We start from the raw sequence: 57,131 nt of genomic DNA, 5'->3' as shown, positions 1-57,131 counted from the left end.
CTTAAAAAACCAAATAAAGAACCTAGTGCAGCTTTACCCGCATCTTGGGCCGAACGCTCCTGTAAAAGTTCAATGATTAACACCAGCACAAAAGGAACAACAATAATTCCAAATGGAGGAATGACAAACGAACCGACTATCACTCCGACAGCTGCTGCTCGTTCTCCCCATTTACTGCCTCCGTATTTTTTTACGTAATAACTGTTGGCAATAATGTCTGCAACTATAAGCAGAACAGTCAAAAGAATCATCGCTATCCAAAACAAAATACTGAGGTTCACACTATTGATAAAGAACTGGTAAGCTAAAAATCCGAGCCAAAGTACTAATGGACCAGGGATTATAGGAAAGATCAAACTAGCAAAACTTGCAATAAACAGCAATATAATAATGAGCCACACAATTATGTCCATAACCACGCCTCCTCTATCTTACACTACGACAGCATGAATAATTTTATTTTACCAGAAGGCGGTTGATAATACTGCTCTTGATATTTAAATAAGAATTCAATGTAGATTTTATAAAGTACTAGAGAGGATTCAAAGCAGTTAATTTCACAAATAAAACCCGGACTTCCTGAGCCCGGGTTGAGTTGATTATACGTCCTGTCTTGTTGGCGGGGCCATAAATTCAGGACCGACAGGGTTTTTAACATGCTTATCCAAGATGTTGTCAATTTCCTTTAAGGCGTCTTGACCAATAGTGAAGTCAGTGATCTCATCTACGGGATCAAGCTGGTCCGGGCGTCTTCCACCCATGAGAGCCACACCTGAACCTGGCTGTTCTAATACCCATTTAACGGCTAAATGGAGCACTCGTTTATTGAAATTTTCCTGAGCGAATTGGTCTAATTCATTCACCGCATTTAAATATTGTTCAAAGCGGGGCTCCTGGAATTTCGGATCATTGTTTCGCAGGTCATCCCCTTTAAAGGAACGATCTTTTGACATTTTCCCGGATAATAACCCCCGGCACAGAGAACCATAGGTAACGGTGGTTATTCCATGCTTCTCTGTGTAAGGAAGAATATTCTCTTCAATTTCACGTTCGAATAAATTATAAGGAGGCTGCAATGTATGAATAGGAGCCGCCTCTCTGAAAGTGTCCATTTGTTCAGGAGAAAAGTTACTCACTCCAATGGCTCTGATCTTCCCTTGTTTATACAAATAATGCAGGGCTTCTGCCGTTTCATGTAAAGGGGTCAGCGGATCGGGCCAGTGAATTTGATAAACATCAATATAATCTGTCTTTAGTCGTTTAAGAGAATCCTCAACCTCCTTGTGAATTCTTTCCTTAGTTCCATTTCTAAAAGGCTGTTCATTTGTCCAATCTATAGCTGCTTTAGTAGCTAGAATAAGATCTTCTCGTCTGCCGGACTGTTCTACTGCTTTACCGACGATTTCTTCGGAACGGCCGAAACCGTATACGGGAGCTGTATCAATAAAGTTAATACCTTTATCCAGCGCGGTATGAATGGTTTCAATGGATTGCTTTTCATCAGTGCCGCCCCACATCCATCCACCGATAGCCCAGGTTCCTAGACCTATACGGCTGGCATTCAGGTCATTTTGACTTATCTTTATATGTTCCACTCCAATACCTCCAAGCTAAATAGATTCTTAGGGAGTCTACCCTGTAGAGCAGCAGCTTAACCTTTTTTAAGAATATTAAGAGGTCCAGCCTGCCGTTACAGAAAGTATCGACCCTTCTGTTAAGAGGAGGAGATCTTATTTACTTCAGTCTGTAACTTAGGGATCCATTCCGTTAAGTCACCTAAAAGGACCTCGTCAAAGACGTAATCTTTTATTGTGGATTCTTTATTCATTAGGACAGATGGGGTCTTTCTCTGTCTTGAATAGTCGGGTAAAAAGCTGAAAGGGGTTACCTGAAGAGAGGTTCCCAGCACAAGCAGACAATCAGCTTGATCCAGCAATGCTTCTGATTCATCATGTGCTGTGATTAAATCCCCGAACAATACGACGTTAGGCTTTAAAATGGCTTTACACGTCTGGCACTTCGGAGGATCATAATCGAGCACATAGTCCATTGAATAGGACTGCCGGCAGCTCGGACAGTTAGCTTTGTCCAATGTTCCATGGTATTCAATTACTTTAGAGCTTCCGGCCTTTTCATGCAGTCCATCCACATTCTGAGTAATAACTGTTACTTGTCTTTCTTCTGTCTCTAATTCTTTAATAAATTGATGAACGACATTTGGTTCATACTGCTTTAATAGCTTTACTTGAAAAATCTGTTTGTACTTCAGCCAAAAATCTACCGGATCATAGAAGAAGTAATGATTCGACATGTAATCTTCCCGTTTAAAATCCTTCGACCATAACCCTTCGCTGGAACGAAAGTCGGGGATGCCGCTCGCAGTTGAAACACCTGCTCCGGTTAAAACCACTAGATTTTGAGCGTCAGCAATCTTCTCGGCGATTTCCCTTAATTTTTCAGTCATACTCACACTTGACTCTCCTTATCGTTTGTTAAATCCTTTCTTTTGGACAAGGTCGGTTACATCCATTCGAATTGTTTTTGAAAAGCGACGGTGCATTTGCTGCGTCCACGTATCGCTTCGATTATTCGACGACCTTTGTTGGTAATAAGAAGCGATCCGTTTATCAAATTCTTGAACAGCCTCATCGTGGAACTGATATTGATTTTCAAAATAAACCGCTTGTTTCGGCAGACGTGGTTTTCGATCAGGCAGATGATCCGGCTCTCCAATCGCCATACCGAACAATGGTATAACATGAGGGGGAAGGGCTAATAATTCATCGACTCTAGCTATATCATTACGGAGACTCCCTAAATAACAGATACCAAGTCCCATTGATTCCGCTGCTATGGCGGCATTCTGAGCAGCTAAGGCAGCATCAATAGCAGAAACGAGAAAATGTTCACTGTTCTCTAGATTTTCTTTCATTTTTAAGGAAACTTCCGGCGGGGCCGAGTGAGTTTGACGGTTCAAATCCGCACAGAATACGAGTAAATGTCCGTTTTCTTTAACATAAGGCTGCCCGCTTACTTCAGCAAGGGAAGCTTTAAGGCTGTCATCTGTCACACCAATAATGGTATAGGCCATCATATAACTTGAGGTAGAAGCTTGCTGCGCAGCTTCTACGATGCAGTCAATTTGTGTGGAGGTAAGCTTTGTATTTTTAAACTTTCGAATACTGCGATGGTTCAGCAGGGTTTCGATAACTTCATTCATGGTCAGCACTCCTTTTTAAATTCGATGTTAGAATAACATAACGTCACGTAAAAAATCTTCCAGTAAACATTAGATAACTTTTACCAGTTTAAAGGATTTCTGTCGATAGAGGTAGAATTAATACAGTAACGAGAAAGGGGAAGGAAATAGGAGGGGGATATATGATGGCCGAGGTTTATGATTTTGAACAATTTAAATCTAAAAAAGAAATGAAGAGGGTTACTCAGGAAAATATCGTTTATGAGATATACTTATCGACAGTTAAATATGTAAGACAGTACAGCTCTGCCGATCCAGTCGGACATATAACGACAGATTTATCTCTATACCGATTATTTGAAGGGGACAGGCAGCTGTTTCATAAAGCGTTTAAAGATCTAACAGACTATTGGAAAATTGAGGTCGATTCAAATATCGACTATACTGCCGGAAAAGAGTTCGAAGCTTTTCCAACCGTTGGTCACTTGTGCACATTTATTGAAGGAAGAATAAAAGGTAATGATGCCTGAAATTCTTTCTTTTTATTTTGCAGGATTTTAAGTTCAATAACTTTTTCTTAATGAAGAGTTTGATATAATAAGGGACAACGTTAAAAAGGGAAAATAAGGAGGAAATCATGAAATACTTAAAAAGCTTGATCCTTATTTCTTCTTTTATAGTACTAGTGGGATGCTCGGATCAGCCAGATCCTGAAGCTACAGTAGAGAACTATATGGAAGCATGGGAAAATGAAGAATTTGGAGAAATGTATGACTTATTGAGCGAAGAATCTCAGGATGCAATTAGTCAGGAGGATTTCGAAGAGAGGTATACGAATATTTACGATGGTATTGAAATGGATAATCTCTCAGTTACATATGAATCTCCTGAAGAGAAGCAAGATTATGATGAAGAAGATAAACCTGCCTACGATTATGATGTACAAATGGAAACTTTGGCAGGCGAACTGGATTTTTCTCATCAGGCTGAATTGGTTTATGAAGAAGGAGATGAGGAAGATCAGTGGGCAGTTGAGTGGAATCCGTCGATGATCTTTGCTGGAATGGAAGAAGGAGATGAAATCAGCGCTCAATCACTTTCTTCTGAAAGAGGAGAGATTTTTGATGTGAATGGAGACCCTTTAGCTGAAAATGGGTCCGTCCAGGAAGTTGGAGTGGTACCTGAGCAGTTAGAAGACGAGGAAGAAGAAGTGAAAGAAGAACTGGCAGATATATTGAATACTTCAGTAGAATATATTGATACTCAGCTTGATCAGTCCTGGGTTCAATCATCTTCTTTTGTACCGGTAGGGTCAGTTGCCTTAGAGGATGAAGAAACAATTGATGAAATTAATGAATTGAGCGGGACTCAACTGCAGGAAGCAGACGCACGAGTCTATCCAGCAGGAGAAGCAGCTGCCCATATCATCGGTTATGTGGATGATATAAACGCAGAACAACTGGAAGAGAGAAGTGAAGAAGGTTATACGGCTTCTGACCAAGTCGGCCAGGCAGGGTTAGAACAAGTATTAGAGGATGAACTGCGTGGTGAGGCAGGCGGAAAAGTGGCAATTAACGACGATGAGGGTAACGAAAAAGATGTCCTCGCCGAAAAGGAAGCTACGAACGGAGAAGATGTTGAGCTTACACTGGATTTGGAGGTACAGGAGACAATCTATGATGAAATGGACGGAAAACCAGGCTCTTCCGCAGCTCTTGATCCACAGACAGGGGAAGTAAGAGCGATGGTAAGTTCTCCCGCCTACGATCCAAATGAGTTTATTCTTGGTGTGAGCGGTGATCGGAGAACAGAGCTTCAGGAGCAAGAAGGTTCACCGTTAAGTAACAAGTTCAGCGGTACGTATTCACCTGGTTCTACCTTTAAGCCAATTACGGCTGCGATCGGGCTTGAAACCGGGGAGATAGATCCAGATGAAGAAATGTCTATTGACGGGAAGTCCTATACGAAAGATGGCTGGGGAGATTATTCTGTATCGAGAGTAGATGGAGCGAATGTTGATAATAATGTAAACCTTAGAGATGCACTTGTCCGCTCGGATAACATTTACTTTGCACGGTCGATTATTGATATTGGCGGCGAAGCGTTTTTAGAGGAATCTGAGAACTTTGGGTTTGATGAAGATTTTCCGTTTTCTTATCCGATCTCAAGTTCACAAATTTTAAATGAGGAAGAATTTGAAAGTGAGGCTCTGCTTGCAGATACAGGTTATGGTCAAGGGCAGGTATTGATGAGTCCGCTGCATCTTGCTGCAGCGTATACTCCGTTTATAACCGGGGGCGATCTTATCCAGCCTGTGATGCAGTCGGATGAAGAAACAGAGCAGTATTGGAAAGAAGATGTCATCAGTGAAGATACCGCTTCTACTATTTCTGAAAACCTGCAAGCTGTTGTGGAGGATTCAGAGGGTTCTGCATACGACCCACAGGTAGAAGGATTAAGTCTTGCAGGAAAGACGGGTACAGCTGAGTTAAAAGAATCTCTTGATGATGAGGACGCGCAGGAGAACGGATGGTTTGTTGCCTGGGATACATCTTCAGAAGATTTAATTGTCTCTATGATGGTTGAAGACGTAGAGGACGGAAGCGGCGATGTTGTCCCGCTGGTAAAAAACGTATTTAGTGAATTGGAATAAAGTAAAGCATCAAGTGAACTTTGACTGTTCACTTGATGCTTTTTTAGTAGTATTTGTATATACTATTAATAGATCACGTAAAGGAGCTGATGTGTTATGAAATCATTAATTCTTGGAATATACGTTCATAAGTTATTAGAACATGGAGGACATATCAGCTAAGCGGAGGTCCTCCTAAAAAACAGGAGGAATAGAGTGAAAAAGTTGTTGGTACCAGTACACGTTAGAGAACAGCTTCAGAGTGAAGAACAAGCGGGAAGAATTGCACGTTCAACGTCAAGTATTTTTACAATATGGACGGAGAAAGGTTTAATACAGGCTGAGGTTTCTGGAAAGCTTCGCCATCAAGGAGACGCTTGGCCTGTAGTGGGAGACTGGGTTGTTTATAAATCTTCCAGCAGCGATAAGGCTGTAATTCAGCGAGTGTTAGCGAGAACGACTGTTTTTTCGAGAAAAGAACCCGGCGGCCAGCATAACGAGCAGGTTATGGCAGCGAATATGGATACTGTATTAATCGTGACATCTATTACTACAGAGTTTAATTTACAAAGACTGGAACGTTATGTCTATCAAGTGTATGAAAGCGGGGCAGCTCCGGCGATCGTATGTACAAAGAGTGATTTAAGCGAGGACGCTGCTGAATTTAAGCTCAGCATTGAAAGACGGATACCCGCTGTTCCTGTTTATACGATAAGCAGTGTAGCCCTTGAAGGAATAGAAGAGTTCCATAAAGAACTTAAAAGTGGGCATACGTATTTATTAACCGGTTCTTCAGGAGTTGGGAAATCCACCTTAATTAATCGGCTTCTCGGTGAAGAGGTACTGTCAACAAATCAGGTGAGAGCTAAAGATGACAAAGGTCGTCATACGACTACGCATCGTGAAATGTTTACACTAGACAATGGGGCAGTGATCATAGATACTCCAGGGCTGAGAGAATTGCAATTATGGGGTGGCTCTGATAGTGTGGAGGCGGTTTTTTCAGATATTGAAGCATTAAGCCATTCTTGTAAGTTTCGAAACTGTCAACATAAAAAAGAACCTGGGTGTGCCATTCTTCAAGCGGTTCATAACGGAGAGTTAAGTGAAGAGAGAGTGAAGAATTATCATAAGCTGGAGCGCGAACTTCATCGTCTGGAATTAAAAGATAAATATGGAACTCATCGAGCTAATCGAATTCTGCACGGTCCACGCTCTTCTAAATAAAGAAACAGGCCTAAGATCATCAATCTTAGGCCTGCAGCTTGTTGAGAAACTATCGTTTACTCTAAAGTGTAAACATATCTTGCTTATGCAAAAGGTAAGGGTTTTAGGAAACGACTCGCTTTCCGTGGGCGTACAGTAAGCCTCCTCAGGCTTTGCCTTCCGGGGTCTCACCATGTCCGCACCTCCCACAGGAGTCTCGCCGTTTCCTAAAACCCTTTTTCGATAAATGATCACTAGACCCATAGGCGTTTATGCAATGGTTCCGAGGGCCTCTTGTGATTAAAAGAAACGGAAAAAGGAAGGACTCCTGCGGGACAAGCAGACTGGAAAAGCCCCACAGTTCGCAGACCGAGGAGACTTTCCGCCTGCCCCGCTTAAAAGCGGCGCTTTTTCCTGTTCCTTTTTCTTCTGGTTCTATTGAGGGAACTATGAGACACGATGTACACATACACCCAAACTTTTTCAACAGTCTGCAGGCCTAAGATCATCAATCTTAGGCCTGTTTCTTTATTTTCCAAAACTCATTCTTTCATAGCGGCCTCTGGTTATTTCATAGATGCCGTAGAGGATTAAACCAACAGCAACCAAACCAAGCAGCCATTGTCCGAAAGGCTGCTGTGACACTTCAGCCAGCGCCCCGTCTAACCCTTTAGAATCGTCGGGGTTAGAGGACAGTGCTGTTTGTATAAAGAAAAAACCAATAAGAGCAAGCACAACGCCCCTGGATATTAACCCCATTTTACCTGACTTCTCAGCCACTCTTCGTTCATGTTCATTCATCTGATGATGATTAAATTTTTTTAAAAACCTTTTTGTAATCCCGCTATAAAACTCTGACGCTCCATACCCAATTACAATAATTCCAAGAACACCGACCAGCCAAGGGCCAAAGGGCTGGCCTAAAAGCATAGCTGAGATCGTTTGTTCAGAATTCCCTCCGCTTCCACCGGCGTGCATCGCAATCTGAAAGGCATTAACAGCCAGAGATCCATAAATCACAGCTCCAATAAGATAGCCGGTCCGGGTGACAATTCCACTCAAGTCTTTACCTTTGTTAGAAGTATCGTATACAGATTTAATAATGACCCATACAATATATCCGATAAGACCAATCCCAATAATCCAAAGCAGCAATTCCCCAAACGGCATAGCGGCAAGAGATTGAAACAACCCTTGTGTACCGGAGGCCTCTTCTCCTGCGCCAACAGCTGCCATGAAAGCAAGCACACCTAATAATGCATATACTATACCTTTTGCCATATGTCCGAAACGTCCGAATCTTCTTATCCAGGGCTTCAGCTCCTCAGAGGTATCCTGATTTTCTAGTTTTCTTTTTCCTCTCGATAAGGTTGTGCTCATTTTCATTACTCCTTCACTCATAGTTACAGCATGTTTTATAAATTCCCTCTTTATTGGTTTACAAACCCAAGAAATCGGCAGCATATGCTGCCGATTTCTGGGAACGTTATGGTTTTAGTATCACTTTAATGTTACCGTCTGTTTTTTTATCAAAAATGTCGTAACCCTTTGCCGCATCTGTGAGATTCATAGTATGAGTAATGATATCAGTAGGGTCGAAATCATTATTCTCAATCATGTCGTAAAGTTTCGGCATTAAATGAATAACCGGCGCCTGTCCCATCGATAAGCTGATGTTAGGGCTGAAAAAATTACCAAGGGGGAATCCGTTCGCTTCGGTACCGTATACACCGGTTAATTGAACGGTTCCGAATTTGCGGATTGCCTGAGATGCTGTAATAATGGGACTTATTGTGCCAAACTGATTGTCATAATCAGACCCAAATTCCTCACCAGGTGAAACGGTTCCATCCATTCCGACACAGTCAATGATCACATCCGCCCCGCCTTTTGTTTCCTCGTATAACACTGAACCAATCTGATCGGTGTTTATAAAGTTAAAGGTTTCAACCTTGTTTGTACGTCTGGCATGGTCAAGACGGTGATCAACTTGATCAACGGCAATCACACGGCTGGCTCCTTTAAGATTAGCAAACTTTTGGCACATCAGCCCTATTGGCCCACTCCCCAGTACGATAACGGTATCTCCTTCTTTTACACCGCTCTTTTCTACACTCCAATAGGCCGTAGGGATGACATCAGATAAGAACAGTACTTGTTCGTCATCCAGCTCACTAACTTCAGGAACCTTAAATGAAGTGAAATCTGCATAGGGTACTCTTAAATACTCTGCCTGCCCTCCAGGGTAACCGCCAAAAGTTTCTGTAAAGCCAAACAGACCTCCCGCGTCGCCGTGTGGATTGGAGTCATCGCATTGACTTTCCATTTGATTTTTACAGAAAAAGCATTCTCCGCAGCCGATATTAAAAGGAATTACGACGCGGTCTCCATTTTTTAACGTTTTAACATTTTTACCAGTCTCTTCAACGACCCCCATAGGTTCGTGACCTACAATATAATCCTCTTTAGGTTCTATACCGTCTTTATATAAGTGAAAATCAGAGCCGCAGATCCCGCTTGCTGTAATTCGGACAATCATATCATCATCTGATTGAATAGATGGAGCAGGCATATCCTTAACCATCATTTTTTTCTTTGCCTTGGTATGTTACAGCTTTCATTGATGTCACATCCTTTTTCAATCTAGTTAAAGGACTATTACCAATAATTAGATGAGTTAAACAACCAAATTTAGAGGGTGATCATAGACGCAGAAGGCATTTTCCCTTATAATCGGAACTGAGTTGAATTTACATACAGATAGGCAAAGGAGAGAGTATAATGTCAAAAAAGCTAGTCTTCGGACATAAAAATCCTGATACGGATACGATTTGCTCAGCCATTGTATATGCGGAATTGAAAAATAAATTGGGTGAAGATGTAGAGGCTGTGCGTCTTGGGGAAGTAAACAGTGAAACTCAATTTGCACTCGACCAATTTAACGTTGACGCACCAAGGTTAGTAAATCAAGTAAGCAATGAAGTAGACCAGGTCATCTTAGTCGATCATAACGAACGTCAGCAGAGCGTTGACGATATTGAAGACGTGCAGGTCACAGAAGTCATCGACCACCATAGAATTGCCAACTTTGAAACAAACGGACCTCTATATTATCGTGCAGAGCCTGTAGGGTGTACGGCTACCATTCTGACAAAAATGTTTAAAGAAAAAGGTCAGGAAATTTCTAAAAATACGGCCGGACTGCTTTTATCTTCGATTATTTCAGATTCGCTGTTATTTAAATCTCCAACATGTACAGATGAGGATATTGAAGTGGCCAAAGAACTTGAATCCATTGCTGGAGTGGATACGGAAGTCTACGGACTGGATATGCTTAAAGCTGGAGCAGATATAAGCGAGTCTTCTGCTGAAGAACTCTTATCTATGGATGCAAAAGAATTCTCAATGGGTGAGTCAAGAGTGGAGATTGCCCAGGTAAATACAGTAGACACCGGAGAAGTACTGCAGCGTAAAGCAGAACTTACGAAAGCCATTAATGAAATTACAGCTTCTAAATCTCTGGATTTATTTGTTTTCGTCATTACGGATATTCTTACAAATGATTCAACGGTAATTGCGATCGGAGAGAAAGCCTCTGCCGTTAATGAAGCGTTTGGAGTAGAGCTTAAAGATAACCAGACGGTTCTAAAAGGTGTTGTTTCCCGTAAGAAGCAAATTGTACCTCCGCTAAATGAACAATTGAATTAATTGAAAAACAGGAAGGACTCTACGATAAGGAGTCCTTCCTGTTTATTTTATCTGTTCCCATTCTTCTCTTAGAATTCCCATTCGAATCGAATCATAGTGCTTTCCTTCATATATTCTGCATTTACGCAGACGACCTTCAAGCTTCATTCCAAGCTTCTCTCCGACTCTCATCATCCGTTGATTTTTGGACCACGTGGTTAATCCGACACGGGCGATAGGAAAACTTGCAAACATATGATCGATCCACAGACGCAGAGCTTCTGTTCCATAGCCTCCGCTCCAGTAGGAAGGGTTATAAATCCCGATTCCGACTTCAAGCCATAAAGAAGCTTTATGCTCCCAATAGTAGGAGACCGTACCAATGATTGAATGATCTACCTCAATCACCAGTCTTGAATCGGGCTCTCCATTTTTCAGTCGTTCTATCCGGGCGTATTCATGACTGCGGTATGTATCAATTGTATGAGGTTCGAGTGGATAATAAGGTGCATCCCATTTCTTCCATTCCGGATCAGAATCTCCATAAATTAATTCGTACAGTTGTGGAATATCATGATCTGTAATACTCCGAAGCAGCAATTGCTCATTTTGTAAATGTATTTTCACAGCGCTCATTTTCAGCCTCTCCCTTGTAAGGGTATGTTAATTCTATCCTATCATAATAAGTAGAGTTAAGGAGGTTTTAGTTAAGCTCATTCGGGTAATTTAAGTTTGTAAGGAGAAAAGGTGATAACATTGTTGAGAATTTACGGATTTTCACGAAAACAAGGATTACAGCATTTCACGAGCATAAGTGAATTGAACAATGCGGAAATGGACTGGTACTGGGTTGATTTTGAAAAACCTTCTAAAGATGAAATCAATTATTTAACCTCTTATTTTAAGTTTCACCCGCTTGCAGTTGAAGACTGTCTTCATGATTTACAGCGTCCAAAGCTTGATTACTATGAGGATCATACCTTTTTTGTGTTTCATGCTCTACATAAGAAGAGTCTGGATCGAAGCGAAATTAACTTGTTCCTTGGAGAGGGATTTGTCGTTACATTTCACAAACAGCCTTCAGCAGAAATTGAAGCCATTGAACGGCTCCTAAAACGAGACGAGGGAGATATGAATCTTGATGAATATTATATCCTTTACCAGCTGCTGGATAAAGTGGTGGACCAGTATTTTCCACTTGTTTATGATATTGAAGACCATATTAATGAAATTGAGGATAATACGAAGAATTTGTCCATGGAACAGCTACTTGAAGAACTCTTTGACCGAAGGAGTGAACTGCTCAAGATTCGACAAACCGTCCACCCGATGAGAGATTTACTCTACCGCATGCTGAACACTCATCATTTGGAAGGGGTTAGGGAGCGTAAAGAGTATTTCGCAGACATTTATGACCATTTGATTAAAGTTGCAGAGATTGTGGGGTCAAACCGTGAGATGACCCAGGATATAAGGGACAGCTACTTGTCTTTAAACTCTCATCAGACGAACCGTACAATGCAGATATTGACTGTGATTTCAGTAATTTTTATGCCTTTAACTTTTATTGTAGGGGTTTATGGCATGAATTTTGTGAACATGCCGGAATTAAGCACACAATCGGGATATTTGGTTGTATGGATTGTCATGATTTCTATAGCAGTGACTATGGTTTTCTGGTTCAAGAAAAAAGGATGGTTTGATTAATATATAAACAACAGAGGTTTTCAGCTAGCAGCGAGTTCTTGTTTTCACTGCAAGCGGAAAACCTCTTTGTTAGGAAATCTGGATATACGGTTGAAACAGGGAAAGGAAAGATACCCGCTTTTCCTAGTCGAAGCAGGCAGGGTTCCCATCTGGATGGGGTTCTGCCGTTTCCAAAAACATTAATGCAGAGAGTATAATTTTCTCTGAGAGTGAGGGTGTATTTCTAACGTCTTTCCTCCATAAAACCTTAGAAACACCTTAGTCGCAGGTGTTTTTAAAAGTTTACAGTACGTCATGGTCCACGTATCGTTCCCCATTTAATTCACTGATAACGTTTACGGCCACTTTTGCACCATCACCAGCCGTAATTATTGTATGCACGCTCATCCCTGCGGCTGTACCTGCTGCCCATACATTTTTACGGCTGGTTCTGCCTTCGGGATCTGTTTCAATTATTTTAGCGACACGGGGCTCAGTTCCTTCTTTTATCGTCAATCCAGCGGTGTCAGCCAGTTTCGTTGACATGCCTGTCGCAAATACAACATGTAAGGCCTCATAGTCCTGTTGATCTGATTGTAAAGTGAAAAAGCCTTCATTCTCTTTTAAGGTGTTAATGTTTTCTTTTACCAGCTTTGTCCCAAACTTGGTCGCTTGACTCTGCCCCTCCTTAAGCAGTGCAGGCCCTTCAATCTCCTTAACCCCGTAATGGTTTTCGATCCATGCTTTTGCAGTAATACTTTTCCCGCTGTCAAAAAGAATGACTTGCTTTCCTGCTTTTGCAGCAAATAAAGCAGCACTTGCCCCAGCAGGACCTCCGCCGATAATAGCAATATCGTACATCATCTTATCTCCTTTCTTCATGAACTACAATAATTATACTGAATCTTCAATCAAATTTAGAATTCAAAAAAAATCCCTGCAGAGCAAAGGGCGGTTGCAGGGGGAGTTCTTAAAAATAAGGAAGAAATACAAACGTGGTAATAAACCATAAGATTGAAAAAAATACAATTAAGTACACGATATATTTTATTTTTGATTGTAGTGGAGACATGGGTTTAGAGTTATCCTTTGCTTTGGATTTTACTGACTCCATCCTGAACGATCTTTTAAACAGATATTGAGGTTTCACTGTTCATCATTGATTCATTATACTGAGAACGGATGCTTATATCTGATATACATCCCCTGCATTCAGCTTGAAAGGTTTCGTACACTTCATCAATGTTTTCTCCATCAATGATCATTATAGCCGGCTGGTCGATATCAACAAATAAAAAGAAAGATAATAGCTTGGATAAATGAGCAGCATCAGCAATTAAATGGTTTTGATGTAAATATATAGTACGATTCGTCTTCGTAGATTGATTATAAATATTGACGATTTGATTAGTCGATAACGGCTGGTTGAATTTAATGTGATAAGAGGATAGTCGGCTCACACTTTTCACCTCCTGTGAGAAAGTATCTTACAATAACACTACCCCGTGCTGTTTTTTACTAAACATGTTTAAATGGATGCTGTGGTTCGATTAACTTGTGGAGCAGCCGCTGCAATGGTATATTTTTTTGAAAAGAGAGGTGATGGTATGCCCAGAGTTACATTGGTAGACGTATTTAAACATCGAATAACTCAAAAATATCTGCGGCGTTCAGGCATACATCATGCCGTTACTGTCGCAGGTCATGCATTTAAATTAGCTGTGAAGAAAGGTGTGTCTCCCGACTTGGCTGCTAAAGCCGCACTGCTTCATGACATGGGACATTACGAATGGTATAAAGATGGAAAATGGGATTATGAAGAATACCGAAAGCATGATATCCACGCCATCAAAGGGGCTGAACGTGCTCATAAATTGCTCATTCGTCTTGGTGAAGACCGACTTGTAGCTAAAGAAGTTTCGCTGGCTGTTCTGCTTCATACGGACAGTTATCTTCCATTTTCACTGTCTGAACAGCGGACGCTCCTTCAAGAGGTAGTAGAAGAAGCTGACCGCATGGATGAACAGCCGCACGGGCTGCACCATTATAATGTGATGACACCGAGTGATGCTGTGAAACGGCTGAATCGTCTCGACCAGAAGATAACTGATTATTACGAAAATAGATTCGAGGGTTAAAAGCACACATATAAGTTATAAGGCGCGCATATTTTAATTTTGTGGTTTTTTTAAATCACAATGATTGCTTAGCTTCTGGAGGAAAGGAAGATGCCTTATGACGATTCATTTTTTTATTTATACGATTAGTGTGTCCATTACAAAAAGTACTGTTAAACCATTTAACAAAACTCATAAAGATATTGAAGAAAAATTATTGAACCGAAAAGCCGAATATCGAAATCTGTATTAATATAATCTTTAATAAAACAGGTCCTCTCTTGATGGTTTCGAGGGAGGACTTACTTAATGTTTTGTAATTTACAGTAATTTTAGTTAAGGTCATAGAAAGACCTATATTATTGAAAGTAGGAATGAAAATGAACTTACATAGAAAACCGATCCCAGTTTCAGAAGCTGTGGAACGTGTGATGAATTGTTCAACATCATTAAAGTCTGAGAAAATTAATTTAAATAAATGTGACCAGCGCATATTAGCTGAAGATATAGTTGCCACTCATGCAATACCGCCTTTTGACAAGTCGCCATACGATGGCTTTGCTATTAAAGCAGAGGATACTATTAATGCTGGCAAAGATCGTCCTAAAACGTTTAAAGTTGTTGATGAAATAGGCGCCGGCCATCGAGCAAGCCGGGTCCTGCAAACAGGAGAAGCGGTAAGAATTATGACCGGAGCAGAAATTCCCGAAGGAGCGAATTGTGTTGCCATGTTTGAAATCTGTCAAACCTTCGAAAAAGACGGAGCACCATACATAACAATTAAAAGAAGAATGGAGTCCGGCCAAAACATTATTATAGAGGCTTCAGAAACCAGACAGGGTACCCTGCTTGTAGAGAAGGGAACCTTAATCAATCCTGGAGTAAAGGCTCTGCTTGCAACATTTGGATATGATAAAATAGAGGTCAATAAGAAGCCGGTAGTCGGTGTTTTTGCTACAGGGACGGAGCTGCTGGATGTAGACCAGCCTCTTGAACCTGGGAAAATTCGCAATTCTAATGCGTATATGGTACTATCACAAATTAATAGAAGCGGAGCAGAAGCACGTTATTATGGAAAGCTTGCGGATGAATTTGATCCCTGCTTTAATGCTATAACAGCTGCTCTGGAGGAAGTGGATGTGCTAATTACCACCGGCGGCGTTTCTGTCGGGGATTACGATTTGATGCCTGCCATATATGAGAAACTTGGTGCTGAAGTATTATTTAACAAAATTGCCATGAGGCCTGGCAGTGTAACAACTGTAGCTAAAGCCGGGGACCGGCTGTTATTTGGATTATCCGGGAACCCATCTGCCTGTTATGTAGGATTTGAATTATATACTTATCCATACCTTCAGAAATTGATGCAGAACCAAACGCCTTACCACCCCGTAGTAACAGCGGCTTTAGGTGAAGATTTCGGCAAACCTAATCCTTTTACCAGGTTTATACGGGGGTATGTGTCTTATGAAAAAGGCAAAGTTGTCGTTTATCCTGCCGGGATGGATAAATCAGCGGTAGTTACCTCTCTTGCTCATACAAACGTATTTATTGTTTTAAAAGGTGGTACGAGAGGTTACAAAAAAGGAGAAGAAGTTCAAGCGGTTCTGATTGAAGATCAGAAAGGAAACGAAGCTTTTCAATTAAATGGCTAAGAGAAAGGGGAACGTGATCTATGGTTGATTATGTCTTAGACCAACATGACCGCCCGATGAAAGACTTGCGCATATCGGTCATCGATCAATGCAACTTCCGCTGCACCTATTGTATGCCGGCCGAAATATTTGGGGATGATTATCGATTTATGCCGGAGTCAGAGCTGCTGAGCTTCGATGAAATCATCCGCCTCGTTAAAATATTCGCTCAATTCGGCACAGAAAAAGTCCGAATAACAGGGGGAGAGCCCCTGATGAGAAAAAACATCGATCAGCTTGTAGCAAGAATTAAACAAGTGGAAGGGATCAAAGATGTAGCTATTACAACTAACGCCGTCTTCCTTGTACGTCAGGCCGAAAAGTTAAAGCAGGCCGGCCTTGATCGGGTTAACATAAGCTTAGATGCCATAGAAGATGAAATATTTAAACAAACTAATGGTCGTGGAATAAAAACTAAGCCCGTTCTTAAAGGAATTGAAGCTGCCAGAGAAGCAGGACTGCCCATTAAAATAAATATGGTAGTTAAAAAAGGTATGAATGAAAGCCAAATTCTCCCTATGGCCCGGTATTTTAAAGAAACCGGTGATACCCTGCGTTTTATTGAATTTATGGATGTGGGCAATCATAATGGATGGAATATGGAGACGGTTGTACCGAAGAAAGAAATCATCGAACTCATTAATGCTGAAATGCCATTAAAACCAGTTGATCCCGAGTACTATGGAGAAGTCGCTAACCGTTATCAGTATGAAGACGGCTCTGCTGAGATTGGTGTCATATCTTCAGTTACAGATGCTTTCTGCAGTACATGTACCAGAGTCCGCCTCTCAGCAGACGGGCATTTATTCACTTGTTTATTTGCTTCCGAGGGCTATGATATTCGCACGATGCTTCGTGATGACGAACCTGATGAAGCAATCATCTCAAGGCTGATTCAAATTTGGACAAAACGGGATGATCAGTATTCTATTGATCGGAAAAATGGAAAACCGGTTAAGAAAAAAATTGAAATGTCCTATATCGGGGGATAAATGAACGGGCTCTTTAAACAAGAGTCCGTTTTTGTCTTGTCAAAACTATTAAAAACTTATAAAATCCATATAATGATTGTGTAATCTAACCGATGCTTTCTAAGGAGTTCCATTATGGTACCAACATATAAAAAAAGCTTCACAAAATTTTTTAACCGCCTCACTCCATTTCAAGTAATCGTATTATTTTACTTTACTGCTGTATTGGTTTCTACGTTGTTAATCAGTCTCCCTTTTTTACATAGAGGGGGAGTTGAGTTAGGGTTTATCGACATATTGTTTACTGCCGTAAGTGCGGTAAGCGTAACTGGATTAAGCGTCTTTTCCACTGCTGATACATTCAACACAGCAGGTTATTTCGTATTGATGTTCATTCTGCAATTCGGAGGAATTGGAGTAATGACATTAGGTACATTTATCTGGCTGATGCTTGGAAAGAAAATTGGTTTAAAGAGGAGAGAGTTGATTAAAACCGACCAGAATCGAAATACGTTTTCCGGCATGGTGAAGCTGATCAGGCAGATTTTATTATTAATTCTCCTAATTGAAGCTGTCGGTGCTGTTATATTAGGTGTGTATTTCACGCAATATTTTCCAACTCTTGGAGAGGCATTTGTCCAGGGAATGTTTGCGTCAATAAGTGCGACAACTAATGCAGGGTTTGATATAACCGGTACATCTCTGGAAATGTTCAGTGATGATTACTTTGTCCAATTTATAAATATTTTACTGCTTACTTTAGGTGCAATAGGTTTTCCTGTTCTTATTGAGGTAAAAGATTACCTTACGAAGAAAAAGAATGCTTATATTAATTTCTCATTATTTGCTAAATTAACTTCTATTACTTTTGGGGCATTGGTGGTTATTGGGGCCATCCTTATTTATATTCTTGATAGGAATCATTTTTTTCAAGGAATGTCCTGGCATGAAGCTTTCTTTTATTCACTGTTTCAGTCCGTCACTACGAGGAACGGCGGTCTTGCCACTATGGACGTAAGTGATTTCAGCTCGCCTACCTTGCTTGTTATTTGTGTACTAATGTTTATTGGTGCCTCTCCAAGCAGTGTGGGAGGAGGAATCAGAACGACTACATTCGCCATTACTCTGCTTAGCGTTATTGCTTATGCCAGGGGAAAGAAAAACGTAAGAGTCTTTAGAAGAGAAATAGATCCCGATGATATATTCCGATCTTTCATAGTCATTAACACAGCTGTTACGATAACAGGCGCAGCTATTATTTTATTGAATTATTTTGAGCCTCAGTTCTCCCTGCTTGAACTGTCTTTTGAAGCTTGTTCTGCTTTTGGTACGACAGGTTTATCCATGGGGATTACTTCAGAATTAGAGACAGCTGGCAAAATTATTATCATTTCCCTCATGTTTATCGGCCGAATTGGCATATTCTCATTTCTATTTATTATAAGAGGGAAAGTAAGAAAAGAAAATTATCACTATCCAAAGGAACCAATGATTATCGGCTGATGGCGGAGATAGAGCAAATGAACCTTTTTGCTCTATTTGCTTTCGTCCTCTATAATAATGATAGAATTCCAATCGGAGGTGCCAGGAGTAATGAAAACATTTAAACTTGTTTCCCTGGATATAGTAGAAGAGAAGAATGAAGATATCACTCAGCGCCGTATCAAATTAAATGATGGTCTCATTATTAACCGGGAAGATGACCGGGGCCGCTGGGTAGTAGAAGCTTTTGTAGAAAAACTGTACGAGGGCTATTTTCATGAAATTCTCACAAATTCAGAAGAACTGCTGATTCAGGTGAAAATTACTAAGAAAAGTAATCAGCCAGCGACCTTCTTGGCGAAAGTAATTGATATGAATAAAATTGGAGAAGACATGAATGTTATCTTTATGGGCACCATGGTTGACCGCCAGAGGGAAAATATCGAGAAAGTACTCAAAACTCTTCTTGACGAGGGCTATCAGGGAGAAGATTTATTAGAAGAATTTAAGAGAAGAGGCGAGGAGTCCGGTTCTTAGCTTCGTCTTACATAATAGAGAGTAGAAGGGGCTTGTGTGTATATGTGGGTGAGAAAGCGAAAATGGAGATGGATCAATGAATTATCTCCGTTTCAAATGATTGCGCTGTTTTACTTATTTGCCGTTACGATTTCATCCATATTGATTGCTCTGCCTATAGCCCACAGGCCTGGCGTAGAACTATCATTTATCGACATTTTGTTTACGGCTGTAAGCGCAGTTAGTGTAACAGGGTTAACTACAGTACCTATCTCAGAAACCTTTAGTGTGCAGGGTTATTTTATTCTTGCCTTTGTTCTTCAATTTGGCGGAATAGGTGTAATGACCGTAGGTACTATGATCTGGCTGGTATTAGGTAAGAAAATTGGGTTGAAAGAACGCCGATTGATTATGACTGACCAGAACCAAACGTCCTTCCAGGGTATGGTGAGAATGGTTAAGCAGATTGTGGTCGTTGTATTAATTATAGAGTTTATTGGTTTTTTAACATTAGGTACTTACTTCTTACAGTATTATGGGCCTGGCGAAGCGTATCTACAAGGTTTCTTTGGGGCGATCAGTGCAATGACAAACGGAGGTTTCGACATTACCGGGAGTTCGCTTACGCCTTTTAGTAATGACTATTTTGTGCAATTTATTAATATGATTCTCATTGTGGCAGGTGCCATAGGTTTTCCTGTATTAATAGAAGTTAAACAATATTTGTTCAACAATAAGGATATTCAGACTATTCAATTCTCATTATTTGCAAAGCTGACCTCGTTTACTTTCTTTGCACTTATTATCTTCGGTGCTATTATGATTGCTCTGTTGGAGTCTAATCATTTCTTTGCTGATAAAAATTGGCACGAAATTTTTTTCTACTCCCTATTTCAATCCGTTACAACACGCAGTGGCGGCCTTTCTACATTGGACGTAGGAGATTTTGCTGAACATACCCATGTGTTTATGTCCTCACTTATGTTTATAGGCGCATCGCCGAGCAGTGTAGGCGGAGGCATACGAACGACAACATTCGCCTTAGTTGTTATATTTATTTTGACCTTTGCCCGAGGGGAGAATAACATCCGGGTGTTTAGAAGAGAAATCCACCATGAGGATTTAAATAGAGCAGTGGTGGTTACGATTATGGCGTTATTTACGGTGTTCCTGGCGATTCTGGCGCTATCCATTACGGAGGATTTTTCATTAAACGAAATTATATTTGAAGTATGTTCTGCGTTTGGAACGGTAGGCTTATCGCTGGGAATTACTCCGGAGCTGACAAGTTTTGCCAAAGTGTTAATAATGATTTTAATGTTTATAGGCAGGATCGGTATATTGACCTTTTTATTCAGCTTTCACAATGACCGCAAAAAATCAAAATATCATTTTCCTAAAGAAAGAATCCTTATTGGATAGTCAAACAGCTGTCTCCTGTTAGTGGAGACAGCTGTTTTTTTTACAAAAATTATTGAATTAGCAGTAGAATGCTGCACCTACGATGATTAGTAGAATGAACAACACGACGATTAACGCAAAGCTGCTTCCGGGTCTAGGACATCTGCGTCCGTAACCGCCGTATGGGCTGTTTGCATAAGGACTATTTGCGTAAGGACTGTTTTCGTACATCATCTCACCTCCTGAATGATTACCTTTATAGCCTATGCGGGCATATGGAGGAGGTATGGTCATATACCCAGTTTTAATCGAATGAATTAATAAAAGAATAAATCGATATGGTGACTATTTTACAAGGGCGGTTTAGACCGTGTTCGAGTGCCTGATGGATCTCATTGTATTCATTTTCAAGCTCATAGTGCCAGTGATTAATATGTTCTTCCTGTACCTCGGTGTATAAAAGCGCGGTACGTGTTTGATCATGTATAGATGATATGCGTTGATTGTTCATAATAATTTTCCTCCTTGAGTTTAGCTTGTACAAATTAAAAAGAACTATGACTGCTGCAGGTTAAGACTACATAGCAAAGGGAATGGTTAGGCAATACATATTGTTCAGCACATTCAATGAGTATTTGCCGTTGAAATAGGGTAATGGAAGTTTGTATACTTTTTGTATAAGTTTTGTACAGGAGTTGGACGCCTTATGCCAAGAAAAATAGCAATTGCAGGAGCTGGACCTGGTGGACTTGCAGCTGCCATGATGCTTTCGAGCCAGGGACATGAAGTACATGTATTTGAAAAGCAGCCCTACGTGGGAGGAAGAAACGGCCGCCTGAGTCTAGGTCCTTATACATTTGATATAGGTCCTACATTCTTAAGTATGCCTCACATCGTGGAGGAAATTTTTGCGAGTTCCAATCGAAATGTCCATGATTATTTAGATTTAGTCGAGCTTTCTCCCATGTATGAGCTGCAGTTCTCAGACACCAGAGTCCCGATGTATCGTGATGAACGTAAAATGATCCAGGAAATAGTAAAGCATTTTCCTGGGAATGAACAGGGATATCTTGATTTCATGAAGGATACACGTAAAAAAATGAACGCGCTCATGCCACTGCTTCAAACAAGGCACAACCGGCTTAGAGATTATGTGAGCCTTCGTGCAGTAAAAGCACTTCCGCAGCTTTCTCTTGGTAAATCAGTCTATGATGTACTCTCTAAGTATTTTTCAGATGAAAAATTAAAAATTGCCTTTTCGTTCCAAGCAAAATATTTGGGGATGTCACCGTGGGAATGCCCGGGTGCTTTTTCGATATTATCCTATATGGAGCATGAATACGGCGTGTTCCATCCGGTTGGCGGAGTAAATCAACTATCGAAGGCTATGGCTGAGGTAGTAGAAGAACACGGGGGAGCTATTCATCTTAACGAGGGAGTTAAAGAATTTAATATAGACGGTAAGAATATTACTTCAATTGCTCTGGAATCCGGAGAAACTGTTTTTGCTGATGAGGTGATTGTAAATGCTGATTTTGCACATGCCATGAACAAATTTGTTAAAGATGGTGTATTAAAGAAATATAATGAGTCCAAACTCGATAAAAAGAAATATTCATGTTCCACTTTTATGATCTATATCGGAGCGGATAAGCTCTACGATATGCCTCACCATACGATCTTGTTTGCTGAAGATTATAAGAAGAATGTAGAAGAAATGACGAAAGACCTGGTACTCTCTAAGGAACCATCCATTTACATTCACAATGCCAGTGTGACAGATCCTACATTAGCTCCAGAAGGTCACTCGGCCCTTTATATATTAGCTCCTGTACCTAACAACTACTCAGATATTGACTGGGAGGACAAACAAGAGCAGTTTAAGCATTTGATTCTGAATGAAGTGGAAGAGAAAACTGGATTTCATGATTTAAAGTCTCATATCGTCGAGGAAAAAGTTCTGACTCCAAAGCAGTGGGAAGTAGATCACTTTGTTCACAAAGGGGCGACGTTCAGCATGGGACACCAGCTTTCACAAATGATGTATTTCCGTCCTCATAACCGGTTTGAAGAATTAAACAACTGCTGGATTGTAGGCGGCGGCACACACCCCGGGAGCGGACTTCCTACAATCCTGGAGTCGGCCAGGATCACGACAAATTGGCTTAATGAAGAGGAGGGTGTTCAATGACAAAGCCCCATCTAGCGATCGTAGGCGGTGGAATTGGAGGATTAGTTACGGCTTTACTTTTATCAAATAAAGGCACTCATAAGATTTCAATTTACGAAAAAAACTCTGAACTAGGCGGCCGCTTAAAGTATGAGAGACATGAGGGTTTTAAAATTGATCAGGGACCGACGATTATTCTTCTGCCGGACATGCTGCTTGAAATTCTTGAAGAGGGAGGAATGAGCCGCGGCGATATTCCGATCCAGCTGTGCGACCCTCTTTATCACCTTCATTTCAAGGATGGAACAACATTTACTAAATATGCTGATCAGGAAAAGCAGATTGAAGAATTGGAGAAGAAGTTTCCAGGGAATGTAGAAGGCTATAAGCGTTTCCTGAAAGACATGAAAATTCGTTTTCTTCAAGGGAAAGAGCATTTTCTTGACCGTTCATTTGTAAATAAAAAATCCTTTTTCACAAGAAAAAACATCCAGACTCTAATTAAGTTAAAGACGTATCAAAACGTTAAGCGGATGATGAGGAGTTATTTCAATGACGAACGATTAGTTGAAGCTTACACTCTCCAAACCTTATATATCGGGGGTCACCCAGACCAGTCACCAGCTATGTATTCGCTTGTATCTTACAGTGAACACACCCATGGAATATGGTATTTAAAAGGCGGCTATGCTCATTTAGTGGAATTAATAGAGAATGAATTAGTAAAACGAAATGTAGCTGTCCATACGAACAGTGAAGTTAAGAAGCTGCCTGTCCATCAAGATAAAGTGCAGTTTATTCAGGTGGACGGTAAGCAGATTCCAATAGATCAAGTTGTGTTAAATGGTGATTTCCCTATTATGGACCGCTTATTTGACGACGACCAAAGAAATAACCGCAATTATACCCCTTCATCCGGATGTTTACTTTTGTACATGGGATTAAGTAAAAATTACTCTAATAATACAGTGCATCAATTTTTTATGTCTAACAACTTTGATCGTCACATGAAACAAGTGTTCTCAGAGAAAATTTTACCGGAAGATCCATCCTTCTATACTTTTCACCCATCGTTAATTGATTCAAGCTTAGCACCGAAGGGGAAGGGAGTTCTGTATACACTCATTCCTGTTCCAGCCGGCAGTACAGTAAATTGGGAAGAGCAGGATCAATTAGTGGAGGTTATTATTGATGAAATGGAACAGCGAGGTTTTCCAGATTTACGATCGAATATAGAGTGGATGAAGGTGCGGAACCCAATGCATGCTGAACAGGATGGCTTATTTGCCGGCGGGAGCTTTGGAATTGCCCCTACCTTGTTTCAGTCTGGTGTTTTCAGACCACAGCTGCAGCCCTATCCCATCGATAATTTATATGCTGTAGGAGCTTCGATACACCCTGGAGGAGGAGTTCCAATCGTTATGCAGGGGGCGAAGCTGTTGTCAGATCATTTGCAAAGGGACAGGTCAGAAAGGCATAATTATAAACGAGGTGTGTAACCATGACGGACATAAATGCAGCTTATGATTATTGTAAGCAGGTGATCGATCAGCATTCTAAAACATTTTCCACAGCCTTCGCGCTGCTCCCTAAGGAACAAAAGAAAGCGGTATGGGCGATCTATACGTTTTGCCGCCGTGTAGACGATATAGTAGATGAAGGAAACCATCCTGAAAGAGAACTTTATTTTTTTGCAGAAGAGTTTCAGTTATTTACTCAAGGAAAATTAAACAGCCCACATCCCGGGTGGGTGGCACTTAGCGACGTATTTGAGAAATTCACAATAGATCCCGCTCCTTTTCAGGAAATGATACAAGGCCAATGGATGGATTTACGTCCTTCAACTATAGAAAACAAAAATGATTTGCTCACTTATTGTTACCATGTAGCCAGTACAGTCGGTTTAATGCTTCTCCCGGTTATCGCTCCCGGAAAAGAAAAAGAGCTGAGGCAGGGTGCTGTGGAGCTCGGCTATGCTATGCAGATCACGAACATTTTAAGAGATATTGGGGAAGACCTTGATCGTGATAGGATATACCTCCCCAGGCAGCTATTAAGAAGGTATCATTACTCTACTAAAGATTTAGTGGAAGGAACAGTAAATCAAGCATTTGTTGATTTATGGGAAGATCTTGCTTCTGATGCAGAAACGTATTACGCGAAAGCTTTAAGTACGCTGCCGGAATACCCTCTATATTCAAGAACTCCTGTGAAGGGGGCGGCTTACATGTACCGCGCGATCTTGACATCAGTAAGAGAAAATAATTATGAAGTATTTAATAAGCGAAATTACGTAACCGACCAACAAAAAAAGCAAATTATTGCTGAGATGCAATAATTTGCTTTTCTTCATGGTCCAGAATCTACTCCACGTAGTACAGTTTACCTGTAATTTCCCGTGCAACATTTTGTCCGCTTAATACGACCATCGGCGACCCCCCCCCGGGGTGGGTGCTGCCTCCGCAAAAATATAAATTTTTATAATCTGCGGAACGGTTAAAAGGTCTCTTGAAAGCTTGAATTCGATTATTGGATGACGGACCGTAGATCGCGCCTTTAAAAGCATGGAACTGTCTCTGAATGTCTTCAGGAGTTATCGTTTTTTCTACCTCGATATGATTGGCAATCGGAATGCCTGCCCTGCTCAACTTGTGGTAAATTAATTCCCGATAGGTTAAAGGGTCTATGTGATTGTCACTCTGCTGAGCGGGAGCGTTTACTAATATAAAACAGTTGTCACCCTTTGGAGAAACATTAGGATCTGACTTAGAGGAAGTACTAATATAGATCGTAGGGTTAAAGCTGTATTGCCCTTTTCTTAATGAACGGAATTCTTCTTTGTAATCTGAAGAAAACAGAACATGATGATGTCTAAGCATTTCCAGACCCGTATTCAGACCTGCCATAATAACAAATGCAGAAGTAGAGGGGTCCATTGAATTGATTTTACTATTAGTTAAAGAAGGACGGTCTCTTTCATCCAGCAGTGAAGGAAGAGAGCCTAGAATGTCGCCGTTTACGATTACATAATCCGCTTCAATTTTTTCTCCGTTACAAAGTTCCACCCCGGTGACAAGCTTACCTTTTACCGTCAGTCTTCTCACTTCGGTAGAGGAATGCAGGTGAACTCCAAGGTGGAGAGCTGCTTTAACAAAGCTGTCAGCAATTCTTGTATTGCCTCCTTTTACATAATGGACGCCTTCATTCAGCTCTAAATGTGCAATCATTGCAAATGTGGCTGGTGAAGCATAGGGGCTCGAACCAATGTAAGTGGCGTATCGATTTAATGCATTGAGCACATAAGGGTTTTTAAAATAGGTTTTAAAAAAACGATCCATTGACTGCATTGGCCTGACCTTCGTCATGGCGCGTGCGAGACCTGGAGAGATGTAGTCTTTCCAGCCAGAAAACGTCCGATTTAAGAAATAGCGACGTGAAAGTTCAAATAATCTTTCTACTTCTAAAAGAAATTCCTCATAATGTTGGGCTGCATAATGATCTAATTCTTTGAGCTGTTCCTTCATGAAAGAACGGCTGGTGGAAAAGTCAAAATAAGTCCCATCGGAAAACTGGTTGCGAGTATGATTCTCTATGGTCATAAAGGGAAGTTCCTCTTTAGGGTTTAGTCCGGCTGTTTGAATTACATTTTCAAAAACATAGGGCATCGTAATTGTATTAGGACCAAAGTCAAAATGGTACCCCTGAAGATTATATGGCATCATTTTACCGCCGAAGTGTTCATTTTTTTCAAATAGGTGTACGTCTACACCTTCTTTTGCAAGATGAACAGCCGCGGATAACCCTCCCAGGCCTCCTCCAACTATAATTGCTTTCATTCGTAGGACCTTCCTTTCCATTGATAGGTTCCCCCGCGCATATGAACCATCATTGAAGTGAATAAGAGGGCGATTAAGATTCCTGAAGATACAGGGATCAGCCATGACAGCCACAGCGGGTGCCGGGTAAGGGCATCGACGTACATCTTAAATGTTACCGTCAGAAGAAACGGAAGAAGATAAACCATCTGTCCTGTCAGCCCTCCATAGAGGCCTAAAGCGAACGGGAGAATAAAAAGAATCACATAGAGAACCGTCAACAATATGACCATTAACGGTGAACGGCCGATGCCCGTGTATATATTTTTCTTGAAGCCTTCCCATGTTTCCCTGGAAGAGTCATACATATAGGAGATAACATCGGCTGTAATGTTACAAAGAATCATTCTGTGTCCATGCTTTTTCATTTGTCGTGCGATGTGAACGTCTTCTACAAGTGATCCTTTCACCGCTTCATGTCCGCCAACCGCTTCATAGGCTTTCCTTTCAGTAAAAATAAAGATGCCGCAGGCCGCTGTAAACGCCGGATGTTTTGTGAAATTGGCAGCGGCTAAAGGCAGGTGCATCAGAACGACCATATGCTGCAGGGGAACGAGCATATGTGAAAGAAAGTGACGATTCGGATATCTAGGAAACCCGCTCAGCATAGAAGCTTTATGAGTAAGTAACGAGACGAGCGAGCGATCTATTATTTCTGGATGAACACGCGCGTCTGCATCCAGAAATAGATAATAATCTCCATCTGCCTGCTCTGACAATTGGTGGCAGGCATGTACTTTTCCGTTCCAACCTTCAGGAAGATGACGGCCTTTTACGACCGAAAACCTGGGATCTTCACTCACTTCATAAAGAAGTGATTCATATGTACCATCCTCCGAGTGGTCATCTAATAAAATAAATTCTACATTTGGATAAGATATCATTTTTAAACAGCTTACAAGATCTGCAGCATGCTCAATCTCATTTCGTAACGGAACGAGTAGGGAAACTAGAGGTTTCTGCTTAAGTCCTGATTTTTTCTTTAGATTTAGTAAGAAAAAGCTATTTAAGATTGTCCATAAATTGAGTAACAGGGCCACTGCCATTGAGATTATAAGCACCATAACCTTCCATCCTCCTCAATACACAGTAAAATGATTAACCTTTTCAGTAACAACCTTGTGTTTCAATTCGTCCAGCTGAATTGTCACGCATTCTTCGAAAACTCTAGTTTTTTCCTTCCTTGAGTGATGGATATATCGTGAGCGGTCAATCGGTCTGCCTAATTGGGCGTATACATTCGGTTTTCGAGTGTGTTCTAAAGAATAGTAGAGAGAGACAGGGATAATGTTAATATCATTTGTATGCTCTTCTATATAAGCCGCCCCATTTGAAAATTGTAAAGGACGTTTTTCCAAATGCTGTTCATCTCCCTGCGGAAACATCCACACCGTTTTATTTTCACTCAATAATTTCTGACTGTAGGCAAGAGAAGCAGTTAGATGCCGCCGATCGCCAGAGTTCATGGAATACACCCCTATTTTCTTAAAAAATGGGAAACGACGGATTCCTTCCTCGTGCATCATCCCATAAGCATCTGATCTTACAATTTGCTCATTTAAGAAGAAAATTACCAGGGCATCCCACCAGCTTGAATGGTTAATAAGAAATAAGCTTCTTGACGGAATAGGAGCATGGTTGGCGTTATACACCCGGATTCTCTGGAAGTGATGACGAAGAAAAAACCTGTTAAATCTGGTAAACCCCCACATAATCAAAGGGCTTTTATCGGCTTGAATCATGCTGTAACCTCCAATAATATAAAACGTACCAGATCATGGTAAGCAATATAACTAAAATCGCAGCTCCATAAACACCGCCGGATATGGACAGTATGCTAAACATTAAAATTACCGCTCCGAACATTAGAGCCATTCTATTCTGCCAAATGGACCTGGCTGCTGACAGATCCTGCTTGAAGATAAAAGGCAGACAGTGAAAGAAAAATGCTAAAATAAACCAACCAGCAAAATTGGAAAAAGGAATGTCATAATACATTCCTGTATCTTCCCAAATCCAATATTCCTGCACGTGATAAGCAACGGGATCAAGAATTAAATCCATAGTTACAGCTGCAAGGCTCGCTGTTGGAATAAATACAGCCACTTGTTTCCAGCCAGTTAGAGTAAGTGAAATGCCCCTGCTTATTTCATGAGAACAGCCGATAATAAGCAGCCAGGCAAAACCTATCGTTACAGGTGTATCAGCAATTTTTAGACCAAAATTCTCATTATAATAATAGTTTCCAAACAAAAAGCCTGTTTCTACACCAAGGTGTTCGATGTAAATACTCAAACTGACAATAATGAAACTATAAATAAGAGCTTTTACAATACCATATAATTGGGAAAAATAAATTCCTGCGATGACTCCGCCAGTAATTAAAAAAACACTGTTAGCCCACTCCAGCCAGGGGGGGAGCAAGTCAAAGGTTAGTAAAATAATACCGCATATGTACCAAAAAATAAAAAAACGAAATATGCCCGTCAGCATGGCCCACCTCTTCAAAATGAATTCTATGACTGCGTGTGAAAATAAATTAATATTAAACTCTATAATGTACAATTACCTCAGATAAAGAGAGATCAAACTAAATGAATGTGCTCAAGGTAAGAATATAAACTGGCAAAGAACCTGTTATAAAATAAAAGAACCAGTGAAGTTGTATTTCAACTTCACTGGTTCTTCATTCTTCAAGCGGCTTTCTTTATTAATGAAAGGTTATTTTTCTTAAAGTAATCGGCTGAATATCGATCCACCCCTATACGACCAGCATTTAGACCAGCAGCCAGAATCACAGCCCCAAGTATAACCATTTCTGGATTTGTACTTATTGTACCGCTTAACAAGAAAGCCATATTCATCACTATTCCAAAGAATGCGGCAGTTCTAGTCAGCAGACCAATGATTAATGCTGCTCCAACCAGAAGTTCACCCCACATTACAAGAAAACTGAACAATCCACTATTAGGAAGAGCAACAGCTTCTAGAAACGCAGCCCACCATCCTTGTACGACTGCATCTTCTCCTTGAGCGTTACCTATAGCACCTTGAAGGTAACCTCCTGCATCGAATCCACCCGTAATTTTTCCCAATCCAGCCGTAAGCCATGTATAACCTAGATAAATCCGAATCCCTAATAAAATAATTGCAGCACTAATGTGTTCTGTAAACCAACGTTTCATAATTAATTCCTCCTTTTATTTGTTCAACACTTCACAATATTTCTACACTTTTATACTACAACTTTTTATGAGAAAAAGGAATCATATGTTCAATACTTCACATACTATTCAAGAATATTTGTCAAATTTGTGTATAAGAGCTTTGAAAATAGGCAGCCTGTGGCGTTAGGTAATTAATTAGTGAATAACCATGGAGAACCATGGTATGATAAAGTATAGATCAGCAATTGTAGTATAATATTTTTCAGAATAATGGTTACGAGGGGGTGTAGATGTGACAGAGATCGTTATGTTCCTTGTCTGTCTTGTCGTTCTTTTTGGGTTAATTGGGTTCTGCATTTTTGATCGAGGCTAAGAAATATCATAATTAAACACAACCATACACAGAAATAGAAAAAGTGAGATCTTAATTGATCTCACTTTTTTTGTAAATAGAGACACCTTCTTTTTACTTCTTTCGATTATAGAAGTGAAAGGAGGTGGTACTCATGGCAGTTACAGCAGATATGGTTAACTCTCAGCTGCAGCTTGTTTTTGAAGACGGAACAGATGAAGATGGCAATGTAAAGTTTCGTCGTAAATCGTTTAACAACGTAAAGATGGAGGCAGACGAAGAACAGCTTTACAAAGTGGCCGTGGCCATCGAAGCTCTTCAGCAGGATCTTTTGGCTACTATCGAGAGAAATGACAGTTCGGTTTTAGTTGATTTGTAAAAGAATGATTAATTAATGAAAGGAGGCTGGGACTTGAAGAAATTAGAATTAAAATTTCTTAATGAAGAAGAACGGGTTGTCACATTCTCGATTGATCATCCAATTGAGCCTGTAAACGAAGAAGATATTAACGCTGCTATGGATGCAATGATTGAAGAGAATTGTTTCTTTTCTAGCGGAGGAGATCTTGTTTCCAAAAAGGAAGCACGTATTGTTGAGCGAAATGTAACTTCAATTGAACTATAATCCTGGAAGAGCCGCTGTGTGATATCGCAGCGGCTCTCTCTTAAATGAGGTGAAGAGAAATGGAAGTCTGGCTCCCTATTGTGACCGATCTTGGATTTCCTATTGCGGTGACATTCTATCTGCTTCATCGTATTGAAGGAAAGTTAGATGTACTCATAGATACCCTGCATCAATTTTCTAACCGGTCGTAAAAAAAATGTCCCTCACCTGATCTTCAGGAAAGGGACATTTTTTATTTAGTTAAGCTTATTTCATTAAAAGGATAGATAATAAGTTCTGTACGTCCAATGATCTCATCTTCACTGACAAACCCTAATCCATTCCGGCTGTCTTTGCTGACTGAGCGATTGTCTCCCATAACAAAGTATCGTCCTTCCGGTACTTCCACCGGTCCAAAATCTCTGGTCCCCGCTGAGGATTGTTCACTTAAGTAATTTTGGTCCTGCGGCTGATCATTTACATATAATTGGTTTTCTTTGAATTCTATCGTATCCCCGGGCTGGCCGATCACTCTTTTTACGTAATTTTTAGTCGGCTTTTCAATAATAACGATGTCTCCATGATTGGGTTCATCTATATAATAAATAATTTTATTAAACATAACTCTCTCTCCACTTTCTAACGTAGGGTCCATACTGGCTCCCTCAACGATCGAAGTGGCAAAGAAAAAGGTGCGTAAAACAAAAGCAAGCGCAATTGCGATGGCAATTGCTTTTATCCATTCTAACCACTCTTTTTTCGTCTCTTCAGACAATCTCACTCTTCCTCTCTTAAGCCGGAATACTCCTATAGTTACATATATATTTTACCATAAGAATACTTAATCCTTTCAGAAAGTGTATGTTTGTCATTAAAATTTAATTAATTTTTACAAAGAGGAGCGACTTAAATACTCTTCAAGACGGTCCAGTCCTTCTTTTAATGTGTCTAAGCTGTAGGCATAAGATAAGCGCACGTATCCTTCACCATACGTGGAAAAAGCACTTCCGGGGACGAGTGCGATACCGCCATTCTCAACTAAATCCACTGCAGCATCAAAAGTGCTCCTGCTCTGGTCAGGAAATTGAGGAAAGATGTAAAATGCCCCGTCAGGCACGACATAGTCTAATCCCATTTGATCCAGACGCTCCATTACATATTTCCTTCGTTCAGCGTAAGACTTCTTCATAGTTTCAGGATCACTGCGTCCATTCTGTATGGCTTCAAGTGCTGCATATTGACTTGGTGAAGCGGCACAAGAGACATTATATTGATGGACTTTTAGAATTTGTTTTGCGAGCCAGTCAGGAGCTAGTAAATAACCAATTCTATATCCCGTCATTGAATGTGATTTTGAGACGCCGTTGATTACAATGACGTGATCTCTTACTTCCTCTATAGAAGCGATGGAAGTATGCGGGGTATCATATACAAGCTCGCTGTAGATTTCATCCGCAATTAAAAAGATTTGATTATTTAACAACACTTCGGAAATATCTTGAAGTTCTTCATTTGTAAGCGAAACGCCTGTGGGGTTAGACGGATACGGCATAATTACGCATTTTGTTTTGTCGGTAATGGCTTGTTCTATTAATTCTGCTGATAATTTAAATTGATGTTCACGGGTGTCCACATATTTTACAGTTGCTCCTGCCAGCTTAATCAGAGGTTCATACCCGGGATAGACAGGACCAGGAAGAATAACTTCATCTCCAGGTTCAATGATGGTTCTTAACGTAATATCAATGGCCTGCGATGCGCCCACCGTCACAATGATCTCGTCCTCCGGGGCATAGTTTAAATTAAATCTGTCCTTGACATAATCGCTGATTGCTTTCCTGAGTTCTATAATGCCTGCATTATGTGTATAAGTTGTGCGGTCATTATGTAAAGCGTCAATTGCGGCGGCTTTTACGTGGGAAGGTGAGGCAAAGTCCGGCTGCCCGATGGTTAGGGAAACAACATCGTCGTATTTACTAATCATATTAAAGAACTGGCGTATCCCTGAAATTTCGATATCTGACAAAGTAGGGTTAATTTTATTCTTCATTTTACAATACCTCCATAATTGTTAACAAAATGTTCAAACAATTTTGATTTATCACTTATTTAATCTGATACAATGAGATAGAAGCAGAAGGAAAGGAGTTTGATCATGAGACCGAATCGAATCTCATTTGAAGAGCTCGTCGATCAGAATAAACAAGAACTTTTAAATGATCAACAGGCGCTGGATAAAATCGATGACCATTTAGATGAAAAAAGAGTGAACCACAATGATAAAAACAAAATGATAAACTGATCATATCATATTTGAAAAGGCAGCCGCATTCGCGGCTGCCTTTTCGTTGTTCATGGTAAACTAATGGGGAAAGGGTGATAGGTGTGAATCAGGTAGGACTTGTTTTAGAAGGTGGAGGCATGAGAGGAACCTATACGGCAGGAGTCCTTGATTGTTTCCTCGATGAAGGGCTGCATTTTAACTATGTGGCCGGAACTTCTGCAGGAGCATGCAGTGGAAGTTCTTACGTTGCGAAGCAAAGAGGCAGAAACTATAGAGTGATGGTGGAATACGGCGATCACCCAGAGTACATATCTTTTAAACGTTTAATTAGTCATAGACAATTATTTGGAATGGATTTTATCTTTGATACCCTTCCTAATCAATTAGTACCTTTTGATTATGACTCATTTATGAACAGAACCTGCAGATTTGTGGTCGGTGCCACCAATATGAATACTGGAGCACCCGTCTACTTTGAAGACTTTCCCGATCGGGAAAGCCTGCTTAAAATTATGAGGGCGTCAAGTTCTCTGCCGTTAATTGCACCCAGCATATCTTATTTAGGTGAAGAGTTAATGGACGGCGGTATTTCCGATCCTATTCCTATTTCTCAATCCATTAAGGATGGAAATCTTAAGCACGTCATTGTACTAACAAGAAATGACGGTTATATAAAACCTAAAGTGAAAGGGAACTGGTACTTTAGACGAAAGTTCAAAAGCTATCCTCATTTCGTGCGAACTCTAGAGTCCCGTCATTTTCATTATAATCAAATTTTAGAAGCCATCCATAAACTTGAAAGGAACCAGCAAGCACTCATTATCAGACCTACGAATCCGCTTAAGGTTAACCGTGTAGAAAGAAACCGGGATAAACTTCATCAGTTGTACGTGGAAGGTTATAAAGATGCCAAAAAGAAATCATCAGAATTACGCACATTTATTAAGTAGGGTGGGAAAAGAAGCAATGGAAACAGCAGACAAATTATATAAGGAAATTGTTACAGCCCTTCAAGAGAATCGAAGTGAAGTGCAGCGTCAGCCCATGGAGAAATACATGAAGAACCAATTTTCTTTTTATGGAATAAAGACACCCGAACGTAAAAGGCTCCTCCAGTGTGTGCTGAAGAAATTCAACCAGCTTAGTTATATAGAAACGCTTCAAATCGTGGAATTACTTTATAGTGAAAAGGAAAGGGAATGCCACTACGCTGCTCTGACTATTTTAAGTCATTATAAAGAACCAATTCCTCTTTCCTCGATCGGTTTGTATAAGAATCTTATTACGACCCATTCCTGGTGGGACACCGTGGACATGATAAGCTCCAATTTATGCGGAAGATACTTTCAAGTACATAGTGATCAGCTGCCGACGATCACAAAAAAATGGGCACAGTCTTATGACTTATGGGTAAGAAGAGCCAGCTTGCTTTTTCAGTTGAAAATGAAAGAGGAAACAGACGAAGGGCTTTTGTATGATACTATTCTTACGCTTCGTCACGAAAAAGAATTCTTTATAGAGAAAGCAATTGGCTGGGCTTTAAGAGAATACAGCAAAACGAATCCTGCTTCTGCTGCTGCATTTATCCGTAAACATCCACTTCGTCCATTAAGCAGGCGCGAGGGGTTGAAATGGATAAAATCAAAAGGTTTAGATGTGAATCTTTAATATTTCATAATGCCATGCACGCTGCTAATTTTGAGTTCATCCCATAGTGCTGTGTGTAAATGAATTAGTATAAAATGCTGCCAGCCCGTCTAAAATGTTGAAAAGCGTATGTAAGGGAGCGGTAGCTATGTTCGATTTCTCAGTAATAGATGGAGTCTACGGCTGGTTTAATGAAGACTTGCTGCAAATTTTTGGTTTAGAGGCATGGCACTTATTATTTGGGATGGTTTTTATACTTATTGCTGGAATGATGTGGATGGTTAAGGCTTTAATTGAGTGGATAACCGTTAAAAATTGGCTTACGCTGCTCAGCTATGTAAATTGTATACTTATTTCCTTTCTTATTTTACAAGTTATCGATCGTTCTGCATATCGAAGTCCTGCTGTAAGCCTGCCGGAGTATTTCTGGTCGATCAGCTTATTAGCGATCAGCACATATGGTCTGGTGTTAGTACTAATTAGAAGTGTAAGTAAAGTAGCAAAACTTTTAAAAAGAAAATCGAAAAAAGCAGCGTAAACGTGAAACTTTTAAAATATCTCCTCGTATCCTTTAGAGGAGGTGTATATATTGGATTTTGGTATCTTTTTCATGCTGTTTATTTTATTTGGTTTAGCCCTTTTTATCTTCAATGTGGTGACGAGCGTGTGGGCTTATCGAGATTCCAAACGAAAAGGAAACAGCCAGACTTTTACTTTAGTAGTGCTTATCGGCACGCTGTTTTTTCCCGTTGCAGGTTTAATTGTATATTTGATTATTCGAAATGACTAAGGCGGTCTGAAGGTTTCAGATCGTCTTTATTGGCATTATTATCTGTGAATTATGGCCTATTTATTTGTTGATTTGTCGTTCTTAGGTACTACGAACATGGAATTTATGATATTGTCAATGGGAGAAGTGATAAAGAGAGGAAGAAATATACATATGATGAATGATCAAGGAATCCTGTTAGAAAGCGGCACAAACGAGCTGGAGATTGTAGAGTTTAGTGTGGGGGAGAACCGGTTTGGGATTAACGTGATTAAAGTTAAAGAGATTCTTAACCCTTCCCCCGTAACTAAAATCCCTCATTCCCATCCATCAGTAGAGGGAATCATAGATATCCGCGGCAGTGTGGTGCCGGTTGTAGATGTCGCACATGCCCTGGGTTTTGAGCCATCATCCAATCCAAATCAGGATAAATTTATATTGGCAGAATTTAACCAGACGAAGATTGTATTCCATGTACATACAGTGACTCAGATTCATCGAATATCCTGGGAGTCTATTGAAAAGCCAGGGAAAATGTATCAAGGTTTAGAAACTCAAATCACTGGCGTAGTTAAGAAGGATGATGAAATGCTGCTATTATTAGATTTTGAAAAAGTAGTAGCTGATATTAATCCTGAAACGAGTGTACACACAGAGCAAATTAAAGTTCTGGGGGAAAGAGAACGGTCAAACAAGCACATCCTTATTTCTGAAGATTCGGCATTGCTGAGAGGTCTGCTTAGAGAAACATTGGAAGAAGCGGGTTACGTCAATACGACGGCCTTTGAAGATGGGAAAGAAGCCTATGAACACTTAGTTAGTTTGATTGAACAGGGTAAAGAGGCTCTTGAAGAATACCAGCTTATCATTACTGATATTGAAATGCCGCGTATGGACGGTCATCATTTTACGAAGCTCATAAAGGAGCATGATCAGTTAAAGAATCTTCCTGTGGTGATTTTTTCTTCTCTTATTACAGAGGACTTAAAGCATAAGGGAGAAAAAGTAGGAGCGGATGCACAAATTTCTAAACCTGAAATCGTCAATCTAATTCAAACCATTGATCATTATATAAAATAAGGGAAAATCCGGTATAGACCGGATTTTCCCTTATTTTTATTTTTCCATTCGTTTAAATAACGTATCATGCCACTGATATACTTGCTTTGAGATTAATTCAGGGCTGTTTCCGTCCGGGTGAGCCTCGAGGATCATTTTCTTTTCGGCTTCGGTTAAGTGCTCATAGGAAGATCTCATTTCAGTAGTATACTCCATGTATCGTTTCAAATGAAAAAGGAAATCGTCCATTGCGTTCATTGTCATCTTATCACCCTCCTATAAACTTACTTACCTGTTTCTATATCGAATGAAACATATTTAAGAACAGTCTTTATGAACGGGTCTGCCAGCTGTCGAAGAAGTTGTATGGTAACGCTGCTTCCTCCATGGCATAGAAAGGGAGATCCTTACTTCATAAAATAGAAAACGATGGTTTCTCAACAATTAGAAAAGCAGTCCGGATAAACGGACTGCCTACTTACGCTTATGACGCTGGTTCCAGGGGGTAATATTCTGTCTGCCAAGAAAAGATGGGGGGGATTGATAGGAAGTTGATGCAGGTTTCGCTTGATCGGGTTTCCATCCTAAGTAATCATACAAAATACGTTTTGCTTTGGATAACGACAGCTTAGGTTTAGGGTTACGGTACGACTGATCTACAGAACCCAGATGTCTAAGCTGATCAAAATCTTTCTTCTCTGCAGGGATGTGAAAGTAATAGCCTCCCACTTCAATAAGAAGGGTGGAATGTTGTTTACTGTATTTGGGATGCTCAGAAAAATGAAGGCCTACTTTTCTAGCTTTATTTTCCTTAAGCAGTTTAGCGATGGCCTGCTTCTTTATTTCATATAAATGCTTTGGCTGTGGAGCTGTTTTTGCGTGGCGGTTAATAATGAATAGGGATTCCGCTAATTCTTGATTGGAAAGATCTGATTGCATATATGCCCTCCTTTCTTCAGTTATCTTTCATAGTATCTAAAGATGTAAATTATTGCAAAAAATTACTGAACTTTCTTTAAATCTTCCAAAATGTCATTCATATTATCGGCTTTCGTGCCGTCGTAACTTTTTATAACTTTTCCGTCCGGATTAATGAGGAAAAAGTTAGTCCCATGGGTCATTTGATCTGAATTATCAAGTTGTTTTAAGGGAGATTGAAAAGATTTAATTGATAGCTCCTTAATGTCTTGAAAGCTATAGCCTGTCATGAAATCCCAGGTATCTAAGTCAGCATTATATTGAGCAGCAAATTCTTCTAGCTTCTTTTCTGTATCATATTCAGGATCCACTGAAAATGAGACTAGTGGAGCATCTATATTGCTTTCACTCAATTGCTGCTGAAGTCTTGACATATTACTAGTCATCGGAGGGCACACAGTGTCACATCGGGTGAATATGAGGTTGGCTACCCAATATTCTCCCTCATATTGTTTGGGGAATGATATTTCCTCTCCGTGCTGGTTGGTCCCCTCAAAGCTCTCTACATCCCTTGACATCGTTTCATCTATAGGGGAGCCGCACGAGGTTAGCATTATTATTACCAGTATCATCCATAGCAAATGTTTCATAAATTCCCATCCTTAGATAAAAATAGTACACAGATTAACTTTCTGAATCCAGAGTATAGACGGAATACTCCGGCTTACATAGAAAGCGGTACGGCATACGTGTTGTTCCGACACCCCGGCTGATATAAAGAGTGAGTTGATCACTAATCAAGTGTTTGCCGTCCACATATTTTTCTGCATAGGGCGGGGTAATGAGAGCTCCGAGCAGTGGAATTCGAACCTGACCGCCATGACTATGACCTGAAAGCTGTACATCTACGGGGTAATCTTTTACCCGGTCAGCAATATCCGGTTCATGCACGAGTAATATCGAAAAAGTATCTTCGTTTAATTGATTTAATGTGCCTCCAACGTTGGGAGAGCCCAGCATAATATCATCCAGCCCGGCCAGTAATATGGAATCTCCATCTCTATTTATTTCAGTAACCTCGTTTTTCAGCAGCTTGAATCCTCCATTAGACATGACGCTTTCAAGTTTATCAGTCCCGTAGCCACCGTGGTCATGGTTCCCATAAATCCAATACTTGCCTAAGGGAGCTTCGAGTTCTTCAAGGAGTGCAGGTATTTCAGAAGTGAAATTATACCTTTGCGGCTCATCAACTAAATCTCCGGTAAAGAGAATCAAGTCGGCGTTTTCTTCTTTAATTTTTCGTATGAGGTTTCTGAACTGGTTCATCGAATAATGGAAACCTAAGTGAATATCGGAAAATTGTACAACTTTTATTTGGTTAAATGCTTCAGGAATTTTCGGGTGGACCCAAGTATGAGTTTGTCTGGTCAGCATATCAGGTTCAATATATCTTGCATAATAATATCCTCCGCCAGATAGCCCGAGAAAGCCTAAAGCACTGTATAGCATTTTTTTAATAAAGCTTCTTCGAGTCATCATTCAACTAGTCCCCCATTCTATACTTTCGCCATTATACCACTTTTACTAAGGATGAAATATAACAAAATTCTTTCAAATTTTTAAAAAATGAACAGGAATTCAGTTTTTTATATGGAATGTATTATAGATGGAGGGATGTTGAAATGAAAGATCAAGTTATTATTATAACGGGTGGTTCAAGTGGCATGGGACTGTACATGGCAAAGCGCTTTTTTGAAGAAGGTGCCAAAATAGCTATTACAGGCAGGGATGTCGAGAGACTTCAACAGGCTAGAGAGCAGATAGCAGAAGAAGGTGAAGAACGTGAAGAACGTATACTGCTTATAGAAATGGATGTTCGAAACATGGAAGATGTGGAAAGAATGGTGAAGCAGACTGTAGAAACGTACGGCCGTATTGATCATTTAGTTAACAACGCAGCCGGTAATTTTATTGCACCAGCAGAAAAGCTGTCCACTAATGGATGGAATTCAGTGATAAATATAGTGCTTAACGGGACTTTTTACTGTAGTCAGGCAGTGGGCAAGTACTGGATTGAAAAAGGCATAAAAGGTTCTATCTTAAATATGGTTGCTACATATGCATGGAATGCGGGTGCCGGGGTGATTCATTCGGCGTCAGCTAAAGCAGGGGTGCTTGCAATGACGAGAACTTTAGCAGTAGAGTGGGGAAGTCAATATGGCATTCGGGCTAATGCGATAGCTCCAGGACCGATTGAACGGACAGGAGGTGCGGACAAACTGTTTGAATCTGAGGAGGCGGCAAAGCGAACATTGAAATCTGTTCCATTAGGGCGCTTAGGAACTCCTGAAGAAATAGCAGGATTGGCACGATTTATGCTCTCTAAAGAAGCATCCTATATGAATGGAGAAGTTGTAACATTAGATGGAGGCCAGTGGTTAAACAAATTTCCATTTTAGGAATAGGGTTAAATACTCGCTGTCCCCAACTCTTTCTTTTAAAAAAAACTGCTGGTTTATGATATTTACCTGGTAAATCGTACACTTGTAAACATTTAAAACTAAGATCTTAAAGAAGCTGCAGGTTACAGCTTCTTTTTTTTAGGGAATTATAAATTTCGAATAACCAGTCTTAAGCAGGAAGGGAAAACAGGGGTGCTCCTGCACGCTCGACGGCTGCCCGAGGAAGGCGGACTGTTTTCCCAGCCCTTCTATACTCAAAAAGACCATTGCCTCGATTTCAGGCTTTCACCAAACGGAGGTATTAATTTAATGTGAAACTTAGAATAACTTTGATTATTAATCATTAACTTCTCTTAGATAATATAGAAGAAGATGGTGAAGAAGTGGAAAATAGAACCTCCAAGGACGAATAAGTGCCACACCATATGATGATAGGTGAAACTCCGCCATACATAGAAGATAGATCCGATTGAATATAATACTCCTCCGACTACAAGATAAGTGATACCTGCTGCGGGAACTTCCGCAGTCAGAGGCCCCCACGCCAGAATGATCAGCCATCCCATTAATACGTAGAAAACAGTGGAAAGGACCACAAACCGTTTGACGAAGAAAACCTTAAAAATCACGCCTAATATAGCCATCCCCCATACGATCGCAAACAGCGTCCACCCTAAGCTTCCTCTCAGAGGAATAAGCAGCATTGGAGTATAGGTTCCAGCAATAAATAAATAGATAGCTGAATGGTCAAAGATTTCAAAAAGATCTTTAGCTTTACCGGGAGGGAAGCTGTGTACAAGAGTAGATGAAACATATAATAAGAGCATTGTTCCACCGTATATACTTACTGATACAATGTGCCAGGCGGTACCTTGTAAGCTGGCATATACAACTAGGAGAATAAGCATAGCTGCGCTTAATACCACACCGATACCATGAGAGACAGCATTAGCCAGTTCTTCTTTTCTAGAGAACGTATGGGTCATCATTTAGAAAATCATTCCTCACCGATCATGTGGTAGCCACATGATTAATTATGTTCTCTTTAATTATAAGCCTATTAATTGAGTTAATAAAGAATAGTTCAAAATAGGTGGGTTTACTCCTCTATGAATGGAGGGTATTTAAAGGTGAATTATCCCATAGTGACAAGAAAAAAAAGGAAGGCAGATTCGTTTTAAAGGGAATAATGTGTTAGGATAGGTATGTGTAATTTAATACTCGTTTCATTTGCTCCTTCAGTGTGAGAGATCAAGGGAGTGTTCGTGTAAAGATGATAAGTGTACAAAGTAATGAAGTGAATTTTCCGATAGTCGAAGAATTAATGATTTCCTCAGAAAAAGTTGCGCACGTTCAAGTAAATAATCCACTAGATCACGCGCTGCTTGTTTTACTCAAGACAGGGTACTCGGCTATTCCCGTACTCGACGCAGATAATAAATTTCAGGGTGTCGTAAGCAAATCAATGATATTGGAAGAAACATTAGGAATTGAACAGTTTGAATTAGATAAATTAAACGATCTTACGGTAGAACAGGTTATGAACAAAAACGTTCCTTGTTTAAATAAGGAGCAGTCTATGATCGATGCCCTTCACAAGCTTATTGATCATCCATTTACTTGTGTAACAAATCAAGATGGGGAATTTGACGGCATTATTACTAGAAGAACAATACTCAAACAATTCAGCAAATATTATCATGAGACATTGAAGAGAGCATAACGGAAACGAAAACGAAAATGCATAAGAAAAAGGCGCCCGTTTGGGGCGTCCTTTCTTTTGTCTTAAGAAGCAGCAGGGGAGGGACTCAGGTGAGAAAAGGGTTTGTGCTTGCTTCAATTATGCTGGCGATGTTTCTGGCAGCGATTGAAGCGACTATAGTGTCAACAGCGATGCCGAGTATCGTAGCTGATCTGGGAGGGTTCAGCCTGTACAGCTGGGTTTTCTCAGCCTATTTATTGACTAATGCCTCTACTGTTTTACTTTTTGGGAAATTATCGGATACATACGGGCGGAAACCTATTTTTATGCTGGGGATCTTATTATTTTTAGCCGGATCAATTTTCGCAGCTCTAGCCGAAGCAATGGGAGTACTTATTGTGGCAAGATTTGTCCAGGGTTTAGGGGCAGGGGCACTGATGCCTATTGCGACTACAATCGTTGGGGATATGTATTCGAAAGAGGAGCGGGCAAAAATTCAAGGATATTTATCCAGTGTATGGGGGATTTCCGCTGTGACCGGCCCCTTACTTGGTGGTTTTTTTGTAGATACATTAAGCTGGCCGTATGTTTTTTGGCTCAATATACCTCTTGGCCTGCTTGCTTTAGCTGGAGTTATGATCTTTTTTAAGGAAGACATTCAACGGAGACCAGCCCGCCGCGTTGAGTTTAAGAGCTCGTTATACATTATGGTGCTTGTAAGCTTAGTTGTTTTAATTTTGGTCGAAGGAGGTCTTGGGATACAATGGATTTCGTTTGAGATGATGATATTAATTGCAGCGGGAGGAATAAGCTTATTCTTATTTATTAACTCGGAACGCGTATCTGAGAATCCCATGCTGCCGCTCCACTTGTGGGAAAATCATTCCATCCGCTACGCTAACTTAACGTCCTTTGCAACAGGTATGATTTTGATTGGTGTATCCAGCTATCTCCCTGCATTTGTACAAGGAGTAATGGAGCAGTCCGCTACTGTAGCTGGATTTACGTTAACCACGATGTCGATAGGCTGGCCGATTGCCGCTGCAATAGCAGGCAGGCTGCTTTTGCGAATAGGATTTCGTCTTACGTCTATTTTAGGCGGAACGGCTTTAATCGTTGGTGCAGGGTTATTCTCGCTGTTAACACCTGAAAAAGGCCCGTTTTTTGCTGCCTCTGCTTCTTTATTTATAGGGATAGGTATGGGGCTGTCCACTACTTCATTTATTGTCTCTATTCAAAATTCAGTAGAGTGGCGGTCAAGAGGCATTGCGACGGCATCTAATATGTTTATGCGCACGCTGGGAAGCGCTGTGGGCGCAGCTGTATTGGGTGGTATTTTAAACAATCGTATACACGACTCTTTAGAGGAAAGCGGGCTGGAGCAGGAGTTTACGGTTGATTCCGCTAATCTTCTGCTAAATAGAGAGGCCCGGTCAAATTTAAGCGGCGAGGCATTACAAGTCTTTAAAGAAGGACTCACTGACGGGCTGCAGCTGGTTTATTTATGTCTGTTATTCCTGTCTATTATAAGTTTTATACTCATATTACGGTTACCCAAGAAAGGCTGAGTAGAAAAATTCTTGTCACACATTATCCGCTTTGATAAAGTAAAGAATGAAACCTAATGAAACGAGGAGGCTGCATATGAAACAAATGGATGCAAATGAGATTATCTCATTCATTTCAAATAGTGAAAAATCAACACCAGTAAAGGTTTATGTAAAAGGGAAAGAATTATCATCCGTAGAATTCGGAGATGACGTTCAAGACTTCATTACTGGAGATTCCGGGGTTATTTTCGGAGAATGGAAGGTAATCGAGCCTTTACTTGAAAAATACAATAACCAAATTGAAGATTATGTATTAGAAAATGACCGTAGAAACTCAGCGATTCCATTACTTGATTTGAAAAAGGTAAATGCTCGTATTGAACCTGGAGCTATCATTCGTGATCAAGTAGAGATCGGCGATGGAGCTGTCATTATGCTGGGTGCTTCTATTAACATAGGTTCGGTTATCGGTGAAGGTACAATGATAGATATGAACGTCGTTCTTGGAGGACGAGCTACTGTAGGGAAGAACTGTCACATCGGTGCTGGAGCTGTACTGGCCGGGGTGATCGAGCCTCCTTCTGCTAAGCCTGTAGTTGTAGAAGACGGAGTAGTTGTGGGAGCAAATGCAGTCATTCTTGAAGGGGTAACGGTCGGAGAAGGCTCTGTAGTTGCTGCCGGAGCAATTGTTACCGAGGATGTACCTGCGAATACAGTTGTTGCTGGTACGCCGGCACGTGTAATTAAAGAAATTGACGATCAAACGAAATCAAAAACAGAAATTAAGCAAGAGCTTAGAAAACTGGATAATTAATTGTCAGAGACCTTGCTGTAATGCAAGGTCTCTCTTTTAACTGGAGGGTAATGATGGATAAACATAAGATGATGCAAATAAGAAGGGATCTTCACCAAATTCCAGAGTTAGGGTTTCAGGAGGTAAAAACACAAAAATATTTACTTGAATTCATAGAATCTCTCCCTTCTGAACATTTAGAAGTTGAATCCTGGCGCACAGGTATCTTCGTAAAAGTCGCGGGAAAAAATCCTGTAAAAACAGTAGGCTACCGTGCAGATATTGATGGGCTTCCTCTCACTGAAGAGACAGGCTATGATTTTAAATCCACTCATGAAGGAAGAATGCACGCGTGCGGACATGACTTCCATATGACCATCGCATTGACGGCGCTGGAATCGCTGGCAAATGATCCAGCAGATAATAACTTAGTATTTATCTTCCAGCCCGCTGAAGAAGGACCAGGTGGCGCCGAGCCTATGCTTGCGTCTGAGACAATGAAGAGGTGGAAGCCTGACATTATTTTTGCTCTTCACATCGCTCCTGAGCTTCCAGTGGGAACTGTTTCGTCACGCGGCGGACTGCTCTTTGCAAATACAAGTGAATTATTTATTGATTTATTAGGGAAGGGAGGGCATGCAGCTTATCCTCATCACACGAAAGATATGGTGGTGGCAGGAAGCTCGCTTGTGACTCAGCTTCAGCAGATTGTCGCCAGAAGAGTCGACCCTCTTGACAGTGCCGTAATTACCATAGGCAAAATTACAGGAGGAACTGTGCAGAACATCATTTCCGAGAGTGCGCGTTTAGAAGGCACGATACGAACGATGTCTCCTGCTGCAATGGAGAAAGTCAAAATAGAAATTGAGAAGCTTACACGGGGTATAGAGATTGCTAATGACTGTACAGTCTCCAAAGATTACGGCTCGAACTACTATCAAGTTACGAACTCAGAAAAGCTCGTCCATCAGTTTGAAGAAATATCTAAAGAGCTGGAAGTCACCTACGTAGAAGCCTCTCCTGCTATGACGGGGGAAGATTTTGGTTATATGCTTAAGGAAATTCCAGGGTTTATGTTCTGGCTGGGTGTAGATTCTAAAGCAGGACTGCATAATGCTAAGCTTTCTCCCGATGAGGAAGCATTAAATGTTGGAGCTTCCCTGGTCATTAAAAGCCTTAATGAACTTTAATATTTGTATATGATGTATTCGTTCTTCCCATAATAAATTCAAATTGTTCCTTTAGCCAGATTCATCGGCAGTTAGGAAGTGTGGGAAGTGACGAGATGCAATCAACTATAAATCTGCTGGCCGTGGCATTATTAATTATTCTTACAGCTTTTTTCGTGGCTAGTGAGTTCGCGATCGTGAAAGTCAGGCGGAGCAAGCTTGAGTCAAAAGCGGACGCCGGAGATAAGAAATCAAGGATTGCCTTAAAGCTGGTAGATAATCTGGACGATTATTTATCAGCTTGTCAATTAGGAATCACAATAACTGCTCTTGGTTTAGGGTGGCTTGGCGAACCCACTTTAGAGCATATCCTCCAGCCCGTAGTGGGCGAATCAGGGCTCCCGGACGCGCTGAGTCATACGATAACTTTTGCTTTAGCTTTCTCAATTATTACTTTTTTACATGTCGTGCTTGGAGAACTTGCGCCAAAAACTGTAGCAATCCAAAAAGCAGAACCGCTCACATTACTGTTGGCCCGTCCATTGATTTTCTTTCACAAAATCATGTATCCATTTATTTTCGTACTGAACGGGTCGGCTAATGCTCTTGTCAGGTTATTCGGGCTTGCTACAGCTCGGGAATCAGGTGAAGTTCATTCTGAGGAAGAACTGAAGTATATTCTAAATGAGAGCTTCAAAGAAGGCGAAATTAACCGAAATGAATATAGGTATGTGAACCGTATCTTTGAGTTTGATAACCGTATGGCAAAGGAGATCATGGTGCCAAGAACAGAAATGGTCGCTCTTGATACAAATGACTCAATGAGAAATAACATTAGAATTATGAAGCAAAATCGGTACACGAGATACCCTGTAATCGATGACGATAAAGATCGAATTCTTGGAATTATTCACATGAAAGAGTTCTTCTATGACGATATTGAGAAGACCGGGGTACTTAAGCCATACATTAAACCCGTTTTAAAAGTTTTTGAAAACATTGCGATTCAAGAGCTGCTCGTCCGAATGCAGAAAGATCATACTCACTTAGCAATCTTAATTGACGAGTATGGAGGAACGTCAGGGTTAGTTACGATAGAAGATATTATCGAGGAGATCGTTGGGGAGATCCGGGATGAATTTGATCATGAAGAAGAACGGGAAATTAAAACCTTAAAAAATGGTCATTTTCTCATTGACGGGAAAACCTCTATCCAGGACATCAATGACTATTTTAATATTGAACTTGATCATTATGAAGTAGATACGATATCCGGCTGGATCTATACTCATGATATTGATGCAAAAGAAGGTACCCTCGTTGAAGGCAGCGGAATACATTTTAAAATTGTCGATATGGACAAAAGCACGATAAGAAAAATAGAAGCATGGATTTAATAGCAGCCCTGTTCCTATAACTGAACAGGGCTGCTTGCATTAATCACGTTAAGAAATTGCTGGAAGTCTTAATGATTCTAAAGCATTTTCTTATAAGATCAGTCTTCTTTTTTATCTACATATACTTGATGAGGAAACGGAATTTCAATACCTGCTTCATCCAGCGCTTCTTTCATTGCTTTTCGTAGATCCCGCTCTACACCCCACTGTTCCATGTTTTCTGTTTTGCCGAGAATTCTTAGAACGATATCTGAATCCCCGAGACTTTGCACGCCTAATACGTCAGGGCCTTCTTTAAACCGTGGATCTTCGGCAAACTCATCCGCTACCTTTTTCAGTACTTGAAGAGCTTGATCAATATTTTCGTCATAGGAAATACCGATATCTACGAGTGCTCTCATGTTGCCTCGAGAGTGGTTGCTTACTCCCATAATGTTTCGGTTAGGTATGAAGTTTAGCGTACCGTCAAAGCTTCTTAATTTTGTCGTTCTAATACCAACTTCTTCAACAATTCCTTCATAGCCGCCTGCCGTCACATAATCGTCTACTTCGACCTGGCGCTCTAAGAGAATAAAGAAACCAGTAACGATATCAGAGACTAGCCCCTGTGCTCCAAAACCAATGGCAAGACCAACGATTCCTGCCCCGGCAAGCAGCGGACCAATCTCTATGTTAACAGCCCCCAGCAGCATGACAATAAAGAGAAAAATGAGGACATATGAAAATATGTTTACAGTGAGCTTCTCCAATGTTTTGGTGCGTCCTTCGGGTAATTTGCGTTGTTTGCCCATTCGTTGAATAGCCAAACTGATCGCTTTCTTACCGAGCGGCCCGATAATTGCAAAGGCAATGAGAATAATGAGTATTTCCAGCCCCACAGGTATCAACAGCTCTGCGACTCTGGTCGAATTAATTTCAAACCCATCTTTGAATAAATTCATAAATAAACTCCTTTCCGACAAATAAAGTCTCATTCACATCATAGCGGAACTATAGATGTATTTTCAATATTTTGCAGTTTAATGTCAAGAGATGTCGTATTAGCAAAGCAAAACATTTTACAATATTCATGCATTCATGTTTAATGGATTACAGTGTTGCCCATATTAATTAGTAATAAACTACAATCTAGATTAAATTAATTTTTATTAAACATTGACTCCAATCTAATGTCTCGTTATACTGATTCTTGTGATTGCAGATTAATGTTGAATCATGCTTAATAACATATGGAGGGATTCTTTTATGGCAGAACGTATGGTAGCAAAACAAGCACCACGCTTTGAAATGGACGCAGTACTTCCAAACAAAGAGTTTGGAAAAGTATCTCTAGAAGAAAATATGAAAAATGATAAATGGACAGTTCTATTCTTTTACCCTATGGATTTCACTTTCGTATGTCCAACTGAAATTACTTCACTTTCTGACCGCTTTGATGAATTTGAAGATCTTGATGCAGAAGTGATCGGGGTTTCTACTGATACGATCCACACTCACTTAGCCTGGATTAATACAAGCCGTGAAGATAACGGTTTAGGTGATCTTGAGTATTCATTGGCTGCTGATACGAACCACCAAGTGGCTAAAGACTATGGTGTACTAGTAGAAGATGAAGGTGTAGCACTTCGCGGACTATTCATCATCAGTCCTGAAGGTGAACTGCAGTATCAAGTGGTAAACCACAACAACATCGGCCGTGACGTAGACGAAACTCTTCGTGTGCTTCAGGCACTTCAAACCGGCGGACTTTGCCCGGCAAACTGGAAGCCAGGTCAGGAAACACTTTAATTGAATTTTTAAACGGGTCTAACCTTAGTGTTAGACCTTTTTTTCCATAGAACGTAAAGAGTTAAAGGAGGAACACAGAATGAAACTAAGAACACCAATGCCAGAGCTGCCTGAAGCGACAAAATGGTACAATAGTGAACCATTGAGTAAAGACGATTTAGTCGGCGGCAAACCAACTCTTATTCACTTCTGGTCAGTGAGCTGCGGGCTTTGTAAAGAAGCAATGCCCAACGTGAATGAGTTCCGTGATGAATATAGTGAAGATCTTAATGTTATCGCCGTTCATATGCCGCGATCAGAAAAAGATCTTGATCTCGATCAAATTAAAGAAGTAGCTGATGAACACGGTATTTCTCAGCCTATCTATGTGGATAACGAACACAAGCTTACCGATGCCTTTGAAAATCAGTATGTGCCAGCTTATTATGTATTTGATGAAGAAGGTAATCTCCGCCACTTCCAGGCTGGCGGCGGGGGCATGAAAATGCTTCGCAAACGTGTGAACCGTGTATTAGGCGTAAATCAAAAATAAATCGTAATAAAGCCAGGCTCATAATTGAGCCTGTCAGCTTGTAGAGAAACCCCTGTGTTTTACTACAAGCTTTTTTTGTGCGCCCGTGCGAACAAATACCACTCGCTTTCCGCGGACGAACGCCCGAGCCTCCTCGTGAAAACCCCACTGCGGGGTCTCGGATCGCCCGTTTTTCCGCAGGAGTCTCCTGGTAATTGACCGCCCTTCACTGAAAAAAAACTCTCCTTATAATTGAGCCTGTCTTTTCTGATTGATTCCTCTGTTATCAAGTGTAAACATTCCCTGCATGATTCAGAGGAAAGGGTTTTAGGAAACGACTCCCTTTCCATGGGCGAATGGTGTGCCTCCTCGGACTTATTCAGTCCTGCGGAGTCACCCCTTATTCGCCTCTCCAATAGGAGTCTCGACGTTTCCTAAAACCCTTTTTCGATAAAATAGTACTCGATCAAGTGTCAAAAATTAACTCTTCCACAAGGCTTATACTTCGATGGTTCGAAAGTCTTCTTTGATTAAAAGGAACGGAAAAAGTGTCGACTCCTGCGGGGCAGACAGGAGAGTCCCGCGGGTCAAAGAACGAGAAGACTTGCCGGCCTGCCTGTTGGAAAGCGACTCTTTTTCCAGTTCCTTTTCTTCAAATACTTATTGGAGGATTCGGGAGAGCTATGTCTATATCCATCCTAGTTTTTTAACACTCTGAAAAGACAGGCTCATAATTTAGCCTGTTTTTTTATATGCTTAATGATAGCGCATACGTTTTTTTCCTAAATTTTAAAAAATTTCGTAAAATAGGTGGAAATTTATTTCGATACTCGATATATTAGTAAATACGTTAATGAAAAAGGAGGGAAATAAAGTGGATATTTTTAAAAAATTAAAACCGTATTATTGGCCGTTTAAGTCTTTTTTCTTCTGGTCATTGTTCTCATTGTTATTCGTAACAGGAATTACTGTAATCTACCCTGTTGTTCTTCAAATTACAATTGATGATGTAGTAGCCGAAGAACGCTATCATCTAATTCCTTATATTTGTATTGCTTTTATTGTGCTCATGATTTTTAAAGGATTCGCTACATATTACCATCAATATTTAGGCGAATACTTCGGTATTAAATCTGTATATGTATTACGGGATGAACTGTATAAGAAGCTTCAGCGTCTTCCTTTTAAATACTATGACAATGCGAAAACAGGCGACATTATGTCAAGGCTGACTGCTGACGTGGAAGGATTCCGGTTCTTTTTAGCTATGGGATTCTCCGAACTTGTACGCATCGTTCTGTTGATTGTCATAAGCTTAAGCGTTATGTTTTATTATTCTGTTCCCCTTGCATTAGTAACGATGGCGGCTATGCCTTTTTTAGCATTTGTTGTTTATCAGTTTGACCGCCGTGTGCATCCGGCTTTTCGTAAAATTAGAAAATCATTTGGCAAGCTGAACACAAGGGTTCAGGAAAATATAAGTGGAATGAATACGGTAAAATCATTATCAAGAGAAGATTTTGAAGTAGGACGTTTCCTCGATCGAAGTGAGCATTATCGCACGAACTATATTACCACTTCGAATATTTGGGCACGCTACTTTCCTCTAATGGAGTTTATAGGGAATGTATGTGTGATAGCACTCCTTGCATTTGGAGGTTATCTCGTAGTAAATGACTCCCTGCGGCTTGGAGAACTCGTGGCGTTCTTCAGTCTGGTGTGGTACATTCTTGGACCTCTTATGAACCTGGGGTTTGTAATCAACCTTTTTTCCCAGTCCAAGGCTTCAGGGGAAAGACTGCTTGAAATTCTCGAAGCGGATGAGGATATAAAAGAAAAAGAAAATGCAGTCATACAGGATCGTTTAAAGGGTCATGTGACATTCGACCGCGTAACACTAACTTATACGAAAGATGATGACTCTGCTTTAAAGGATATCAACTTTGACGCCCCGCCAGGAACGACAATTGGATTAATTGGTGCCACAGGGTCAGGTAAAACAAGTATTACTCAATTGATTACTCGTTTTTATGAGCCTGAGCTGGGAAACGTTTTAATTGACGGGCGTCCGGCAGCGGATTATGGATTGAAATCATTAAGAAAAAATATAGGCTTCGTCCTTCAGGAATCGTTTCTTTTTTCTACGACCATTAAAGAAAATATCGCTTACGGAAATCCTGATGCTACGATTGAAGACGTGACAGCCGCGGCGAAGAGAGCCCAGGCCCATGATTTCATAATGCAAATGCCTGAAGGTTACGATACATTGCTTGGTGAAAGAGGAATGGGGCTTTCAGGAGGGCAGAAGCAGCGGATTGCTATTGCACGTGCAATTTTAATTGATCCTGCAATACTTGTTTTAGACGATGCTACTTCAGCAGTAGATATGGAAACAGAATTTCAAATTCAAAAGGCTTTAAAAGAAGTGATGAAGGGACGAACTACATTTATTATCGCTCACCGTATTTCTTCATTAAAGCATGCGGATGAAATTCTTGTTTTAGAAGACGGTCACATAGTAGAGCGGGGTCTTCATGACAATCTGTTAGTTAATGGCGGTCCTTATCAAAGAATTTATGATATTCAGTATCAAGATAAAGAAAAGATTCTAAACTCTACAAATATTTCATGAAAAGGGGGGATACAGTATGGCCCGAAAGCCAAAGCATGTACCAGAAACAACGAAGCACTTAAACCGTTTTAAATATACTCAGGATCAAGCGATTGAAAAGCCTTTTAACTGGAGCCAGCTTATGCGGTTGCTGAGGTACGTAAAGCCTTATTGGAGAACCTTGCTGCCAGTGTCTATTATAGCAATGCTCGTAGCAACAATTGTAAGGCTGGTCGTACCGATATTGATAGGTAAAGTTGCTATTGACATAGCGATTGCTGAGGGGGATACGAACTTACTCATTCAGCTCGTTATCGGCGTAGCCATCATATATTTAGTGAGTTACATTGCCAATATGCTTCGGATTAAATATGTAAACATTCTGGGGCAGAATGTCATTTATGACCTGCGGCAGCATCTGTTCTCTCATGTACAGAGATTGTCTCATAAATTCTTTGACACTCGTTCTGCGGGCTCCATTCTTGTAAGGATAATGAATGATATCAACTCCCTGCAGGAGCTATTTACAAATGGAATTATTAACTTGTTGATGGACGTAGTCATGCTGACAGGGATTATAGTCATCCTGTTTACTTTAAGTCCTAAACTTGCCATAGCAATACTTGTGATTATGCCGATTATGTTCTACATCTCTACAAAGCTCAGAAGGAATATAAGGCGTTCCTGGCAGCAGGTCAGGATTCAACAGTCACGGCTGAATTCCCATTTAAATGAAAGTCTTCAAGGGGTGCGGATTACTCAATCCTTCTCACAGGAAAGGGAAAATTCAGAGTACTTTGATGGAGTAAACACTGATAACTTTGAATCGTGGAATGTGGCTACACGGAAAAGTGCCATGTTCCGTCCATTTGTGGAAATGAGTAATGCCGTGGGTACTATTATCTTAGTAGCCTACGGAGCATTTCTAATTTTAAACGATGGACTTCCGATCGGTACATTCGTATCGTTTGCGTTTTACCTTGGCATGTTCTGGGAACCGATTTCCAGACTTGGTCAAATGTATAATCAGCTGTTGATGGCTATGGCTTCTTCGGAACGTATTTTCGAGTTTTTAGATGAACGACCTAACGTAGAAGAGCGTGAGAATGCGGTTGAGCTGAAAGAGATGAAAGGACATATTGAATTTGACGATGTGCAGTTTGCTTATGATGAGAAAAGGATTGCCCTGCATGACATTAATCTTGAAATGAAGCAGGGGGAGACGGTTGCTTTAGTTGGACACACAGGCTCCGGTAAATCTACGATAGCCAATTTGATCAGTCGTTTTTACGATCCGACTAAGGGAGCTGTAAAGATTGACGGCGTTGACTTAAAGGATGCTACGATTGATAGTGTAAGACAGCAGATCAGTGTTGTTCTTCAGGATACTTTTATATTCTCCGGCACCATCATGGAAAACATTCGATTCGGCAGGCCGACAGCAAGTGATGAAGAAGTAATAGACTCAGCTAAAGTCGTAGGTGCTGATGAGTTTATACAGCGCCTGAGTGATGGTTACGGTACAGAGGTAGAGGAGCGGGGCAGTATTTTATCAGCCGGTGAGAGGCAGCTTTTATCCTTTGCCCGTGCCTTGCTGGCGGACCCAAGAATATTGATTTTAGATGAAGCTACAGCAAGCATTGATACGGAAACAGAAATGAAAATCCAATCTGCTTTACGCCGGTTATTAAAAGGACGCACGGCAATTATCATTGCGCACCGATTATCAACCATTCGTGAAGCTGATATCATCTATGTATTAGAAAACGGGAAGATTTTAGAAAATGGTTCTCATGAAGAACTAATGGAACAAAAAGGTGAATATTTTGATTTGGTTAAAGCGCAGTTTCAAATGCTGGACGCAATTTAATTAAAATGCTTTCATAACTACTTTTGTTATGAAAGCATTTTTTTATTCATTTGGTGGTATGGTTCACTATCAGACAAAATAGTGGACAAATTGAGTTAGAATTTTGTACTCTAGAATGGTAATACGACTTTGTGAAGTTTGTCACAAAATAGTCATGAGTTATTTACCGCTGACAGAGTGCAAGGTTTTATAATAAATGAAGATCAAAATTTTTCTAAGTCGTTCAAGGGGGTACTATAATGTTTTTTGAAGACAGCGTAACAATGAGCCGCCTTCTTACAACTTTAACATTAACGTTTCATGTTATATTTGCAACCGTCGGGGTTGGTATACCTGTGATGATATCAATTGCCGAGCTTCTTGGAATTAAGAAAAAAGACCGGCATCTGCAACTGCTCGCCAGGCGGTGGACACGGGGAATGACAGTGACCATTGCAGTCGGTGTTGTGACCGGTACAGCAATCGGACTGCAGCTTTCTTTGCTCTGGCCTAATTTTATGCAGATTGCAGGTAATGTCATCAGTCTTCCTTTATTTATGGAAGTCTTTGCTTTTTTCTTTGAAGCCATCTTTCTTGGAATTTATCTGTATACGTGGGATCGGTTTAAAAACCCGATCTACCATTGGCTCTTATCTATACCTGTCATAATAGGATCGACGTTATCCGCTTTCTTTATTACGACTGTTAACTCATTTATGAATACACCTCAAGGGTTTGAGCTGGAAGGGAACACGGTTACGGATATTAGTCCGTTAGCAGCTATGTTTAATCCAGCTACGCCTACAAAAGTATTTCATGTAGTGGCTTCATCATATTTGACGTCAGCAGCGATATTAGCCGCAATTGCTGCGATTATGCTTATTAAGAGAAAAGGATCCGCCTACCACTTGAAGGCTTTGAAACTTACAGTTACCGCTACTTTTATATTTGCAATACTAACGGCAGCTGCAGGAGATTTATCTGCTAAATTTCTAGCTGAAAATCAACCTGAAAAACTAGCAGCCGGGGAGTGGCATTTTGAAACCGAAAGCGGAGCCGATCTTGTCCTGTTTGGTTCCTTAGGGGAAGATGGAGAAACGCAAAATGCTATTCGTATTCCTAATGCACTAAGTTTTTTAGCGCACGGTGATTTTAATGCGGAGGTCGAAGGGTTAAATGAAACACCTGAGGAAGAACAGCCGCCATTATGGATTCACTATATGTTTGATTTAATGGTGTCTATAGGGATGTACACTTTAGGGGTTTCAGCTCTGTTTCTATTGCTATGGAAGGTGAAAAAGTGGAATGAACAAAATAATATATTATTGTGGTTGATAGCCTCGTGCGGTCCTTTATCAATGCTGGCGATAGAATTTGGATGGATCTATGCAGAAGAAGGACGCCAGCCTTGGATCCTGAGGGGGATTATGACGGTGGCTGAAGGAGCAACGACTTCAGATCACGTAGGGTTAATGTTTATATTATTTACTGCTTTGTACACTGTACTTGGGGTCGGATGTGTAACTGTTTTACGTAAAATGTTTAAAGACCACCCGGCTGAAGCAGAATTCGAAGCTAGGTACCGTGAAGCTGCTGCTGCGAAGGAGGATCAATAATGGGCTATGAATATATTGGCATTACTGTACTCTGGATCTTTCTATATGGCTATTTAATCGTAGCTTCTGTAGATTTTGGGGCTGGATTTTTCGCTTATTATGCAAAGCTTACGAAGAAGGATCATATTATGAACAAATTAATTGCAAGATACCTCTCCCCAGTTTGGGAGGTAACGAATGTTTTCTTCGTATTCTTTTTCGTAGGTATTGTTGGTTTCTTTCCGGATTCTGCTTTTTATTACGGTCAGGCTCTATTGATCCCGGGCAGTATCGCCATTGTCCTGCTCGCTATTCGTGGTTCGTTTTATGCATTTGAGAATTATGGATCAAAAGACAATCACTTGTATATGTTTCTTTACGGAGCTACAGGGCTGCTCATCCCAGCCTCTTTATCAACGACATTAACTATTTCTGAGGGAGGATTTATAGAAGAAACAGCGAATGGGGTGCACCTCCTTTTTGGCGAACTCTTAACAAGCCCTTACTCCTGGAGCGTTGTGTTTCTGGCTATCGTTTCCGTATTATATATAAGCGCGATGTTTTTAACGTTTTATGCAGCCAGAGCAAATGACCAGCCCGCTTTAGAACTCGTTCGAAAGTATGCTTTATTTTGGAGTTCTCCTACCATTGTTGCCAGCTTAACGTCCTTTATAGCATTAAGCCAGCACAATCCTGAACACTATCAAAAAGCAATTGGTCTTTGGTGGATGTTTGGTATTTCAGTTGCGTTTTTCATGACGGCAGTATTGCTCGTATACAATCAAAAGTTTTATGGATGGGCATTTATTGCGGTGATGTTTCAGTTTCTCTTTGCATTCTTTGGGTACGGCGCGTCACATCTCCCATATATTCTTCAGCCATATATTACGATCACTAGTGGAGCTACTCACGAAACGATGGGCATAACATTAATCGTTGTGTTTATCGCCGGACTATGCCTGCTGTTACCTTCGTTATATCTCTTGATGAGATTGTTTTTATTTGACGCTGACTATGTAAAAGGGAACAAATAGAGGGAGCCCCGTGAGGCTGCCTCTATTTTTATTAAGTGGATTCCCTTTGTAAAACGAACTGTGATAAAATGATTTTAGATTTGAATGAACTTGGAGGACGGTCTTTATGAAAAGAGAATTTGCTGTAATCGGTTTGGGGCGCTTTGGCGGCAGCATCTGCCGTGAGTTAAGCCGGGAAGGAATGGAAGTACTGGCTATCGATCTGGACGAAGATAAAGTAAATGAATACAGGGATATTGCTGCCCACGCAGTTATTGCAGATTCTACAGATGAGAATGTGCTGCGGGAATTGGGCATACGCAACATCGACCACGTGATTGTAGCTATAGGTGACAATATTCAAGCAAGTATGTTAACGACATTGATGTTGAAAGAATTAGGGATAAAGACAATAACCGTTAAAGCGCAAAACGATTATCATGAGAAGATATTAAGCAAAATTGGCGCAGACCACGTCGTTCACCCTGAAAGAGATATGGGGAAACGAATCGCACATAACATTATTTCAAATAATATATTAGATTATATTGAGTTGTCAGATGACCATAGCGTGGTAGAGGTGAAAGCTGGAAGTAAAATGAGCGGCCGCACATTAGTGGACTTAGATATCCGTGCAGAATATGGATGTAACGTTGTAGCTATAAAAAGGAAAAAAGAAGTTATAGTTTCTCCTATGGCAACCGAAGAAATCCATGAAAATGACATATTAATTGTGATCGGCGGGGATAATGACATCAGCCGATTTGAGAAAAACTTAGTGGTAGAAGATTAAAGGTCTTATAAATAAGGCCTTTTTTATTTGTCTCTGTTTGGGTTGTTTCGATAATAAGTTCCCGACTCCGTAAAGCTAACCGTTACCCCGGTCATCCTTCATCTTCCTCTGCAGCGGAAGAATCGAGTTTTCAACTAACTGTTTTATTATTGATCCACCTTTAAAATGACCAGCAGCGTTTACTTTAGCTTTTCGTTTAAATTTACTGATTAAGGGAAAACCAGGGAGGTAAAGCTTTTTACTGAAGGGAAGGGTTTCTCTTGGCAGAACAAAGAACAGGACAAATTCTAGTAGATCTATTAGTTAATTGGGGTGTCCGGCATGTATACGGATTACCAGGAGATTCAATAAATGAATTAATTGAAGACTTGAGGAAAAGGCAGGAAGAGATTGAATTCGTTCAAGTAAGACACGAAGAGACTGGAGCTCTGGCTGCCTCTTCTTATGCCAAATTAACCGGTG

At 40.5% G+C, this 57,131-nt stretch carries 61 protein-coding genes and 1 pseudogene (2 of these 62 only partly in view); 38 read left to right on the top strand and 24 right to left on the bottom strand.

The features are described 5' to 3' along the window. The 4 genes from LF822_RS05130 to nfsA all read right to left on the bottom strand — a co-directional run. Positions 1–413: the 5' portion of a DUF456 domain-containing protein gene (locus LF822_RS05130; RefSeq protein ID WP_253922866.1), read on the bottom strand. It extends 73 nt beyond the left edge of the window; the window shows 413 of its 486 coding nt (coding positions 1–413); it begins with the start codon at positions 411–413; its stop codon lies off the left edge, out of view. 186 nt (positions 414–599) lie between these two features. Next, on the bottom strand, positions 600–1,595 hold the full coding sequence (locus LF822_RS05125) for an aldo/keto reductase (protein ID WP_253922865.1): 996 nt from the start codon (positions 1,593–1,595) through the stop codon (positions 600–602). 119 nt (positions 1,596–1,714) lie between these two features. Continuing rightward, positions 1,715–2,464 (bottom strand): NAD-dependent protein deacylase, encoded by a 750-nt coding sequence (locus LF822_RS05120; RefSeq protein ID WP_253923471.1) that lies wholly within the window; start codon positions 2,462–2,464, stop codon positions 1,715–1,717. A gap of 18 nt (positions 2,465–2,482) precedes the next feature. Then, positions 2,483–3,220, bottom strand: coding sequence for an oxygen-insensitive NADPH nitroreductase (gene nfsA / locus LF822_RS05115; protein ID WP_253922864.1), 738 nt, complete (start codon positions 3,218–3,220; stop codon positions 2,483–2,485). A 161-nt stretch (positions 3,221–3,381) separates the two neighbouring features. Between nfsA and LF822_RS05110 the strand changes: the two genes are divergently transcribed. From LF822_RS05110 to rsgA, 3 genes are all read left to right on the top strand, one after another. Then, positions 3,382–3,729, top strand: a complete 348-nt coding sequence (locus LF822_RS05110; protein ID WP_253922863.1) for a hypothetical protein — start codon at positions 3,382–3,384, stop codon at positions 3,727–3,729. Between the two features lie 107 nt (positions 3,730–3,836). Next, a complete protein-coding gene (locus tag LF822_RS05105) occupies positions 3,837–5,852 on the top strand; it encodes a penicillin-binding transpeptidase domain-containing protein (RefSeq protein WP_253922862.1) in 2,016 nt (671 codons plus the stop codon). 195 nt (positions 5,853–6,047) lie between these two features. Further along, positions 6,048–7,058 (top strand): ribosome small subunit-dependent GTPase A, encoded by a 1,011-nt coding sequence (gene rsgA, locus LF822_RS05100; RefSeq protein ID WP_253922861.1) that lies wholly within the window; start codon positions 6,048–6,050, stop codon positions 7,056–7,058. 507 nt (positions 7,059–7,565) lie between these two features. Here the strand turns inward: rsgA and LF822_RS05095 are convergent. Further along, positions 7,566–8,417, bottom strand: coding sequence for a DUF1206 domain-containing protein (locus tag LF822_RS05095; RefSeq protein WP_253922860.1), 852 nt, complete (start codon positions 8,415–8,417; stop codon positions 7,566–7,568). A 106-nt stretch (positions 8,418–8,523) separates the two neighbouring features. Beyond that, positions 8,524–9,658: pseudogene (locus tag LF822_RS05090) on the bottom strand (alcohol dehydrogenase catalytic domain-containing protein). 160 nt (positions 9,659–9,818) lie between these two features. On the opposite strand from LF822_RS05090, the gene LF822_RS05085 reads away from it, so the two are divergent. Beyond that, the gene (locus tag LF822_RS05085; RefSeq protein WP_253922859.1) at positions 9,819–10,745 is read left to right on the top strand and encodes a manganese-dependent inorganic pyrophosphatase; all 927 of its coding nucleotides are present in this window, start codon (positions 9,819–9,821) and stop codon (positions 10,743–10,745) included. 42 nt (positions 10,746–10,787) lie between these two features. On the opposite strand, the gene LF822_RS05080 is transcribed toward LF822_RS05085, so the two are convergent. Next, positions 10,788–11,360 (bottom strand): GNAT family N-acetyltransferase, encoded by a 573-nt coding sequence (locus LF822_RS05080; RefSeq protein WP_253922858.1) that lies wholly within the window; start codon positions 11,358–11,360, stop codon positions 10,788–10,790. A gap of 120 nt (positions 11,361–11,480) precedes the next feature. Between LF822_RS05080 and corA the strand changes: the two genes are divergently transcribed. Further along, a complete protein-coding gene (gene corA / locus LF822_RS05075) occupies positions 11,481–12,431 on the top strand; it encodes a magnesium/cobalt transporter CorA (protein ID WP_371925853.1) in 951 nt (316 codons plus the stop codon). 282 nt (positions 12,432–12,713) lie between these two features. On the opposite strand, the gene LF822_RS05070 is transcribed toward corA, so the two are convergent. Both LF822_RS05070 and LF822_RS05065 read right to left on the bottom strand, forming a co-directional pair. Then, positions 12,714–13,271, bottom strand: a complete 558-nt coding sequence (locus LF822_RS05070) for an FAD-dependent oxidoreductase (protein WP_253922856.1) — start codon at positions 13,269–13,271, stop codon at positions 12,714–12,716. Between the two features lie 266 nt (positions 13,272–13,537). Then, positions 13,538–13,870: a hypothetical protein gene (locus LF822_RS05065; RefSeq protein ID WP_253922855.1), complete on the bottom strand. Its 333-nt coding sequence runs from the start codon at positions 13,868–13,870 to the stop codon at positions 13,538–13,540. Between the two features lie 147 nt (positions 13,871–14,017). On the opposite strand from LF822_RS05065, the gene LF822_RS05060 reads away from it, so the two are divergent. From LF822_RS05060 to LF822_RS05035, 7 genes are all read left to right on the top strand, one after another. Then, a complete protein-coding gene (locus tag LF822_RS05060) occupies positions 14,018–14,548 on the top strand; it encodes an HD domain-containing protein (protein ID WP_253922854.1) in 531 nt (176 codons plus the stop codon). Between the two features lie 97 nt (positions 14,549–14,645). Next, positions 14,646–14,780, top strand: coding sequence for a hypothetical protein (locus LF822_RS22775; RefSeq protein WP_256521527.1), 135 nt, complete (start codon positions 14,646–14,648; stop codon positions 14,778–14,780). 127 nt (positions 14,781–14,907) lie between these two features. Continuing rightward, on the top strand, positions 14,908–16,182 hold the full coding sequence (locus tag LF822_RS05055) for a molybdopterin molybdotransferase MoeA (protein ID WP_253922853.1): 1,275 nt from the start codon (positions 14,908–14,910) through the stop codon (positions 16,180–16,182). Between the two features lie 20 nt (positions 16,183–16,202). Then, positions 16,203–17,213 carry a GTP 3',8-cyclase MoaA gene (gene moaA / locus LF822_RS05050; protein WP_253922852.1) on the top strand — a complete coding sequence of 337 codons (1,011 nt, stop codon included), beginning with the start codon at positions 16,203–16,205 and terminating at the stop codon, positions 17,211–17,213. 114 nt (positions 17,214–17,327) lie between these two features. Next, positions 17,328–18,695 carry a TrkH family potassium uptake protein gene (locus LF822_RS05045; protein ID WP_253922851.1) on the top strand — a complete coding sequence of 456 codons (1,368 nt, stop codon included), beginning with the start codon at positions 17,328–17,330 and terminating at the stop codon, positions 18,693–18,695. A gap of 90 nt (positions 18,696–18,785) precedes the next feature. Then, the gene (locus LF822_RS05040; RefSeq protein WP_253922850.1) at positions 18,786–19,211 is read left to right on the top strand and encodes a YwpF-like family protein; all 426 of its coding nucleotides are present in this window, start codon (positions 18,786–18,788) and stop codon (positions 19,209–19,211) included. 42 nt (positions 19,212–19,253) lie between these two features. Then, positions 19,254–20,612, top strand: coding sequence for a TrkH family potassium uptake protein (locus tag LF822_RS05035; RefSeq protein ID WP_253923470.1), 1,359 nt, complete (start codon positions 19,254–19,256; stop codon positions 20,610–20,612). A 57-nt stretch (positions 20,613–20,669) separates the two neighbouring features. Here LF822_RS05035 and LF822_RS05030 read toward each other — a convergent pair whose 3' ends face one another. Together LF822_RS05030 and LF822_RS05025 are read right to left on the bottom strand one after the other, a co-directional pair. Next, positions 20,670–20,822, bottom strand: coding sequence for a YjcZ family sporulation protein (locus LF822_RS05030; RefSeq protein ID WP_253922849.1), 153 nt, complete (start codon positions 20,820–20,822; stop codon positions 20,670–20,672). Between the two features lie 73 nt (positions 20,823–20,895). After that, positions 20,896–21,102: a hypothetical protein gene (locus tag LF822_RS05025; protein ID WP_253922848.1), complete on the bottom strand. Its 207-nt coding sequence runs from the start codon at positions 21,100–21,102 to the stop codon at positions 20,896–20,898. Positions 21,103–21,297: 195 nt separating this feature from the next. On the opposite strand from LF822_RS05025, the gene LF822_RS05020 reads away from it, so the two are divergent. Genes LF822_RS05020 through LF822_RS05010 form a run of 3 tightly spaced genes read left to right on the top strand, consistent with a single transcriptional unit; the run spans position 21,298 to position 25,099 of the window. Then, the gene (locus tag LF822_RS05020) at positions 21,298–22,782 is read left to right on the top strand and encodes a phytoene desaturase family protein (protein ID WP_253922847.1); all 1,485 of its coding nucleotides are present in this window, start codon (positions 21,298–21,300) and stop codon (positions 22,780–22,782) included. Next, positions 22,779–24,260, top strand: a complete 1,482-nt coding sequence (locus tag LF822_RS05015; RefSeq protein ID WP_253922846.1) for a phytoene desaturase family protein — start codon at positions 22,779–22,781, stop codon at positions 24,258–24,260. Before LF822_RS05020 ends, LF822_RS05015 begins: the two co-directional genes overlap by 4 nt. A gap of 2 nt (positions 24,261–24,262) precedes the next feature. Further along, a complete protein-coding gene (locus LF822_RS05010) occupies positions 24,263–25,099 on the top strand; it encodes a phytoene/squalene synthase family protein (RefSeq protein ID WP_253922845.1) in 837 nt (278 codons plus the stop codon). Positions 25,100–25,124: 25 nt separating this feature from the next. On the opposite strand, the gene LF822_RS05005 is transcribed toward LF822_RS05010, so the two are convergent. The 5 genes from LF822_RS05005 to LF822_RS04985 form a co-directional block, all read right to left on the bottom strand. After that, positions 25,125–26,597 carry a phytoene desaturase family protein gene (locus tag LF822_RS05005; RefSeq protein WP_253922844.1) on the bottom strand — a complete coding sequence of 491 codons (1,473 nt, stop codon included), beginning with the start codon at positions 26,595–26,597 and terminating at the stop codon, positions 25,125–25,127. Continuing rightward, the gene (locus LF822_RS05000) at positions 26,594–27,700 is read right to left on the bottom strand and encodes a glycosyltransferase family 2 protein (RefSeq protein WP_253922843.1); all 1,107 of its coding nucleotides are present in this window, start codon (positions 27,698–27,700) and stop codon (positions 26,594–26,596) included. The genes LF822_RS05005 and LF822_RS05000 overlap by 4 nt, the downstream gene beginning before the upstream one ends. 15 nt (positions 27,701–27,715) lie before the next feature. Then, positions 27,716–28,378, bottom strand: coding sequence for a lysophospholipid acyltransferase family protein (locus LF822_RS04995; RefSeq protein WP_253922842.1), 663 nt, complete (start codon positions 28,376–28,378; stop codon positions 27,716–27,718). Beyond that, on the bottom strand, positions 28,362–29,129 hold the full coding sequence (locus tag LF822_RS04990; protein WP_253922841.1) for a carotenoid biosynthesis protein: 768 nt from the start codon (positions 29,127–29,129) through the stop codon (positions 28,362–28,364). The genes LF822_RS04995 and LF822_RS04990 overlap by 17 nt, the downstream gene beginning before the upstream one ends. 200 nt (positions 29,130–29,329) lie before the next feature. Then, positions 29,330–29,821, bottom strand: a complete 492-nt coding sequence (locus LF822_RS04985; protein WP_253922840.1) for a DoxX family protein — start codon at positions 29,819–29,821, stop codon at positions 29,330–29,332. Between the two features lie 488 nt (positions 29,822–30,309). Here LF822_RS04985 and LF822_RS04980 point away from each other — a divergent pair, with 488 nt between their 5' ends. The 3 genes from LF822_RS04980 to LF822_RS04970 are packed head-to-tail and all read left to right on the top strand — an operon-like array spanning position 30,310 to position 30,971. Next, entirely contained in the window at positions 30,310–30,534 is a 225-nt protein-coding gene (locus LF822_RS04980; RefSeq protein ID WP_253922839.1) for a DUF1659 domain-containing protein, read from the top strand. Positions 30,535–30,567: 33 nt separating this feature from the next. Then, the gene (locus tag LF822_RS04975; RefSeq protein ID WP_253922838.1) at positions 30,568–30,780 is read left to right on the top strand and encodes a DUF2922 domain-containing protein; all 213 of its coding nucleotides are present in this window, start codon (positions 30,568–30,570) and stop codon (positions 30,778–30,780) included. Positions 30,781–30,839: 59 nt separating this feature from the next. Continuing rightward, positions 30,840–30,971, top strand: a complete 132-nt coding sequence (locus LF822_RS04970; protein ID WP_253922837.1) for a YvrJ family protein — start codon at positions 30,840–30,842, stop codon at positions 30,969–30,971. A 41-nt stretch (positions 30,972–31,012) separates the two neighbouring features. Here the strand turns inward: LF822_RS04970 and lepB are convergent, their stop codons facing one another. Together lepB and LF822_RS04960 are read right to left on the bottom strand one after the other, a co-directional pair. Beyond that, positions 31,013–31,534, bottom strand: coding sequence for a signal peptidase I (lepB, locus tag LF822_RS04965; RefSeq protein WP_253922836.1), 522 nt, complete (start codon positions 31,532–31,534; stop codon positions 31,013–31,015). Between the two features lie 114 nt (positions 31,535–31,648). After that, positions 31,649–32,809 (bottom strand): aminotransferase A, encoded by a 1,161-nt coding sequence (locus LF822_RS04960; RefSeq protein ID WP_253922835.1) that lies wholly within the window; start codon positions 32,807–32,809, stop codon positions 31,649–31,651. A gap of 105 nt (positions 32,810–32,914) precedes the next feature. Between LF822_RS04960 and LF822_RS04955 the strand changes: the two genes are divergently transcribed. The 6 genes from LF822_RS04955 to LF822_RS04930 all read left to right on the top strand — a co-directional run bounded on the left by LF822_RS04955 (position 32,915) and on the right by LF822_RS04930 (position 36,539). Next, a complete protein-coding gene (locus tag LF822_RS04955) occupies positions 32,915–33,061 on the top strand; it encodes an FbpB family small basic protein (RefSeq protein ID WP_253922834.1) in 147 nt (48 codons plus the stop codon). Between the two features lie 83 nt (positions 33,062–33,144). Next, complete coding sequence (locus LF822_RS04950; protein WP_253922833.1) at positions 33,145–33,993, top strand: patatin-like phospholipase family protein; 849 nt, start codon at positions 33,145–33,147, stop codon at positions 33,991–33,993. Positions 33,994–34,009: 16 nt separating this feature from the next. After that, complete coding sequence (locus LF822_RS04945; RefSeq protein WP_253922832.1) at positions 34,010–34,711, top strand: DNA alkylation repair protein; 702 nt, start codon at positions 34,010–34,012, stop codon at positions 34,709–34,711. Between the two features lie 127 nt (positions 34,712–34,838). Beyond that, positions 34,839–35,228, top strand: coding sequence for a hypothetical protein (locus LF822_RS04940; RefSeq protein WP_253922831.1), 390 nt, complete (start codon positions 34,839–34,841; stop codon positions 35,226–35,228). 42 nt (positions 35,229–35,270) lie between these two features. Next, positions 35,271–35,480: a PLDc N-terminal domain-containing protein gene (locus tag LF822_RS04935; RefSeq protein ID WP_371925829.1), complete on the top strand. Its 210-nt coding sequence runs from the start codon at positions 35,271–35,273 to the stop codon at positions 35,478–35,480. 153 nt (positions 35,481–35,633) lie between these two features. Then, a complete protein-coding gene (locus LF822_RS04930; RefSeq protein ID WP_253922829.1) occupies positions 35,634–36,539 on the top strand; it encodes a chemotaxis protein in 906 nt (301 codons plus the stop codon). Between the two features lie 36 nt (positions 36,540–36,575). Here the strand turns inward: LF822_RS04930 and LF822_RS04925 are convergent, their stop codons facing one another. The 4 genes from LF822_RS04925 to LF822_RS04910 all read right to left on the bottom strand — a co-directional run bounded on the left by LF822_RS04925 (position 36,576) and on the right by LF822_RS04910 (position 38,975). Continuing rightward, positions 36,576–36,782 (bottom strand): hypothetical protein, encoded by a 207-nt coding sequence (locus LF822_RS04925; RefSeq protein ID WP_253922828.1) that lies wholly within the window; start codon positions 36,780–36,782, stop codon positions 36,576–36,578. Between the two features lie 210 nt (positions 36,783–36,992). Then, a complete protein-coding gene (locus LF822_RS04920) occupies positions 36,993–37,457 on the bottom strand; it encodes a YkyB family protein (protein WP_253922827.1) in 465 nt (154 codons plus the stop codon). 62 nt (positions 37,458–37,519) lie between these two features. Next, a complete protein-coding gene (locus tag LF822_RS04915) occupies positions 37,520–38,086 on the bottom strand; it encodes an SCO family protein (protein WP_253922826.1) in 567 nt (188 codons plus the stop codon). 34 nt (positions 38,087–38,120) lie between these two features. Beyond that, entirely contained in the window at positions 38,121–38,975 is an 855-nt protein-coding gene (locus tag LF822_RS04910) for a metallophosphoesterase (protein WP_371925828.1), read from the bottom strand. Positions 38,976–39,118: 143 nt separating this feature from the next. Here LF822_RS04910 and fadH point away from each other — a divergent pair, with 143 nt between their 5' ends. Continuing rightward, positions 39,119–39,895 (top strand): 2,4-dienoyl-CoA reductase, encoded by a 777-nt coding sequence (gene fadH / locus LF822_RS04905; protein ID WP_253922825.1) that lies wholly within the window; start codon positions 39,119–39,121, stop codon positions 39,893–39,895. Positions 39,896–40,251: 356 nt separating this feature from the next. On the opposite strand, the gene trhA is transcribed toward fadH, so the two are convergent. Next, positions 40,252–40,887, bottom strand: a complete 636-nt coding sequence (gene trhA / locus LF822_RS04900; protein ID WP_253922824.1) for a PAQR family membrane homeostasis protein TrhA — start codon at positions 40,885–40,887, stop codon at positions 40,252–40,254. A gap of 284 nt (positions 40,888–41,171) precedes the next feature. Here trhA and cbpB point away from each other — a divergent pair, with 284 nt between their 5' ends. From cbpB to LF822_RS04875, 5 genes are all read left to right on the top strand, one after another. Then, positions 41,172–41,621: a cyclic-di-AMP-binding protein CbpB gene (gene cbpB, locus LF822_RS04895; RefSeq protein ID WP_253922823.1), complete on the top strand. Its 450-nt coding sequence runs from the start codon at positions 41,172–41,174 to the stop codon at positions 41,619–41,621. Positions 41,622–41,740: 119 nt separating this feature from the next. Next, a complete protein-coding gene (locus LF822_RS04890) occupies positions 41,741–43,168 on the top strand; it encodes an MDR family MFS transporter (RefSeq protein WP_253923468.1) in 1,428 nt (475 codons plus the stop codon). A 76-nt stretch (positions 43,169–43,244) separates the two neighbouring features. Further along, entirely contained in the window at positions 43,245–43,964 is a 720-nt protein-coding gene (dapD, locus tag LF822_RS04885; RefSeq protein ID WP_253922822.1) for a 2,3,4,5-tetrahydropyridine-2,6-dicarboxylate N-acetyltransferase, read from the top strand. Between the two features lie 53 nt (positions 43,965–44,017). Then, a complete protein-coding gene (locus LF822_RS04880; protein WP_253922821.1) occupies positions 44,018–45,133 on the top strand; it encodes an N-acetyldiaminopimelate deacetylase in 1,116 nt (371 codons plus the stop codon). Between the two features lie 95 nt (positions 45,134–45,228). Next, positions 45,229–46,509, top strand: a complete 1,281-nt coding sequence (locus tag LF822_RS04875) for a hemolysin family protein (RefSeq protein ID WP_253922820.1) — start codon at positions 45,229–45,231, stop codon at positions 46,507–46,509. 98 nt (positions 46,510–46,607) lie between these two features. Here the strand turns inward: LF822_RS04875 and LF822_RS04870 are convergent, their stop codons facing one another. Further along, positions 46,608–47,450: a mechanosensitive ion channel family protein gene (locus LF822_RS04870; RefSeq protein WP_253922819.1), complete on the bottom strand. Its 843-nt coding sequence runs from the start codon at positions 47,448–47,450 to the stop codon at positions 46,608–46,610. Between the two features lie 304 nt (positions 47,451–47,754). Between LF822_RS04870 and LF822_RS04865 the strand changes: the two genes are divergently transcribed. The 8 genes from LF822_RS04865 to LF822_RS04830 form a co-directional block, all read left to right on the top strand. After that, on the top strand, positions 47,755–48,297 hold the full coding sequence (locus LF822_RS04865) for a peroxiredoxin (RefSeq protein WP_253922818.1): 543 nt from the start codon (positions 47,755–47,757) through the stop codon (positions 48,295–48,297). A 79-nt stretch (positions 48,298–48,376) separates the two neighbouring features. Next, positions 48,377–48,829 (top strand): TlpA family protein disulfide reductase, encoded by a 453-nt coding sequence (locus LF822_RS04860; protein WP_253922817.1) that lies wholly within the window; start codon positions 48,377–48,379, stop codon positions 48,827–48,829. 853 nt (positions 48,830–49,682) lie between these two features. After that, positions 49,683–51,440: an ABC transporter ATP-binding protein gene (locus tag LF822_RS04855; RefSeq protein WP_253922816.1), complete on the top strand. Its 1,758-nt coding sequence runs from the start codon at positions 49,683–49,685 to the stop codon at positions 51,438–51,440. A 16-nt stretch (positions 51,441–51,456) separates the two neighbouring features. After that, positions 51,457–53,289, top strand: a complete 1,833-nt coding sequence (locus LF822_RS04850; protein ID WP_253922815.1) for an ABC transporter ATP-binding protein — start codon at positions 51,457–51,459, stop codon at positions 53,287–53,289. A gap of 239 nt (positions 53,290–53,528) precedes the next feature. Continuing rightward, positions 53,529–54,884, top strand: coding sequence for a cytochrome ubiquinol oxidase subunit I (locus LF822_RS04845; protein ID WP_253922814.1), 1,356 nt, complete (start codon positions 53,529–53,531; stop codon positions 54,882–54,884). Then, positions 54,884–55,897 (top strand): cytochrome d ubiquinol oxidase subunit II, encoded by a 1,014-nt coding sequence (locus tag LF822_RS04840; RefSeq protein ID WP_253922813.1) that lies wholly within the window; start codon positions 54,884–54,886, stop codon positions 55,895–55,897. Before LF822_RS04845 ends, LF822_RS04840 begins: the two co-directional genes overlap by 1 nt. Before the next feature lie 106 nt (positions 55,898–56,003). Beyond that, positions 56,004–56,669: a potassium channel family protein gene (locus LF822_RS04835; protein ID WP_253922812.1), complete on the top strand. Its 666-nt coding sequence runs from the start codon at positions 56,004–56,006 to the stop codon at positions 56,667–56,669. 260 nt (positions 56,670–56,929) lie between these two features. Continuing rightward, positions 56,930–57,131 carry the 5' end (the start) of a pyruvate oxidase gene (locus tag LF822_RS04830; protein WP_253922811.1) on the top strand. It continues 1,520 nt past the right edge of the window, so 202 of the gene's 1,722 nt are visible here — the first part of the coding sequence; it begins with the start codon at positions 56,930–56,932; its stop codon lies beyond the right edge, outside the window.

The organism is Halobacillus sp. A5, assembly GCF_024189315.1.
GTDB lineage: Bacteria > Bacillota > Bacilli > Bacillales > Halobacillaceae > Halobacillus_A.
The sequence above is the reverse complement of the archived record's forward strand: the minus strand, read 5'-3'. Positions and strand labels throughout refer to the sequence as shown.

Bases quoted from the DNA above. Each gene is read 5' to 3' on its own strand.
- LF822_RS05120 (WP_253923471.1), bottom strand. From the start codon at position 2,464: ATGACTGAAAAATTAAGGGAAATCGCCGAGAAGATTGCTGACGCTCAA.
- nfsA (WP_253922864.1), bottom strand. From the start codon at position 3,220: ATGAATGAAGTTATCGAAACCCTGCTGAACCATCGCAGTATTCGAAAG.
- LF822_RS05110 (WP_253922863.1), top strand. From the start codon at position 3,382: ATGATGGCCGAGGTTTATGATTTTGAACAATTTAAATCTAAAAAAGAA.
- LF822_RS05105 (WP_253922862.1), top strand. From the start codon at position 3,837: ATGAAATACTTAAAAAGCTTGATCCTTATTTCTTCTTTTATAGTACTA.
- LF822_RS05095 (WP_253922860.1), bottom strand. From the start codon at position 8,417: ATGAGCACAACCTTATCGAGAGGAAAAAGAAAACTAGAAAATCAGGAT.
- LF822_RS05085 (WP_253922859.1), top strand. From the start codon at position 9,819: ATGTCAAAAAAGCTAGTCTTCGGACATAAAAATCCTGATACGGATACG.
- LF822_RS05080 (WP_253922858.1), bottom strand. From the start codon at position 11,360: ATGAGCGCTGTGAAAATACATTTACAAAATGAGCAATTGCTGCTTCGG.
- LF822_RS05070 (WP_253922856.1), bottom strand. From the start codon at position 13,271: ATGTACGATATTGCTATTATCGGCGGAGGTCCTGCTGGGGCAAGTGCT.
- LF822_RS05060 (WP_253922854.1), top strand. From the start codon at position 14,018: ATGCCCAGAGTTACATTGGTAGACGTATTTAAACATCGAATAACTCAA.
- LF822_RS22775 (WP_256521527.1), top strand. From the start codon at position 14,646: ATGACGATTCATTTTTTTATTTATACGATTAGTGTGTCCATTACAAAA.
- LF822_RS05055 (WP_253922853.1), top strand. From the start codon at position 14,908: ATGAACTTACATAGAAAACCGATCCCAGTTTCAGAAGCTGTGGAACGT.
- moaA (WP_253922852.1), top strand. From the start codon at position 16,203: ATGGTTGATTATGTCTTAGACCAACATGACCGCCCGATGAAAGACTTG.
- LF822_RS05045 (WP_253922851.1), top strand. From the start codon at position 17,328: ATGGTACCAACATATAAAAAAAGCTTCACAAAATTTTTTAACCGCCTC.
- LF822_RS05040 (WP_253922850.1), top strand. From the start codon at position 18,786: ATGAAAACATTTAAACTTGTTTCCCTGGATATAGTAGAAGAGAAGAAT.
- LF822_RS05035 (WP_253923470.1), top strand. From the start codon at position 19,254: ATGTGGGTGAGAAAGCGAAAATGGAGATGGATCAATGAATTATCTCCG.
- LF822_RS05030 (WP_253922849.1), bottom strand. From the start codon at position 20,822: ATGTACGAAAACAGTCCTTACGCAAATAGTCCTTATGCAAACAGCCCA.
- LF822_RS05025 (WP_253922848.1), bottom strand. From the start codon at position 21,102: ATGAACAATCAACGCATATCATCTATACATGATCAAACACGTACCGCG.
- LF822_RS05020 (WP_253922847.1), top strand. From the start codon at position 21,298: ATGCCAAGAAAAATAGCAATTGCAGGAGCTGGACCTGGTGGACTTGCA.
- LF822_RS05015 (WP_253922846.1), top strand. From the start codon at position 22,779: ATGACAAAGCCCCATCTAGCGATCGTAGGCGGTGGAATTGGAGGATTA.
- LF822_RS05010 (WP_253922845.1), top strand. From the start codon at position 24,263: ATGACGGACATAAATGCAGCTTATGATTATTGTAAGCAGGTGATCGAT.
- LF822_RS05005 (WP_253922844.1), bottom strand. From the start codon at position 26,597: ATGAAAGCAATTATAGTTGGAGGAGGCCTGGGAGGGTTATCCGCGGCT.
- LF822_RS05000 (WP_253922843.1), bottom strand. From the start codon at position 27,700: ATGGTGCTTATAATCTCAATGGCAGTGGCCCTGTTACTCAATTTATGG.
- LF822_RS04995 (WP_253922842.1), bottom strand. From the start codon at position 28,378: ATGATTCAAGCCGATAAAAGCCCTTTGATTATGTGGGGGTTTACCAGA.
- LF822_RS04990 (WP_253922841.1), bottom strand. From the start codon at position 29,129: ATGCTGACGGGCATATTTCGTTTTTTTATTTTTTGGTACATATGCGGT.
- LF822_RS04985 (WP_253922840.1), bottom strand. From the start codon at position 29,821: ATGAAACGTTGGTTTACAGAACACATTAGTGCTGCAATTATTTTATTA.
- LF822_RS04980 (WP_253922839.1), top strand. From the start codon at position 30,310: ATGGCAGTTACAGCAGATATGGTTAACTCTCAGCTGCAGCTTGTTTTT.
- LF822_RS04970 (WP_253922837.1), top strand. From the start codon at position 30,840: ATGGAAGTCTGGCTCCCTATTGTGACCGATCTTGGATTTCCTATTGCG.
- LF822_RS04960 (WP_253922835.1), bottom strand. From the start codon at position 32,809: ATGAAGAATAAAATTAACCCTACTTTGTCAGATATCGAAATTTCAGGG.
- LF822_RS04955 (WP_253922834.1), top strand. From the start codon at position 32,915: ATGAGACCGAATCGAATCTCATTTGAAGAGCTCGTCGATCAGAATAAA.
- LF822_RS04945 (WP_253922832.1), top strand. From the start codon at position 34,010: ATGGAAACAGCAGACAAATTATATAAGGAAATTGTTACAGCCCTTCAA.
- LF822_RS04940 (WP_253922831.1), top strand. From the start codon at position 34,839: ATGTTCGATTTCTCAGTAATAGATGGAGTCTACGGCTGGTTTAATGAA.
- LF822_RS04930 (WP_253922829.1), top strand. From the start codon at position 35,634: ATGATGAATGATCAAGGAATCCTGTTAGAAAGCGGCACAAACGAGCTG.
- LF822_RS04925 (WP_253922828.1), bottom strand. From the start codon at position 36,782: ATGACAATGAACGCAATGGACGATTTCCTTTTTCATTTGAAACGATAC.
- LF822_RS04920 (WP_253922827.1), bottom strand. From the start codon at position 37,457: ATGCAATCAGATCTTTCCAATCAAGAATTAGCGGAATCCCTATTCATT.
- LF822_RS04915 (WP_253922826.1), bottom strand. From the start codon at position 38,086: ATGAAACATTTGCTATGGATGATACTGGTAATAATAATGCTAACCTCG.
- LF822_RS04910 (WP_371925828.1), bottom strand. From the start codon at position 38,975: ATGATGACTCGAAGAAGCTTTATTAAAAAAATGCTATACAGTGCTTTA.
- fadH (WP_253922825.1), top strand. From the start codon at position 39,119: ATGAAAGATCAAGTTATTATTATAACGGGTGGTTCAAGTGGCATGGGA.
- trhA (WP_253922824.1), bottom strand. From the start codon at position 40,887: ATGATGACCCATACGTTCTCTAGAAAAGAAGAACTGGCTAATGCTGTC.
- cbpB (WP_253922823.1), top strand. From the start codon at position 41,172: ATGATAAGTGTACAAAGTAATGAAGTGAATTTTCCGATAGTCGAAGAA.
- LF822_RS04890 (WP_253923468.1), top strand. From the start codon at position 41,741: ATGCTGGCGATGTTTCTGGCAGCGATTGAAGCGACTATAGTGTCAACA.
- dapD (WP_253922822.1), top strand. From the start codon at position 43,245: ATGAAACAAATGGATGCAAATGAGATTATCTCATTCATTTCAAATAGT.
- LF822_RS04880 (WP_253922821.1), top strand. From the start codon at position 44,018: ATGGATAAACATAAGATGATGCAAATAAGAAGGGATCTTCACCAAATT.
- LF822_RS04875 (WP_253922820.1), top strand. From the start codon at position 45,229: ATGCAATCAACTATAAATCTGCTGGCCGTGGCATTATTAATTATTCTT.
- LF822_RS04870 (WP_253922819.1), bottom strand. From the start codon at position 47,450: ATGAATTTATTCAAAGATGGGTTTGAAATTAATTCGACCAGAGTCGCA.
- LF822_RS04865 (WP_253922818.1), top strand. From the start codon at position 47,755: ATGGCAGAACGTATGGTAGCAAAACAAGCACCACGCTTTGAAATGGAC.
- LF822_RS04860 (WP_253922817.1), top strand. From the start codon at position 48,377: ATGAAACTAAGAACACCAATGCCAGAGCTGCCTGAAGCGACAAAATGG.
- LF822_RS04850 (WP_253922815.1), top strand. From the start codon at position 51,457: ATGGCCCGAAAGCCAAAGCATGTACCAGAAACAACGAAGCACTTAAAC.
- LF822_RS04845 (WP_253922814.1), top strand. From the start codon at position 53,529: ATGTTTTTTGAAGACAGCGTAACAATGAGCCGCCTTCTTACAACTTTA.
- LF822_RS04840 (WP_253922813.1), top strand. From the start codon at position 54,884: ATGGGCTATGAATATATTGGCATTACTGTACTCTGGATCTTTCTATAT.
- LF822_RS04835 (WP_253922812.1), top strand. From the start codon at position 56,004: ATGAAAAGAGAATTTGCTGTAATCGGTTTGGGGCGCTTTGGCGGCAGC.